The sequence below is a fragment of the Paraburkholderia sp. genome (genome assembly GCF_036488795.1).
Lineage (GTDB): Bacteria > Pseudomonadota > Gammaproteobacteria > Burkholderiales > Burkholderiaceae > Paraburkholderia.
The window spans coordinates 1-40,388 of sequence record NZ_DASXHA010000143.1 but is presented as its reverse complement, the minus strand read 5'-3'; the positions used below and the strand labels follow the sequence as shown (position 1 = coordinate 40,388).

30 protein-coding genes, 1 tRNA gene, 1 pseudogene and 1 riboswitch are annotated in these 40,388 nt (G+C 63.9%); of the genes and pseudogenes, 12 read left to right on the top strand and 20 right to left on the bottom strand.

Annotated elements, in window-relative coordinates; all coding sequences use genetic code 11:
- The 4 genes from VGH41_RS21405 to pepN all read right to left on the bottom strand — a co-directional run.
- A partial coding sequence (locus VGH41_RS21405) for a hypothetical protein (RefSeq protein WP_331599561.1) occupies positions 1 to 234 on the bottom strand: 234 nt, incomplete at its 3' end.
- A gap of 661 nt (positions 235 to 895) precedes the next feature.
- Positions 896 to 971: transfer RNA gene (locus tag VGH41_RS21400), tRNA-Thr, on the bottom strand.
- A gap of 54 nt (positions 972 to 1,025) precedes the next feature.
- Positions 1,026 to 2,042, bottom strand: a complete 1,017-nt coding sequence (locus VGH41_RS21395) for a class 1 fructose-bisphosphatase (protein WP_331599560.1) — start codon at positions 2,040 to 2,042, stop codon at positions 1,026 to 1,028.
- A gap of 289 nt (positions 2,043 to 2,331) precedes the next feature.
- Positions 2,332 to 5,028 carry an aminopeptidase N gene (gene pepN / locus VGH41_RS21390; RefSeq protein ID WP_331599559.1) on the bottom strand — a complete coding sequence of 899 codons (2,697 nt, stop codon included), beginning with the start codon at positions 5,026 to 5,028 and terminating at the stop codon, positions 2,332 to 2,334.
- A gap of 180 nt (positions 5,029 to 5,208) precedes the next feature.
- Between pepN and VGH41_RS21385 the strand changes: the two genes are divergently transcribed.
- Complete coding sequence (locus VGH41_RS21385; protein ID WP_331599558.1) at positions 5,209 to 5,898, top strand: DUF4136 domain-containing protein; 690 nt, start codon at positions 5,209 to 5,211, stop codon at positions 5,896 to 5,898.
- A 21-nt stretch (positions 5,899 to 5,919) separates the two neighbouring features.
- Here VGH41_RS21385 and VGH41_RS21380 read toward each other — a convergent pair whose 3' ends face one another.
- From VGH41_RS21380 to VGH41_RS21345, 8 genes are all read right to left on the bottom strand, one after another.
- Complete coding sequence (locus tag VGH41_RS21380) at positions 5,920 to 6,492, bottom strand: TMEM165/GDT1 family protein (protein WP_331599557.1); 573 nt, start codon at positions 6,490 to 6,492, stop codon at positions 5,920 to 5,922.
- Between the two features lie 56 nt (positions 6,493 to 6,548).
- Positions 6,549 to 6,720, bottom strand: a riboswitch (yybP-ykoY riboswitch).
- Positions 6,721 to 6,789: 69 nt separating this feature from the next.
- Complete coding sequence (guaD, locus tag VGH41_RS21375) at positions 6,790 to 8,136, bottom strand: guanine deaminase (RefSeq protein ID WP_331599556.1); 1,347 nt, start codon at positions 8,134 to 8,136, stop codon at positions 6,790 to 6,792.
- A gap of 88 nt (positions 8,137 to 8,224) precedes the next feature.
- The gene (locus VGH41_RS21370) at positions 8,225 to 9,271 is read right to left on the bottom strand and encodes an adenosine deaminase (protein WP_331599566.1); all 1,047 of its coding nucleotides are present in this window, start codon (positions 9,269 to 9,271) and stop codon (positions 8,225 to 8,227) included.
- 73 nt (positions 9,272 to 9,344) lie between these two features.
- Positions 9,345 to 10,355: a xanthine dehydrogenase accessory protein XdhC gene (gene xdhC / locus VGH41_RS21365; RefSeq protein WP_331599554.1), complete on the bottom strand. Its 1,011-nt coding sequence runs from the start codon at positions 10,353 to 10,355 to the stop codon at positions 9,345 to 9,347.
- Between the two features lie 92 nt (positions 10,356 to 10,447).
- Positions 10,448 to 12,898 (bottom strand): xanthine dehydrogenase molybdopterin binding subunit, encoded by a 2,451-nt coding sequence (gene xdhB, locus VGH41_RS21360; RefSeq protein WP_331599553.1) that lies wholly within the window; start codon positions 12,896 to 12,898, stop codon positions 10,448 to 10,450.
- Complete coding sequence (gene xdhA, locus VGH41_RS21355; RefSeq protein WP_331599552.1) at positions 12,898 to 14,448, bottom strand: xanthine dehydrogenase small subunit; 1,551 nt, start codon at positions 14,446 to 14,448, stop codon at positions 12,898 to 12,900. Before xdhA ends, xdhB begins: the two co-directional genes overlap by 1 nt.
- 538 nt (positions 14,449 to 14,986) lie before the next feature.
- A complete protein-coding gene (locus VGH41_RS21350) occupies positions 14,987 to 15,496 on the bottom strand; it encodes a disulfide bond formation protein B (protein ID WP_331599551.1) in 510 nt (169 codons plus the stop codon).
- A 75-nt stretch (positions 15,497 to 15,571) separates the two neighbouring features.
- A complete protein-coding gene (locus VGH41_RS21345; protein WP_414696694.1) occupies positions 15,572 to 16,954 on the bottom strand; it encodes an amidase in 1,383 nt (460 codons plus the stop codon).
- Between the two features lie 215 nt (positions 16,955 to 17,169).
- On the opposite strand from VGH41_RS21345, the gene VGH41_RS21340 reads away from it, so the two are divergent.
- From VGH41_RS21340 to VGH41_RS21330, 3 genes are all read left to right on the top strand, one after another.
- Positions 17,170 to 18,927, top strand: a complete 1,758-nt coding sequence (locus VGH41_RS21340; protein ID WP_331599550.1) for a cation:proton antiporter — start codon at positions 17,170 to 17,172, stop codon at positions 18,925 to 18,927.
- A gap of 145 nt (positions 18,928 to 19,072) precedes the next feature.
- Complete coding sequence (locus VGH41_RS21335) at positions 19,073 to 20,503, top strand: gamma-glutamyl-gamma-aminobutyrate hydrolase family protein (protein WP_331599549.1); 1,431 nt, start codon at positions 19,073 to 19,075, stop codon at positions 20,501 to 20,503.
- Between the two features lie 485 nt (positions 20,504 to 20,988).
- Entirely contained in the window at positions 20,989 to 21,726 is a 738-nt protein-coding gene (locus VGH41_RS21330; RefSeq protein WP_331599548.1) for a DUF2968 domain-containing protein, read from the top strand.
- 34 nt (positions 21,727 to 21,760) lie between these two features.
- Here VGH41_RS21330 and VGH41_RS21325 read toward each other — a convergent pair whose 3' ends face one another.
- Positions 21,761 to 22,297 carry a GNAT family N-acetyltransferase gene (locus VGH41_RS21325; protein ID WP_331599547.1) on the bottom strand — a complete coding sequence of 179 codons (537 nt, stop codon included), beginning with the start codon at positions 22,295 to 22,297 and terminating at the stop codon, positions 21,761 to 21,763.
- A 312-nt stretch (positions 22,298 to 22,609) separates the two neighbouring features.
- Here VGH41_RS21325 and VGH41_RS21320 point away from each other — a divergent pair, with 312 nt between their 5' ends.
- Positions 22,610 to 23,905 carry an MFS transporter gene (locus tag VGH41_RS21320; protein WP_331599546.1) on the top strand — a complete coding sequence of 432 codons (1,296 nt, stop codon included), beginning with the start codon at positions 22,610 to 22,612 and terminating at the stop codon, positions 23,903 to 23,905.
- Between the two features lie 186 nt (positions 23,906 to 24,091).
- Here VGH41_RS21320 and VGH41_RS21315 read toward each other — a convergent pair whose 3' ends face one another.
- Positions 24,092 to 25,939: a tetratricopeptide repeat protein gene (locus VGH41_RS21315; RefSeq protein ID WP_331599545.1), complete on the bottom strand. Its 1,848-nt coding sequence runs from the start codon at positions 25,937 to 25,939 to the stop codon at positions 24,092 to 24,094.
- Between the two features lie 121 nt (positions 25,940 to 26,060).
- On the opposite strand from VGH41_RS21315, the gene VGH41_RS21310 reads away from it, so the two are divergent.
- From VGH41_RS21310 to VGH41_RS21300, 3 genes are all read left to right on the top strand, one after another.
- Complete coding sequence (locus VGH41_RS21310; protein ID WP_331599544.1) at positions 26,061 to 26,387, top strand: metalloregulator ArsR/SmtB family transcription factor; 327 nt, start codon at positions 26,061 to 26,063, stop codon at positions 26,385 to 26,387.
- A gap of 56 nt (positions 26,388 to 26,443) precedes the next feature.
- The gene (locus VGH41_RS21305; protein WP_414696693.1) at positions 26,444 to 27,613 is read left to right on the top strand and encodes a cation diffusion facilitator family transporter; all 1,170 of its coding nucleotides are present in this window, start codon (positions 26,444 to 26,446) and stop codon (positions 27,611 to 27,613) included.
- A gap of 79 nt (positions 27,614 to 27,692) precedes the next feature.
- A complete protein-coding gene (locus tag VGH41_RS21300) occupies positions 27,693 to 29,420 on the top strand; it encodes an FAD-dependent monooxygenase (RefSeq protein WP_331599543.1) in 1,728 nt (575 codons plus the stop codon).
- A gap of 61 nt (positions 29,421 to 29,481) precedes the next feature.
- On the opposite strand, the gene VGH41_RS21295 is transcribed toward VGH41_RS21300, so the two are convergent.
- From VGH41_RS21295 to VGH41_RS21280, 4 genes are read right to left on the bottom strand one after another with little or no spacing between them, the layout of a single operon-like run.
- Entirely contained in the window at positions 29,482 to 29,733 is a 252-nt protein-coding gene (locus tag VGH41_RS21295) for a formate dehydrogenase subunit delta (RefSeq protein ID WP_331599542.1), read from the bottom strand.
- Positions 29,734 to 29,742: 9 nt separating this feature from the next.
- Entirely contained in the window at positions 29,743 to 32,688 is a 2,946-nt protein-coding gene (gene fdhF / locus VGH41_RS21290; protein ID WP_331599541.1) for a formate dehydrogenase subunit alpha, read from the bottom strand.
- 14 nt (positions 32,689 to 32,702) lie between these two features.
- Positions 32,703 to 34,262 carry a formate dehydrogenase beta subunit gene (locus VGH41_RS21285; RefSeq protein ID WP_331599540.1) on the bottom strand — a complete coding sequence of 520 codons (1,560 nt, stop codon included), beginning with the start codon at positions 34,260 to 34,262 and terminating at the stop codon, positions 32,703 to 32,705.
- Complete coding sequence (locus tag VGH41_RS21280) at positions 34,259 to 34,750, bottom strand: NAD(P)H-dependent oxidoreductase subunit E (protein ID WP_331599539.1); 492 nt, start codon at positions 34,748 to 34,750, stop codon at positions 34,259 to 34,261. Before VGH41_RS21280 ends, VGH41_RS21285 begins: the two co-directional genes overlap by 4 nt.
- A 135-nt stretch (positions 34,751 to 34,885) precedes the next feature.
- Between VGH41_RS21280 and VGH41_RS21275 the strand changes: the two genes are divergently transcribed.
- The 4 genes and pseudogenes from VGH41_RS21275 (at position 34,886) to VGH41_RS21260 (ending at position 37,869) form a co-directional block, all read left to right on the top strand.
- On the top strand, positions 34,886 to 35,965 hold the full coding sequence (locus VGH41_RS21275) for a substrate-binding domain-containing protein (RefSeq protein ID WP_331599538.1): 1,080 nt from the start codon (positions 34,886 to 34,888) through the stop codon (positions 35,963 to 35,965).
- Positions 35,966 to 36,075: 110 nt separating this feature from the next.
- The gene (locus tag VGH41_RS21270; RefSeq protein ID WP_331599537.1) at positions 36,076 to 36,342 is read left to right on the top strand and encodes a hypothetical protein; all 267 of its coding nucleotides are present in this window, start codon (positions 36,076 to 36,078) and stop codon (positions 36,340 to 36,342) included.
- Positions 36,343 to 36,729: 387 nt separating this feature from the next.
- Positions 36,730 to 37,236 (top strand): annotated as a pseudogene (locus tag VGH41_RS26635) (tyrosine-type recombinase/integrase); the annotation flags it as partial.
- A 69-nt stretch (positions 37,237 to 37,305) separates the two neighbouring features.
- Positions 37,306 to 37,869 carry a tyrosine-type recombinase/integrase gene (locus VGH41_RS21260; protein ID WP_414696692.1) on the top strand — a complete coding sequence of 188 codons (564 nt, stop codon included), beginning with the start codon at positions 37,306 to 37,308 and terminating at the stop codon, positions 37,867 to 37,869.
- Between the two features lie 4 nt (positions 37,870 to 37,873).
- On the opposite strand, the gene VGH41_RS21255 is transcribed toward VGH41_RS21260, so the two are convergent.
- Both VGH41_RS21255 and VGH41_RS21250 read right to left on the bottom strand, forming a co-directional pair.
- Positions 37,874 to 38,896, bottom strand: coding sequence for a DUF746 domain-containing protein (locus tag VGH41_RS21255; RefSeq protein ID WP_331599536.1), 1,023 nt, complete (start codon positions 38,894 to 38,896; stop codon positions 37,874 to 37,876).
- 12 nt (positions 38,897 to 38,908) lie between these two features.
- A partial coding sequence (locus VGH41_RS21250; RefSeq protein WP_331599535.1) for a ShlB/FhaC/HecB family hemolysin secretion/activation protein occupies positions 38,909 to 40,388 on the bottom strand: 1,480 nt, incomplete at its 5' end.

The window sequence follows — 40,388 nt, the reverse complement described above, 5'->3', positions numbered from 1 at the left end:
TGGGAGTTGCTTTATCAATGAATCAATGAATCTAGTCTGGGCGGTTCCTTTCCATGCAATCTCGCGTTGAAAAGTGGGGCTTACATCTAGAGCGTCGTCTTCGTACATCCGATACAAATCCGCGCATGAACGCAACTCGTTGTATGCAACGATGTCAGTCGGCGGCACATCCTGAAAATCACCTTCTTCGTAGCTTGCGCTTTCCGCAGCGTCTACAGGATTAAATTGTTCCAAGATCTTCCTCACCAATCTCTTGCATTAAATTGTGGTAGGGCCGTTGCACCGGCTTTGCATGTCTGGTGGCTTCGGAGGGATATATGGCAGCGATTTTGACCGCCAACTTGCAATCACACAGCCAGAAGCGCACATCTCACGTCCGTCGTTCCTTCGAACGCGCCGATCATAGCAGGCGCGGCCCGCTAGTCTAAGGATTGTGAACCACTGAGCTGCGGCGCAAGTCACAATCCGCATCAGCGAGCGCACAGGAGCACTCGATCATGGGTAAGGCCGATGTTGATTCCGCTGAGGGTTGGCTAGCGCTCCGGGAAATCTCGGTTCCTTCGCCATTCGCCGGAACTGGACTTCCGTCTTGACCGACCGCAAAGACGAACGATGCGCATGCGCAGCGGACGCGCGTATGTCCGTTGTCCGGGTGACGCGAAGTTCGGAAGTCCACGTGGATTTTTTTCGTCCAGAGTCTGCGCGCCCAGGTTTCCACGATTGGAACGCCAATTCTGGTTCCGGTGAGGCGCTAGCGGGCGCCGGACGTGCTACATCGTGAAACCAGTCTTATAGACAGGCGACGGATTGACCAGATCCGGTTACACAGCGGTTACATGGAGCCCGAAAAGCAAAAAGCCCAGTCACATGGACTGGGCTAAGTGCTTGAATCTGTTGGTGCCGGAAAGAGGAATCGAACCCCCGACCTTCGCATTACGAATGCGCTGCTCTACCGTCTGAGCTATTCCGGCATCAGGAGAAACGAGATTATAGGGACTTCTTTAGCGCCTTGGCAAGCCCCTGACCTAACTTTTTGCTTCGAGATGATAGCGGGTGACGCGATCGACCTCGTTCTTCGAGCCAAGGAACACCGCCACACGCTCGTGGAGGCTCTTCGGCTGGATATCGAGGATGCGCTTTTCACCGTTGGTCGCCGCGCCGCCGGCCTGTTCGACGATGAACGCCATCGGATTCGCCTCGTACATCAGGCGCAGCTTGCCGGGCTTATCCGGCGTGCGCTTGTCGGCCGGATACATGAAGATGCCGCCGCGATTCAGGATACGGTGCACGTCGGCGACCATCGAGGCGATCCAGCGCATATTGAAGTCTTCGTGGCGCGAACCGTCCTTGCCTGCCTTCAGCTCTCCGATGTACTGCTCAACCGGCGCGTACCAGTGACGTTCGTTGGACGCATTGATCGCGAATTCGCGGGTTTCGACGGGAATGCGCATGTCGCTTTGCGTGAGCACCCAGGAGCCGAGTTCACGATCCAGCGTGAAGCAGTTGACGCCGTTGCCGGTGGTCAGGACCAGCACCGTCTGCGGACCATACACGGCATAACCGGCGGCGACCTGCTGGGTGCCCGGTTGCAGGAACGATTGCTCGGTCGGTTGCTGGCCGTCCGGGCAACGCAGCACGGAGAAGATCGTGCCGATCGACACGTTCACGTCAATGTTCGACGAACCGTCGAGCGGATCGAATACCAGCAGGTATTCACCCTTCGGATAGTTGGCCGGGATCGGGAAGAATTGTTCCATTTCCTCCGACGCCATGCCCGCCAGGTTGCCGCCCCATTCGTTGGCTTCAAGCAGGATTTCGTTCGACAGGATGTCGAGTTTCTTCTGCACTTCACCCTGGACGTTCTCGCTGCCCGCCGTGCCGAGCGCATCGCCCAGCGCGCCCTTGCTGACGTGATAGCTGATCGCCTTGCACGCACGCGCAACGACTTCGATCAGGAGGCGCAGATCCGCAGGCAGGTTGTTGGTCTCTCGCTGCTGCTCGATCAGATACTTGGTGAGAGTGGTACGACGGTGCAAGGACATTGCAGTACTCCGGGAAGGCAGAAGGAATATCCTGATTTTACCCGCTCACTGTGTCGTTCCCGTGCTTTTGGAACAGAACGCGTACGCGTCCTTCATGACGGTGCGATCGGCGACAGGCTCGGGACGCCGGTTTCGCGCGCGATCGGACGAGCCTGGTCGCGCATGAGCGTGTCGAAACAGCGCACGCGGCGTTGGTAGCGATACCCGAAACCTCCGAACGAAAAAAAGCCGGCAACGAGGTGCCGGCTTTCCCTGACTTCAGGCGCGCGATTCAGGCGCGCGAAAAAACTCAACCCAACGCTTTCTCAACGATCTCCCGGACATCGCGCGACTTCACCTGCGCCGCCACCTTTTCCAGCGCGGCGCGCATACCGTCGCGCAGCGTCGGCGTAAACCGGCGCCACAGTTCCAGCGCGCGTGCGAGGCGCGCCGCCACTTGCGGATTCAGCGCATCCAGTGCGATCACCTGTTCAGCCCAGAACGCGTAGCCCGAGCCGTCTTCCGCATGGAACTGCGCCGGGTTGGCCGCACAGAAACTGAAGATCAGCGAACGTGCGCGGTTCGGATTCTTCAACGTGAATGCCGGATGCGACATCAGCTTGCGGACAATCTCGATCACCGGACGTTGCGCGCTGCCACGCTGAACCGCTTGCATGGCGAACCACTTGTCGATGACGAGCGGCTCCTGCTCGAAGCGGTTATAGAAGTCGTCCAGTGCCGTCTGCGCCTGTGCCTCGCCAGTGCCAGCCGCCGCGGCACTCAGGAGCGCCGACAGTGCTGCCGAGCGGTCGGTCATGTTGTTGGCTTCGGCATATTGAGTCGAAGCGAGGCGCACCGCTTCGGACGGATCATCCAGCTCCGCGAGGTAAGACAGCGCGAGGTTCTTCAAGGCGCGATGGCCGATCGCCTTCGGCGTGGCTTCGTACGCCCCCGGCGTGCGGTTCTGCTCGTACAGCTTCAGCCATTCGCTCTTGAGCGCGCTCGCGAGGCGCTTGCGGACGAACTGGCGCGCGGCATGGACCGCAGCCGGATTCGATTCGGCCATCTGCTCGGCAAGATAAGCCTCGGACGGCAGGATCAAGGCCAGCTCACGGAACGCCGGCGAAAGCGTCTCGTCGGTCAGCACACGCGCAAACGCCGCCACTACCGAGTCGTCCAGTTGCAGTGGCGTGCCCGTTGCAGCGCGTAAGGCGAGTGCCAGCAACTCGCGCGTGGCAAGGCGCTGGCCCGCTTCCCAGCGGTTGAACGGATCGCTGTCGTGGGCCAGCAGGAAGGCGAGTTCATCGGCCGAGTAGTCGTACTCCACGATGACCGGCGCCGAGAAATTGCGCAGCAGCGAAGGCAACGGCTTTGCCGCGACATCGACGAACGTGAAGGTCTGCTCGGTCTGCGTGAATTCGAGGACTCGCGTAGTGGCCTGCGCCGCGTTGGCTTCGCCTTCGAGGCGCAGCGGCAGGTCGGCGCCGTCCGTGCCGATCAGTCCGATCGCGAACGGAATCAGCAGCGGCCCCTTTTGCGTTTCGCGCGCAGCCGGTGCGGCGTCGCCATAACCCTGTTTGAGCGTGACGCTGTAGGTGTGCTTCGCGGCGTCGTACGCGGTTTGCACCGTCACGCGCGGCGTGCCCGCCTGGCTATACCAGCGCTCGAACTGCGCGAGGTCGCGGCCGTTGGCGTCCGCCATTGCATGACGGAAATCGTCGCAGGTCACCGCGTGGCCGTCGTGCCGCTCGAAGTACAGGTCCATGCCCTTGCGGAAGCCGTCCCGGCCGAACAGCGTCTGATACATCCGCACCACTTCCGAGCCTTTCTCGTACACGGTCATCGTGTAGAAGTTGTTGATCTCGACGTAGCTTTCCGGGCGCACCGGGTGAGCCATCGGACCCGCATCTTCGGCGAACTGCATCTGGCGCAGCACGCGCACGTCTTCGATCCGCTTGGTGGCGCGCGCGGCTTCGTCGGTCGAGCCGCCCGCCATGTCGGCCGAGAATTCCTGATCGCGGAACACGGTCAGGCCTTCCTTCAGGCTCAGCTGGAACCAGTCGCGGCAGGTGACGCGGTTGCCGGTCCAGTTGTGGAAGTACTCGTGGCCCACCACCGCTTCAATGTTGGCGAAGTCGGTATCGGAGGCGGTTTCGGGGTTCGCCAGCACATACTTCGTGTTGAAGATGTTGAGCCCCTTGTTCTCCATCGCGCCCATGTTGAAGTCGCTCACGGCGACGATCATGAAGCGGTCCAGATCCAGCTCCAGCCCGAAGCGCTCTTCGTCCCAGCGGATCGAGTTGACCAGCGAATCCATCGCGTGACGGGTCTTGTCCAGATCCTGTGCTTCGACCCATACCTGCAGCAACTTCTCCTTGCCGGACCCGCTCTTCACACGTTCCTCGATGCATTCCAGCTTGCCCGCGACCAGCGCGAACAGGTAGCTCGGCTTTCGGAACGGATCTTCCCAGCGCGCGAAATGGCGGCCGTCGGGCAGGTCGCCTTCTTCGAGCAGGTTGCCGTTCGACAGCAGCACCGGATACGCCGCCTTGTCGGCGCGCAGCGTGACCGTGTAGGTGGCCATCACGTCCGGGCGGTCGAGAAAATAGGTGATGCGGCGGAAACCCTCGGCCTCGCACTGTGTGAAAAAGTTGCCGCTGGACACGTACAGGCCGGAGAGCGTAGTGTTTTCAGCGGGGTTACAGATGCTGGTGAGCGTCAGTTCGAAGGCGTCCGGCACGTTGTCGACGACGAGGCCATGCTCGCCCGGACGCACGGCGCCGTAGGGCGCGCCGTCGATGGCCGCATTGACGAATTCCAGCTGTTCGCCAAGCAGTTCGAGGTGCGCGGCGTGCGCGGCGTCCGGATTGCGTCGCACCCGCATGGTGTTCCTGACGACCGTGCGTTCGGGAACCAGATCGAATTCGAGCGCAACTGTATCGATCAGGAAGGCGGGCGGCGCGTAGTCGGCGCGACGGATGACGGGGGGCGTTGCGGTATCTGCCATGGCGTTTTGTAAGAATGGGGTATCAAGCCGGCCACGCATCGAGGGCGCGCCGGTATGTTGGGCCATTGTACAAAGCCAAAAGCGCTCTGCGGGTCGAACTTTTTGTCTAAGGGACAGGTCAGCGTATGATCGGGCCGCCGCAGTTGCAGACGGCAATCACATGTAAGAACGAGGAAGACCATGAAATCAGACCGTTGGACCCGGCGCGCCGTGTTGTTTCTGGGAGCGCTGACGGTACTGCTCTCGGGCTGTACCAGCTATGTAACGACCCAGGTGACGGCGTTCTCCGACTGGAGCGGCAATGACGCGAGCCGCACTTACGCATTCATCCGCAGCGCCGCCCAGCAGAACAGCCTGGAACAGTCGACGTACGAACTGTTCGTCGCCAACGCACTGGCGACGCGGTCATTCCGGCAGGTCGAGGCGGATCAGGCGCATTATCTGGTGGGCTTGTCCTACGGCACGCGTTCCGAGACGATCAGCGTGGCCGAGCCGGTGTTTTACAGCAGCCCGTGGCCCGGTCCGTACTGGGGACGCCCGTTCGATCCATGGGGACCGTATGGCGCGTTTCCTCCTACGTACGTGAACCAGACTTACCCGGTGTTTGCCCATTCGCTGGGCATCCGCATCACCGACCGCGCAACCGGCAGGGAGGTCTACAACGTGATGGCCCGCAATTCAGGCGACGAACCGTCGTTGGTACGGGCCATGCCCTACCTGGTGCGTAGCGCGCTGGCCGACTTCCCGCTGGGCAACGGCGCGGTTCGCACGGTTAAGCTGCCGGTCGACCCGAACGCCGGCGTATCGAATGAGGCGGCCGGATCGGAGGCGCCCGCTTCACCGGCTTCGGGCGCGACCGTCGTCCAATAAGTTTGCGGCGGGCGCCGGTGCTCAGAGGCCGACGCCCAGCAGGGCCAGTGCTCCGAGCACCACGAACATGACCGCCGCGATGCCGTGCACGATCCTCGTGGGCAGTTTGTGGGCGAAACGGTCGCCAAGCAGGATTGCCGGCACGTTCGCAATCATCATCCCCAGCGTGGTGCCGGCAACGACGCCGAAGAATTCGTGGAAGCGCGCGGCCAGCGCCACCGTGGCGATCTGCGTCTTGTCGCCCATCTCGGCGAGGAAAAACGTCACGACGGTCGCGCCGAATACGCCGAGGCGCGTGCGGTTCGTGTTGGCTTCGTCGTCTTCCAGTTTGTCGGGCACCATGATCCACAGGCCCATGCCAATGAACGACGCCGCCAGCGCCCAGCGCATGATCGTGGGGGTGAGCAGCGAGCCGAGCCATGTGCCCAGCGCACCGGCGCCGGCGTGATTGATCAACGTGGCCGCCAGCACGCCCAGGATGATGGGCACGGGCTTGCGATAGCGCGCGGCGAGGACGAGCGAGAGGAGTTGAGTTTTATCGCCGATTTCGGCAAGCGCAACCGCACCGGTCGAGATGAGAAAGGCCTGGTCCACGTTTTGATAGATTCCCCGGGCCGGGATGTGTGCGAGCGACGACTCATACCGGCCGGGCCCTGCAGCGGCGGGTGTGAGTCATCGGTCTCGCCAGGCCAGAGGCTGCGTCTGCCATGACCGCGAAGGCCAAGTATGTTGACAGGCGCCCCCGCGGATCACGCGCTCCATGCAGCTTGATTCGGCTTGCGCGGGCGTGTCGCGGGGCGGCTACTCCCCAATGAGGGGCGGAGTATATCACGCTGATTGTGCCGCCCAGCCAGCTTCCCGTAAGCGGCGTCAACGGGTAGCTGTAAACAATCAGGCGGCGATTTTTGCCGTGCGCACGGCATGCTGACGCGGCTGATCGCGCTGATGCACGCGCTTGCCGGCGGCATACGTTGCGAAAATCGCGCGATCGTCGCCGAGTAGCGCGAAGGCGAACAGCAGCTCTTCCAGCGATTCGGTGCGCGCGGTGCGTCGCGCGAGCAACGGCGTGGCTTGCGGGTCGAGCACGACGAAGTCCGCTTCCGATTCCGGCTTCAAGGTGCCGACCTTGCCGGCCAGGTCGAGCGCTTCGGCGGCACCCGCCGTGGCGAGCCAGAACATGCGCGTGGCCGTCAGATGATGGCCGGTGAGGCGCGCCACCTTGTGTGCCTCGTTCATGGTCTGCAGCATTGAAAACGAGGTGCCGCCGCCGACATCCGTGGCCAGTCCGATCGGCATGCCCGCTTCATCGGCCTTGTCGAAATCGAACAGGCCGCTGCCGAGGAACAGGTTCGAGGTCGGACAGTGCGACGCCACGGTGCCGGTCTGCGCCATCCGCTTGCGGTCTTCCGCGTCGAGGTGGATGCAGTGGCCGTACACGGCGCGGCGGCGCAGCAGGCCGTAATGATCGTAGATGTCCAGATAGCTGCGGTGGCCCGGGAACAGATCGGCGACCCATTTCACCTCGTCGGTGTTTTCCGCGACGTGGCTCTGGATGAACACATCCGGATGCTGACGCGCGAGCACGCCGCAGGCTTCGAGTTGCGCTTCGGTGGAAGTCGGCGCGAAACGCGGCGTGAGCGCGTACATCTGGCGGCCGCGGTTATGCCAGCGGCCGATCAGTTCGGCGCTGTCGTCGTATCCGGACTGCGCCGTGTCGCGCAGAAACTCGGGGCAGTTACGATCCATCAGCACTTTGCCCGCCACCATCCGCAGGTTGCGCGCTTCGCTTGCGGTGAACAGCGCGTCGGCGGATTCCTTGTGGACCGTGCAATACACGAGAGCTGTGGTCGTGCCGCATGCCAGCAGTTCTTCGACAAAGAAGCTCGCCGTGTCCTGCGCGTAGGCCGGATCGGTGAAGCGGCGTTCGGTCGGGAACGTGTACGTTTCGAGCCACGGCAGCAGGCCCGGCGCCGGCGACGCGATCATGTCCGTTTGCGGATAGTGGATGTGCGTGTCGATGAAGCCCGGCACGATCAGCTTGTCGCGCATATCCTGCACCTGTGTGCCGGGCGCGAGCCGGGACGACAGCGCCGCATACGCGCCCGCTGCGACCACGTGGCCGTCTTCGACGATCAACAGACCGTCTTCGTTGAAGACCGCCGCGTTGGCCGATTGCGCCGGGTCGCCGTTGAACGTCAGCAGTTGTGCGCGGTATGCCGATTGTGCCGGTTGATTCATGGGAAAGCCGTCTCCGTGTAGGGATATGAATGGAGCAGACGAGGGCGCCTCGCGCGCCGCCGCCCGCTCTGTCGTAACAACGCGTGCGTCAGTTCGCGGCCGCGTCGTGCCAGTGCGCGTCGAGCCTCGCGATCAGCGCCTCGCGTTCCGTGGGCGTGATGAACGCCGCCTCGAAGCTGTTGCGGATGATGGTGTAGACCTCGGCGTCGGTGAGCTTGAGCGCGTCGATGGTGGCGAGGTAGTTCGCGTTGACGTAGCCGCCGAAGTACGCCGGGTCGTCGGAATTCACGGTGACCGCCACGCCCTTGTCGAGCAAGGCCTTCAGCGTGTGCCTGGTGAGATCGTCGAACACGCACAGCTTCAGGTTCGACAACGGGCATACCGTCAAGGCGACGCGCGTGTCGGCCAGACGCGTGACGAGCGCCGGGTCTTCGATGCTGCGCACGCCGTGATCGACCCGGTCCACCTTCAGCAGATCCAGCGCCTCGTAGATGTACGACGGCGGACCTTCCTCGCCGGCATGCGCGACGAGCTTCAGACCCTTCGCCCGCGCTTTGGCAAACACGCGCTCGAACTTCGAGGGCGGATGGCCGCGCTCCGACGAATCCAGCCCGACGCCGATCAGCCGATGCCTGTATTGATCGAACAAGGGCAGTGCCTCGTCGAAGGTAGCGAGCGCGTCTTCCTCGGACAGATGACGCAGGAAGCACAGAATCAGCTTGCTCGTCAGGCCGCGTTGCTCGGCGTCTGCAAGCGCGCGTTCGATACCGGCCACCACGGTGGCGATCGGCACACCGCGCTCGGTGTGCGTCTGCGGATCGAAGAAGATCTCGGTGTGGACGACGTTGTCCGCCAGCGAGCGCTCGACGTACGCCATTGTCATGTCGTAGAAATCCTGCTCGGTGAGCAGCACGCTCGCGCCGGCATAGTAGATGTCGAGAAACGATTGCAGGTCGGTGAACGCATAGGCGGCGCGCAGCGCTTCGATCGAAGCGTAGGCGAGCTTCACGCCGTTGCGTTCGGCGAGCGCGAAAATCAGCTCGGGTTCGAGCGAGCCTTCAATATGGATATGCAGTTCGGCCTTCGGCGCGCCTGCGACCTTGTCGGTAAGAGTCATAGCGGTCGTCGTATTCATGTTGGTTATGTGAGTCATCTGATTCGAGTGGAGCTGTTCCAGAGCGGATACGCAGCGCGTCCCGCTGCAGGGTTCATGCTGTCTGCGCCGTGTGAGCGGCATGCGCTTCGACCGCCTGCAGCACTTGCGCGGCCGCGGAGATCGCGATGATCTCCGGCGACTTGTCGACGATGCCGTCCACGCCGAGCGGACATTTCATCCGCGCAATCTGCGCCGGGTCGATGCCGCGTGCGGCGAGCCGGTGTTCGAACTGCTTGCGCTTGCTGTGCGAGCCGATCATGCCGAAGAACGCGAAGTCGCCGCGCCGCAAGATGCGCTCGGCCAGATCGAGGTCGAGCGCGTGGTTGTGCGTCATCACGATGAAGTACGTGTGCGGCGCGGCCTCGTCGATGGCCTCGTCGGGCGCGTCGTTCGGGTCGATCGTCAGGTTCGGCGCGTGCAGCGATTCCAGCGGCGGAAACTGCGCGTCGCGTTCATCGACCCAGCGCACGTGGCAGGGCAGCGTGGCCAGCACACGCACCAGCGCCGCGCCCACGTGACCCGCGCCGAACAGCACCACGGCAAAGTCGCGCGGTGCGATGGTCTCGGTGAGCAGCGAACTGCTCTCGTCGAAACCGGCACCGTCCCACAGCAGACAGTCGGCGCCTTCCACGCCGGGTTCCGGATCGGACAGCATGACCGCATCCGGTGCGGGCCCGAATGATACGCTACGCACCGTCGATTGGCCTGCGGCGAGGCGCTTCGCGAGCGAGGTGACCCAGCCCAGATCGCCGATGTCCAGCCGTTCGAAGGCGAGCACCACCGCGCCGCCGCAGCATTGCCCGAGGCTCGGCCCGAGTGCGAAGCGCTCGAGGCGCCGCATGTGCGGCGTACGCATGCCGTCTTTCAGCACTTGGCGCGCGGTCTCGATGGCTTTCCATTCGAGGTGGCCGCCGCCGATGGTGTGCTTCGCCGAATCGCGCGTGACGATCATCTTCGTGCCGGCCTCGCGGGGCGCGGAGCCCTCGGCGCGCGCGACCGTCACCAGCACGGCGGCGTCGCCGTGTGCGAGCAGTTGTTGCAGATCGGGTAGCCAGGCTTGCATCCGGCGGTTCTCCATACATGGCTGCGCGGGATGTCCGTGCCGCCGGTTAGGCGTGGGCTGCGCGTTCGTGTCGCGCGGTCCGGGTGGTTCATTCAGTCTGATGCGAGCGTCGGCGTGGCTGGTGTGCCCACTGCGTTTTGCCCTGTAGCTACGGCCGGTGTTGCGGCCACCTCAGGCGGGTGTTGCATCGCCTCCAACGCCGCCATCGCATCCAGCGCATCGAGAATCGCTTCCGGCGTGGCGGGTGCCCGCAACGGCGGTGCGCCGTCCACCTTCGGCGCGGCAGCCGCAATCGCATCGCGGATCGCCAGAAACACCGAGAACGGCAGCAGTAGCGGTGGCTCGCCGACCGCTTTCGAGCGGAACACCGTCGGCTCGGCGTTCTGGTTGCGGTAAAGCTGCACGTTGAACGCGGCGGGCGTGTCGCTGACGGCGGGAATCTTGTACGTGGACGGCGCGTGCGTCATCAGTCGACCTTCGCGGTTCCACCAGAGTTCCTCGGTGGTGAGCCAGCCCATCCCCTGGATGAAGCCGCCCTCGACCTGGCCCAGGTCGATCGCCGGGTTGATCGACTGTCCGGCATCGTGCAGCACGTCTGCGCGCAGCAGCTTCCATTCGCCGGTCAGCGTGTCGATCACGACCTCCGAAACCGCTGCGCCATACGCGAAGTAATAGAACGGATGACCCGTCAGCGTCTTGGCATCCCAGTGGACTTTGGGTGTCGTATAGAAGCCGTCGGACCACAACTGCACGCGGGCGAGATAAGCGGCGTTGACGAGTTGCGCGAACGGCATCGCGGCGCCTTTCGCCAGCACCATACTGTCCTTGAATTGCACGTCCCCGGCTTCGCTGCCCAGTTCTTTCGCGGCGAGCGCGGCCAGCCGGTTGCGAATGGTGCGGGCGGCGGCCTCGGCGGCCTTGCCGTTCAGGTCGCTACCGGTGGAAGCGGCAGTCGCCGAAGTATTCGCCACCTTCGAGGTATCCGTCGCCGTGGCGCGCACCCGCGACAGCGGCACGCCGAACTCATTCGCGACGACTTGCGCGACCTTCGTATTCAGCCCCTGGCCCATTTCGGTGCCGCCGTGGTTGACGAGGATCGAGCCGTCCTTGTACACGTGCACGAGCGCGCCGGCCTGATTCAGAAACGGTACGTTGAACGAGATGCCGAACTTCAACGGCGAAAACGCAATGCCGCGCTTGAGCACCGGACTTGTGGCGTTGTATGCAGCAAGCGCGGCGCGGCGCTCACGATAGCGGCTCGTCGCAAGCAGCTCTTCAGTGAGCGGCTCGAGCACGTTATCTTCGACGCGCTGCCCATACGGCGTCACGTCACGCTCACCGATGCCGTAGTAGTTGGCAAGCCGAACCTCCAGCGGATCGCACTTCAATTGCCGCGCAATGCTGTCGAGCATCACCTCCATCACCAGCGCGCCCTGTGGACCGCCGAAACCGCGGAAGGCGGTATTCGATTGCGTGTTGGTCTTGCAGCACAACGCGACGATCTCGACATCGGACAGGTAGTACGCGTTGTCGAAGTGACAGACGGCGCGCGTCGCCACGGCGCCGGACAGATCCGCGGAATAGCCTGCGCGCAAGGCGATTTCGACGCGCGCGCCGAGGATGCGGCCGCGCCCGTCAAAGCCTGCTTCGTATTCGTAGACCGCGTCGTGCCGTTTGCCGGTGATCATGAAATCGTCGTCGCGGTCGGCGCGCACTTTCACCGGCCGATGCAGCAGTTTCGCCGCGAGCGCCGCGACGCACGCGAACAGCGCCGATTGCGATTCCTTGCCGCCGAACCCGCCACCCATGCGCCGGCATTCGCAGGTCACGCTGTGGCTCGGCCAGCCGAGCATATGCGCGACCACTTGCTGCATTTCGCTCGGATGCTGCGTCGAACTGTAGACGAGCATGCCGTCCATCTCTTGCGGAATCGCGTAGGCAACCTGTCCTTCCAGGTAGAACTGCTCCTGACCGCCGACCTCGAAGGCGCCCTCTATGCGATGCGGCGCGGCGGCGATGCGCGCGGCGGCGTCGCCTCGCTTCAGATGCAGCGGCGGCAGTACGAACTGCTTTCTGGCCTTCGCTTCGGCGGGCGTCAGCACCGGTTCCAGCGGCTCGTAACGGACCACGTCGTCGCTCTTTGCCAGCGCAGCAGCGCGCCGCGCGAGCTCGTGCGTTTCGGCAATCACCACGAAGACCGGTTGACCGAGGTACAGCACTTCGTGGTCCGCGAGAATCGGGTCGTCGTGCAGCACCGGACCGCAGTTGTTTTCGCCGGGGATGTCGGCGGCACTCAGCACGGCGATGACGCCGGGCGCCTCGCGCACCGCGCTCAGATCGAGCGAGACGAGGCGCGCGCGGGCATGGCGCGACAGCCCGAGCGCCGCGTGCAGCGTGCCGTGGAGCTCGGGGATGTCGTCGGTGTACGTGGCCTCGCCGCTGACATGCAGCGCGGCGGATTCGTGCGGTAAGGGTGTGCCAATCGCCGCGGCCTGCTCGCGGACGGCCGCCTGTTCGATGAAGGCATCGGTTTGCTTGTTCATCACACCGGCTCCTGCACGTGGGTCGCGCTTGCGTCGTCAGCGTCGAACGAAAATGCGGATGTGTTGACGTCGCGCAGGGCAAGCGGCGCGACGTCGCGCGTTTCCAGATGGAAGCGCCGCAGCAGATTGCGCGCCACCTTCAATCGATAGGCGCTCGACGCGCGCATGTCGGTGAGCGGCTGATAGTCGATGACGAGTGCGTCCATTGCGCGCCGCGTGGCCGCATCGTCCCAGCTTGAGCCGGCCAGTGCGGCCTCGGTATGCACGGCCCGTTTGGGCGTCGCCGCCATGCCGCCGAAGGCAACCCGTGCGTCGCTGATCACGCCGTCGGCAATGCGCAGCGCAAACGCGGCGCACACGGCCGAGATGTCCTGATCGAAGCGTTTCGACACCTTGTAGGTGCGAAAGCGCAGATTGGGCGCCGGGCGCGGCACGCGAATCGCAGCGACGAATTCGCCCGCGACGAGGGCGGTCTTCTGATAGCCGAGGTAGAACGCGTCGAGCGGCAGCGCGCGGGTTTTCGAGCCGTGGCGCAACACGACTTCGGCGCCGAGCGCGATGAGCGCCGGCATCGAATCGCCGATCGGCGAGCCGTTCGCCACGTTGCCGCCGAGCGTGCCCGCATTGCGGATGGGCAGCGAGGCGAAGCGCGTCCACAATTCGGCGAGCTCAGGGTAGTCCGCCGCGAGCGCCCCATACGCGTCTTCGAGCGTGACGGCCGCGCCGATGCTCAAGGTCTGCGCATCGCGCTCGACGCGCTTCAGTTCGGGCACGTTGCCGATGTACAGGATGTCGCCGAGATCGCGGAACTGCTTGGTCACCCACAGGCCGACATCGGTGCTGCCGGCGAGCAGGCGCGCGTGCGGATGCTGGGCGCGCAGCGCCGCGAAAGCGTCGAGCGTGACCGGTGCATGGAAGGTCGGCGTGCCGAACGCGCGGCCGCGCACATCGGGCGCGACGTATTCGAAGGTGGCCTGCCGCCGCAGCGCGTCAAGCGCGCGCGCGACGGCGACGCGGTCGAACGGCACCCGCGGATAGCGCGAATAGTCGAACATCTTCTGCGCCGCATCGACAATTGGCCGGTAGCCGGTGCAGCGGCACAGGTTGCCGGATAGCGCCGTGTTGATTTCGTCGCGGGTAGGCAGGCCGGCGGCGGCCGGCTGGTTTTCGTAGAGCGCCCACATCGACATCACGAAGCCGGGCGTGCAAAAGCCGCATTGCGAGCCGTGGCAGTCGACCATCGCCTGCTGGACCGGATGCAGTGTGCCGTCGGCAGCACGCAGGTCTTCGACGGTGAACAGCGCGCGGCCATCGAGCGTCGGCAGGAACTGGATGCACGCGTTGACCGCTTTCAGCGCGAGGCCGCCGTCGTCGTCCAGTTCGCCCAACACGACCGTGCAGGCGCCGCAATCGCCTTCCGCGCAACCTTCCTTGGTGCCCGTGCAATGCAGATCCTCGCGCAGATGCTGGAGCACGGTGCGCGTCGCGGGCACATCCTGAACCTCACGAATGGCCCCACGGTGATAGAAACGGATGGTTTGCGTTGTCATGGCGAATCCGAAAGACATTGCGGACCGGGCGCGCGTTACGCATGGGGTCGCGCCGTAGCCGGCCTCGCGCACGTAGATCGCCATCCATATCCGAAGATAGCACTACCTTGTCCCAAAAATATTTCCCTACGGTGATGCGGGTTATCAGCGGGAGGTCATGAGTGAGGATGTCCGGCGGATCGCCGGGTGGCCACGCCAGATCCGGTTACTGGGCGCGCAGGCAGGCGGGGTAAGGCGCGGCGGGTAGGGTGCGTGGCTATGGAAGGGGATGAGCCGGCGTCTTGTTGCTGCTAAAAATAGGCGGGGAAGAGGCCAGGTGTTTACGACGATAGAGGCGGCTTTGCGCGGCGTTCCATCCTGAAAAGGCTGGCACGAGCCGCAAGGGTCGCCTGGACCAGTGGCATTGGCCGTGGCGGCCATTTGCCGTGGCGGCCATTTGCCGTGGCCGCCATTCGCAGTGGCCTCAGCTTCTGCGAGCGTCCACCCCCATGCGGCGGCCCTCCCGCTGCGTTGAGGCAGCGTCTGGTGCGCGCCCGACTCAGGCGATCCGGCGACGATTGCGCACGAGACTCAGCGCCAGCGGCACGAACGCCACGACAAACGCGATCAGCGACCAGCCCGGCAGCGAAATGCCGAAGATCGGCGGATACGCGGTCTCGCACAGTCCGGCGACCTTGAACACGCCCGGCAGCCAGTGCGCCGGCGGCAGGCTGTCGACCAGCGGCTGCAGCGCGTCGAAGCCGCAGCTAAAGCCCGGATTCGCCTGCACGTAGACATGTCGGGCGGCAGTCGCGATACCGGCCAGCGCCGAAATTGCAGCCAGCGTTTCGAGCAGCCGCACGCCGCGCCAGCTGTTGAAGCGCGCGCCGAGGAACGCGAAGATCGCGATCAGCAGGAAGAAATAACGTTGCAGGATACACAGCGGGCAAGGATCTTCGCGCAGGCCGTATTGCATGTAGAGCGCGCCGGCCACCAGCGCGACGCAGATCAGGCCAAGCAGAACCAGCAGGGTGCGCTCGCGGCGCAGCATCGCATTGTCGTTATTCATGGATCGGGTGGCTGTGGAAAATCCAAAGGGCAGGTGCCCGCGATTCTAGCGCGAACATCACGAGGTCGTTTTCGTTTAGCGGATCGGCTTGAGCACCGCTTCGGCCGCCCGGCCGATCGCCAGTAACGCGTCGTCGCCGTACGGCGCGCCCGCCAGCATCAGTCCGACCGGGGCATCGCCGCGCTGATGGCAGGGCAACGACAGCGCGCAGCAGTCGAGGAAATTAAACGCGCTCGGGTTGCGCAGGATCAACCCATTGATGCGGCCGAAGGCATCGTCGTCATCGACGAGGTCCGCGAGGCGCGGCGGCACCACCGGCACGGTCGGCGCGACGATCGCATCGAAGCGTTGCCAGAGCGCGCGAGCCGCGTCCAGCAGCGCGTGACGCTCGGCCACCAGATCCAGATAGTCGGCGGCGCTGGCCGGCTGGCCCTTCAGGATGCGGCTCAGCACACGCGGGTCGTACTGGTCGCTATGCTTTTCCAGCAGCGGCCGGTGCCATGCGTACGCTTCGATCGGCGAAAAGCCGAAACGGTTGATCTCCGGCAAGCGGTCGAGCGGCGCAAACCGCACTTCGCTGACAATCGCGCCGGCGGCCTCCAGATGTTTGAGGGCCGCGTCGATGGCGGCGGCGACCGCCGGTTCGACGCCGTCCGTGACGTAATGGGTCAGGACGCCGAGGCGCACGCCTTCGAGCGGCCGAACCGCCGGAATGCGCGGTTCGAGCCCAGCGAGCATGCGGTCGACCAACGCGCAGCAGGCCACCGACACGCCGATTGGCCCAAACGAGTCGAGCGTCGGTGAGAGCGGCACGCCGCCCTGCTTCGGGATGCGCCCGGCGGTCGGCTTGAAGCCGGTGAGGCCGCACAGCGCTGCCGGGATGCGGATCGAGCCGCCGGTATCGGTACCGAGCGCGACGGCGGCCATGCCGTCCGCGACCGACGCCCCCGCGCCCGATGACGAGCCCCCCGAGATCCGCTCGTCGCCTTTCACGCCGCGCCGATAGGGCGACAGAGGATGCCCGTAGTGCGGATTCAGCCCCAATCCGGAAAACGCGAACTCGCTCATATTCGTGCGTCCGACGATCACCGCGCCCGCGCGCTTCAGACGGGCCACTGCGACGGCGTCGGCGGTGGCGGGCGGCGCGTCGGCGAGCACGGTCGAACCGGCGCGGGTGACCTGGCCTTGAATGTCGAACAGATCCTTGACCGACACCGGAATGCCCGCGAGGGGCGACAGCACGGTGCCGGCGGCGCGCAGGCGGTCGTGCGCGTCGGCTGCGGCGCGGGCGCTGTCGGCATCGACGTGCATGAACACCGTCGACCCCTGGCCGGCCGGATCGGCAATCCGCTCCAAGGCGGTTTCGACGAGCGCGCGGCTCGTCGTGCGGCCGGCAGCCAGATCGGCGGCCAACTGGGCGAGCGGCGGGAAGGGCGTGAATTCAGTGGCCATGGTCATGCAGATCCAGTCAAATCCGGTTGAAGAGGGCGGCGCGAAACGCTGCGATGTCGCGCCGTGCGGATTGACGCGCACCTTCGCTATCAGGTTCGCTGTGATGCCTATTCCGTCCCCATTGTAGATCACGGTTTCAGCCTGGACGCTTGAACCGGCCGGCGGCCCAGAGGTGCGTTACTATCGCCATCTCAGATTACTTTTTGTAAGGAAACCGGCGTATGCATCACGGAATCGGCTTCATTCAGGATCTGGCGGTGGTCATGGCGCTCGCGGGCGTGGTCACCGTGCTGTTCCATCGCCTGAAACAGCCGGTGGTGCTGGGCTATATCGCGGCCGGCGTGATCATCGGGCCATACACGCCGCCGTTCCAGCTGATCCACGACGAGCAGACCATTCAGACGCTCGGCGAACTGGGCGTGGTGTTCCTGATGTTTTCGCTCGGGCTCGAATTCAGTTTGCGCAAGCTGTTCCAGGTGGGCGCAACGGCGATCGTCGCCGCGCTCTCGGAGATCGTACTGATGCTGTGGCTCGGCTATGAGATCGGCAGCGCGTTCGGCTGGAGTTCGATGGACTCGCTGTTTCTCGGCGCGATCCTCGCCATCTCGTCGACCACCATCATCGTCAAGGCGCTGGCAGATCTCGGCCTCAAGCGCGAAAAGTTTGCGCAACTGGTGTTCGGCATTCTGATCGTCGAGGACATCCTGGCCATTGCGATGCTGGTGCTGTTGTCCGGCATCGCGCAGACCGGTGAGTTGAGCGCGGGCATTGCGCTCGTCACGCTCGGCAAGCTGCTGTTGTTCATGACGGTTTCGCTGGTGGTGGGCATTCTCGTGGTGCCGCGCGCGCTCAATTACGTGGCGCGCTCCGGCAGCGACGAGATGCTGCTTGTCTCGGTGCTCGGGTTTTGTTTCGGCTTCTGCCTGCTGGTCGTCAAGCTCGACTACAGCATCGCGCTCGGCGCGTTCCTGATTGGCGCGATCATGGCGGAGTCGCGCCATCTGCATCGCATCGAACATCTGATTGCGCCGCTGCGCGACGCGTTTTCCGCCATCTTCTTCGTGACGATCGGCCTGATGCTGAACCCGCATGTGCTGGTCGACTATGCGTGGCCGATTGCGGTGATCACCGTGGCGGTGATCTGCGGCAAGATCGTTTCGTGCGGCCTCGGCACCTTCCTCGCGGGCAAGGACGGGCGTACGGCGATGCGCGTCGGCATGACGGTCTCGCAGATCGGCGAGTTCTCGTTCATCATCGCGTCGCTCGGTCTCACGCTGAAAGTGACGAGCGCGTTCCTGTATCCGATCGCGGTGGCGGTCTCCGCATTGACGACGCTCTTCACGCCCTACCTGATCCGCGCCGCCGATCCGCTCACCCAACGGCTCAGTCACGCCATGCCGCGCACCATCGCCAACGTGTTCGGCATGTACGGACAGTGGCTGGAGAGCCTGAAGCCGGCGCGCGGCGAGCCGACGCTCTTTAGCATCACGCGCCGCATCATTCTGCAGATCGCGGTGAACCTGGCGCTCGTCGTCGCGATCTTCGTTGCCGTGACGTACGGCGCGACGTATGCGAACGCGCAGCTCGACCGTTGGCTGCCCTCCGAGCCGACGCAACGGGTGGTGCTGTGGAGCGTCGCATTGCTTGTTTCCATGCCGTTCCTGGTGGCGGTGTACCGCAAGACCAAATCGCTCGCGTTGCTGCTCGCCGAGCTGAGTGTGCAGCCGGCGAAGGCCGGGCGCTTCACGCGTGCGATCCGCTATGCGATCTCCGACCTCGTGCCGGTCGTCTCGATGGTGGGTGTCTTCCTGCTGGTCGCGGCGCTTTCCGGCGCAATCCTGCCGCCCACCGGATTGCTGGCCGCGGTGCTGGTCTGCGCCGCGCTGCTGGTGACGCTGCTGTGGCGCTGGTGCGTGAAGATCCACGCGGCGCTGCAGATCGCATTGCGCGAAACCTTCGACGAACAACCGGATCCATAAGAACATAGCGCCGCTCGATGCCGCTGCCGCGCGCCGCTCAAGCCGACAATGTGACCAATTGTGTGCAGGTTTGCCGCGTTCCGCCCGGTAGCGGATAATCAATGGATATCCATTCGTTCGCGTGGAAGGCGCCTGTCCGACAGTCATGAGCGAAAACAAACCAGAGAATGCCGGTACGCCCGGCACCCCCCCGTCGCAGCCAGCGTCCGGCCAACCGGCTGAGGGCTTGAAGCCCTCAACGTCATCTGCGGCGCCGGAGGTCTCGCTGCCTGTCTCACACGAGGATGCCATCCAGTCGCCGCTGAAAGACGTGCCGGCGCAGGCCGCGGGGCCAACGCCAGCGGCTGGAGAGGCAGCGGTCAGATCGTCAACCGACGATCCCGACAGCGCATCGACCGTCACCCCCGAAGATCCGGCGAAGGCCCAGCAACGCGACGCCGCCGAAGCGCGCGCGTCGGCCGCCGAATCAACGGCGAGGCAGGAGGCCGCGGTGCATCAACGCGACGCTGCGCACGCGCACAAGACCGCGACGGCGCAACCGCAAGCGTCCACGGCAAATGCGCCGGCCGCAGACGGTGCCTCCGCCAAAGCGGCGAGCGCGCGCGGCACAGCGGGTTCGCCGCCGCCCGGTTTCGGCGCGGCGCCCGACTTCACTGCGTCAAACCCGCCGCCGCCCAATGCACTGCCGCCCTCGCCACCGCGCTATCTGAAGCAGACGGATTCGGCGTGGTCCGTGTTTGGCCGCATCATCGCGGCACGCGCACGGCAGATCTTCGATCGCGCGGGGCAGCGGATCACGCAGCGCACGCTGCGCATCGGCGTGTCGGCGCGCATCTTCCACCCGGAGCCGGGCGCGAAGGGGCTGCGCGGCAAGACGCTGCAATATCTGGAGGAGTCGATCGCGCATTGGGTGATGTCGCGCGACGTACTGGTGTTCATGATTCCCACGGTTGGTCATCAAGGCATGCTGCACCCAAGCAACATCCGTCTGCGCGATTACGCGAAGCATCTGGATGGGCTGTTGCTGCAGGGTGGCGCGGATGTCTCGCCGCAGTCGTACGCCGAGCAGGCCACCAGCCCCGAGTGGCCTGGCGACCGGGTGCGCGACATGTACGAACTGGAACTGCTGCACGAGTTCATTGAATCAGGCAAGCCGGTGCTGGGCGTATGCCGGGGTTGCCAGCTGATCAATGTGGCGTTTGGCGGCACGCTTTACCAGGACATTGCTACCGATGTGCCCACAGCCGGTGTGCACGTCAACGAGCATTACGACCAGCATCGCCACGGCATTCATTTTCCGGATGGCTCGACGCTCGCGAATATGTTTCCGGGGCGGCGCGATGCGATCGTCAATTCGATTCATCATCAGGCGGTGAAGACGATCGGGCGCGATCTGAACATCGAGGCGGTGTCGGCCTCGGATGGGATCATCGAGGCCGTGCGCTATCGGCGCGCGCCGTTCGTGATGGGCGTGCAGTGGCACCCGGAGTTTCATCGGGCGGGCGGACCGGAGCTGCTGGATTGCACGCCGCTGCTCGACACTTTCCTGCGTGTGGCGCGCGAAACGCGGTTCTAGGATCCATCGGCCTTTCCAGCAGAAAGACGTCGGCGAAAGTGCGGCTCCGTTTCTATGCGGAGCCGTTCTTTTTTGGTGCGCAAATCGCAACCTGGTATCTTGTGCGCAAGCCGGCCTGTCAGTGCCAGGGATTTTTCGCGGCTAAACCGATTTAACAAGATAATAAGGTATGCGATATAAAATCGTAGCCAATAAGGTAGATTGAGTTTCCATCGCTATTCATCTCTGAATAGTCCGCGTATCACCCAAGCCGTCTTCTGCGTTTTTGCGGCCGTTTTCCTCGCAATACCTTGCAAGCGATCTTTCCTTTTTTTCACTGCATCAGCGTCGCTTTTTTTCGCGATGCGTCGACTGTTTTGATGGATTCTTAAGATTGCTATCTATCTCGATTTAAAGTGTTGTCGCGCGACACGCGAGTGCTTCGCTCGATCGCCAATCCAAGCGATAATCTGCGGCTGTTTGAAGATCGCATGGAGCATGCAAGTATGAAGTCCCTCTTAACTGTACGGCGCGCAATGCTGCTCGCGACCACGAGTGCGCTGCTGCAGCATGGTGGTCTCGTGCTGGCAGGAGAGAGCGCCGGTTTATCGGATGCGGTGCCGGTCGTCGGTACGCGTCCGGCCATGAACACGCTGACGCCGCAACCGGTTGCCGCTGCATTGCAGGCAGCCTCCACCGGTGGCAATAGCGTCATCAATGGCAGCGGCGGCGACGCGCAAGGCAATGTTGCCGAACTGATGCAAATGATCCACGACTCGCAACTCACCGAGTTGCGCACCACCTACAACGGCAGCTACGGCGCGAGCCTGTTTTTCTACCCGCAGGACATGACGTATTACGTTGCATTGTTTCAGGACAAGCATTTCTGGCGGGTAATCAAGTCCCAGGACGACACGCGCGCCGAAACGGTCTACGCCGGCTTTGTCCGGCAAACCGCGCAACTGGCCGAAGTGGAAATCCGTCGCACGCAGTTGCAGGCGCAAAAAGCCTTTATCCAGAATGTGATTGCAGTGTCGGAAGATCGCGCGAGGCGCTTGCAGGCCGACCTCGACGTGGCTCGCACACAGCAGGCGAAGGTCGCCGATTACCAGCGTCAGACGCAAGACGAAGCCGTTGCCTTACGCGCCGAGAAAGAGAAGGCTCAAGCCCAGTTGCGCCAGGTGCAGAACGAGGTGCAGCAGTTGCAGCGGCAGAACGAGTCGGGTCTGGCGACCTCGCAATGAGCCGGCGGCCATGGGGCTGAGCTTCCCCTTCGGGCTAGCGGGTTGCGCGGCCGTCCAGCTTGTACACGTAGCGCAATGCGGTGATATCCACGCCGCCCATCTGGTCGGGCTCGGCGCCCGCGAACTGCCAGCCCTGCCGCTCATAGAAACCGATCGCCAGCCGATTGCCTTCGAGCACATAAAGATAGAGCTGCGTTTCGCCTTGCGCGCGCGCCCAGTCTTCGGCAGCGCGCATCAGCAGCTTTCCGACCCCCATCCCCTGATGCCCCGGCAACGTATGCAGATTGTCGAGCAACACGCCCCATGCCGAGTCCGGCTGCCGTTCCACGCAGGCAAAACCGACCGGCTCGCCGGCGCTTTCCGCGATCACCACGCTGCGCCGCTCGGCGGCCGGCGCGTTCAGGCGTGCCTGCCAGTAGGCGGCGCGCTCGCGTGTGACTTCGCGGTCGAGAAAGGCGTCCGGCAACAGGCCGCGGTAGGTGGCTTGCCAGCTTACGGCATGAATCGAGGCGATCAGCTCGGCGTCGGCGGCCGTTGCGGGGCGCAATGAAAGGGTACGAGCGGTGGGCATCAGCGGGTATTCAATTGAAAAGGCAATGACGAAGGGCGCTGCGGGAGACGGCCGCGGGTCTCCTCCAAGGCTTTCTGGAATGCAAGGCACCAGCAGGAACGGTAACATTCCGGCTAGCCGACGTTGCGCGGGATTACCCTAGGTTTACCCTGATACCGTCGCAATGCGACCGGCATCAAAATGCAGCGCCCCCCGGCGCCATCAGTTTTTTTGCATCCACGCCAGAGGCATCTGGCCGCAGACGCGGTGGATTGTCGTCAACCGCCCAGCCTTGCCGGTTCAGGTCCGGCGGCGGGCCAATCAGAGAGTCTCATGTCTACTGCGCCTCACGCGTCTTCCAGCGAATCCAAGGTCCGGACAGTTTTCCGCGTCGTCAGCGGCAACTTTCTGGAAATGTACGATTTCATGGTCTACGGCTACTACGCTTCGGCAATCGCCAAGACCTATTTCCCGAGCGGCAATGATTTCGCCTCGCTGATGCTGGCCCTGTCCGTGTTCGGCGCGGGCTTCCTGATGCGGCCGCTGGGCGCGATCGTGCTCGGCGCATACATCGATCACCACGGCCGCCGCAAAGGTCTGATGCTGACGCTCGGCCTGATGGCGCTCGGCACGCTAACGGTCGCGGCCATTCCGGGCTACGCGACCATCGGCGTGCTGGCGCCGGTTCTGGTGCTGCTGGGGCGCCTGTTGCAGGGCTTCTCTGCCGGCGTGGAGCTGGGTGGCGTCTCGGTCTACCTGTCGGAGATCGCCACCAAAGGCAACAAAGGCTTCTACTGCTCGTGGCAGTCGGGCAGCCAGCAGGTTGCTGTGGTGTTCGCCGCGCTGATGGGCGTGGTGCTGCATCAGGTCCTGCCGGTCGAGCAGATGACGTCCTGGGGCTGGCGTGTGCCGTTCCTGATCGGCTGCCTGATCGTGCCGTTCCTGTTCCTGATTCGCCGTTCGCTGCAGGAAACCGAAGAATTCGCGAAGCGCAAGCATCGTCCGAGCATGGGCGAGATCATGAAGTCGATGGCCGCGAACTGGGGCATCGTGCTCGGCGGCATGGGGATGGTGATCATGACGACCGTGTCGTTCTACATGATCACCGCCTACACGCCGACCTTCGGCAAGGAAGTGCTGAAGCTGTCGTCGATCGACGCGCTCGTCGTGACCGTCTGTATCGGCTTGTCGAATCTGGTGTGGCTGCCGCTGGCGGGCGCCGTGTCGGATCGCATCGGTCGTCGTCCGGTGCTGCTGGTGTTCACCATCCTGACCATTCTCACGGCTTATCCGGCCATGCAATGGCTGGTCGCCGAGCCGTCGTTCGCGCGCCTGCTGGCCGTCGAACTGTGGCTCTCGTTCTTGTACGGCTGCTACAACGGTGCGATGGTGGTGGCGCTGACCGAAGTGATGCCGGTCGAAGTGCGCACTGCGGGCTTCTCGCTTGCGTATAGTCTGGCAACGACGATCGGTGGCTTCACGCCGGCTATCTCGACGCTGCTGATCCACGTGAGCGGCAACAAGGCCGCGCCGGGCTTGTGGCTGGGTCTCGCGGGCATCTGCGGCCTGATCGCGACGCTCGTGCTGTATCGCACCGCTGAGGCGCGCAATCAGTATCGCGCCGCGTAAGCGAATGTAGTGCGACTGCGCCTGGCCCTACAGCCAGGTGCAGTGGAAGCCGCGCGGGTAGGGTAAATAGCAGCACTGCTACTTCGAGCGCTTCGACTGAGGCGCCCACTGCGGCGCCAACCAGGGTTTCGACAAAAAAGCCCCACACTTTCGCAAGCGTGGGGCTTTTGCTTGAGGCGCCGGTTTTCACGCGCTGCGTAGTTCGCGAGCAACCTCTTCGACCACCGCGGCCCACGCACCCGGCTGTGGCTGGCGCACGAGGCGCGCGCCCGGATACCACTTGCTACGCGGTTCGTCGACGAACCAGCGCCAGTCCGCTGCGAACGGCAGCATCAGCCAGAGCGGCTTGCGCAGTGCGCCGGCCAGATGAGCGATGGAGGTGTCGATCGACACGACGGCGTCGAGCCGCTCGATGATCGCCGCGGTGTCCGCGAAGTCGCCGATGTGTCTGTCGAAGCGATGAATCGACCCGGCACGCGGATGGGCGTCGAGCGTGGCACGCTCCGCGGCGCTGAGATTCGGCTGCAGGACGATCCAGTCGATGCCTTCGAGTGCGAACAGCGGTTCGAGTTCGACGAGCGGCATCGTACGGTTCTCTTGCTGCTGCACGCGCCCCGACCACGCGAGGCCGATCTTGCGCTTCGCCTGGCCGCCGATCGAACCACGCCATTTGCGCCCATAGGCAGGCGGCACGCTGAGATAGGGCGTGCGCGCCGGAATCGTCTCGACGGTGGTGCCGAGGGCGAGCGGCAGACTCAGCAGCGGGCATTGCAGATCCGCTTGCGGGCGTGGCGCGCCCTGTGCGATCAACGTGACGCGCCATTCCTGCGCAGCCGGCGTGAGAATCGGCACGAGCTGTGGCTGAACCTCCAGCACGACGCGAGCGGCGCGCTGTGCGGCAAGCGGCACGAAACGCGCAAATTGCAGCGTGTCGCCGAAGCCCTGTTCGGCGTGGATCAGCAGCGTCTGCGCGTCGATCGGCTCGCCTTGCCAGCGTGGCAGCGTGTGCGTGTCTCGCTGCGCCATGGTCTGCAGACGCCACTCGTATTCGGGCAAACCGCGCGCGAAGTCGCCGAGCGTGAGCCAGGCAATCGCCCGGTTCATATGCGCAGACGCCAGATCGGGCCGCAGCCGCAAAGCCTGATCGAAGGCACGCACGGAAGCCGCATGCGCGCCGAGTGCGTGATGCGTGGTGCCGAGGCTCAGCCACGCAAGGGCAAATTGCGGGTCGAGCCCCACCACGGTCTCGAAGCGCGGCAACGCTTCCTTGTGGCGTCCCATTGCGGCGAGCGCATTGCCGAGGCCAAATAACGCGGGCGGAAAGTTGGGCTGCAGCGCCAGTACGACCTCGAATGCCGCGACTGCCGCGGCGTGCTGGCTGGTGGCGTCGAGTGTATTGGCGAGGTTGAAATGTGCCGCGACGAAACGCGGCTGCGCGGAGACGGCCGCGCGAAACTGCTCGATCGCCTCGTCGGACCTGCCAACCGCATTGAGCGCCATGCCGAGATTGTTGTGCGCGCCCGCGTGGCCCGCTTGCAATTCGAGTGCGCGCTGGAAGGAGACGATGGCTTCGTCGTGGCGTCCCAGCGCATGCAGCGCATTGCCCAGGTTGTTGTGCGACGACGCGTTCTGCGGCTGCAGGCGCAACGATTTCTGGAAGGCGTCGGCGGCGTCTTCGTGCCGGCCGGCCGCCGCATAAGCGTTGCCGAGGTTGTAGTGCGCCAGCATGAAAGTCGGCGCCAGCGTCAGCGCGTTGCGAAAGCGCTCGATCGCGCCGTCGAGATGTCCCAGTGCCTTCAATGCATTGCCAAGATTCAGCTGCAGCGCCGCATCCTGCGGACGCAGGTGGGCGGCGCGGCCCACGAGATCGACCGCTTCGGCGTGCTGGCCGCGCTGGTGGCGCAGGACGCCCAACAGGTGCAGTGCGTCGACGTGAGCGGGATCGAGATCCAGTGTGGCGCGATAGCCGCGCTCGGCGTCGTCGAGGCGGCCGTCACGATGCGCCGCATAGGCGCTCTCAAAAACTGATTCCATGACGGGAAAAGGCCGGTCTTTAAAAGCAAATGCGGCATTTTCCCACACTCGGCTTGCCGTTCCCAATTGACGGACTGGCCTTTGATCTATAACATATGAACACCTGTTCATATGTGTGTCGATGATGTTCTCCGTATCCAACGACGAGCGCGTGGTGCCACTTGCCGATCTGTTCCGTTTGCTCGGCGACCCCACGCGCCTGCGCATCGTGCTGGCCTGTGTCGACGAGCGGCGGGCGGTGGGCGCGATTGCCGAGTCGCTCGGTTTGTCGCCGTCGCTGGTCAGTCATCATCTGCGTCTCTTGCGTGCCGCGCGAATCGTGCGCGCGGAACGCCAGGGCAAGCAGGTGTTCTACGTCGCGGCGGACCGGCATATCAGCGGAATGCTCACTGACATGCTCGAACACGTAGCCGAACCGATAACCGAATTTCCGCTGGATCAGCAATGAAGAAAACACCAGAATCCGATCGCCCCGCCGAGGAGCGCGTAGACGAGCATGCGCCAATGTGGCTCGCGGGGGCGAATGCCGATGAGTCGCGCGCAGGTTTGTCGGCGCAAGAGGGCGTCAAGCGGGCCCGCGCAGAACACGATCATGCGGCTCATGGTCACGCCGGGCACGACCACGCCGGGCACGACCACGGGACGCACGCGGCGCACGATCACGCCGGACACCGCGAGACGCGGAGCCATGCGGGCCATGAGGGCCATGAAGCTCACGAAGAGGCTGAACACGCACACGGCCACAGTCACGGACATAGCCACGGCCCCGGCGGCCATCATCACCATCACGCGCCGGCGGCCGGCCATGGCCGCTCGTTCGCCATCGCGGTGGCGCTGAATGTCGCGATCGTCGTGGTTCAGGCCATCTACGGCGTCGTCGCGCATTCCACCGCGCTGCTCGCCGATGCCGGCCACAACCTGTCCGACGTGCTCGGTCTGCTGCTCGCATGGGGCGCCGCCTGGCTCGCCACGCGCCGGCCATCCGCGCGGTACACCTTCGGTTACGGCAGTACGTCGATCCTCGCGTCGCTGGCGAACGCGGGCTTGCTGCTGTTTGCGTGCGGCGTGATCGTCGCCGAAGCGATCAATCGCTTGCTGAATCCGACACCGGTGGAGGGCCTCGTTGTCTTCGTGGTGGCCGGCATCGGCATGCTCGGTAACGGCTTTTCCGCGTGGCTATTCATGCGCGGGCAGAAGGAAGATCTGAACATTCGCGGCGCCTTTCTGCACATGGCGGCTGACGCGTTGATTTCGGCGGCCGTCGCGGTGAGCGGGCTGATCATCCTCGGTACCAACTGGACGTGGCTCGATCCGCTGATGAGTATCGTCGTCGTCGCGGTGATCGTGTATGGCACGTGGGGGCTGCTGCGCGACTCGGTGCGTCTCGCGCTCGACGCGGTGCCGCCCGGCGTCGATCTGCAGGGCATCCGCGACTATCTCGCCGGACAACCGGGCGTGACCGACGTGCACGATCTGCACGTGTGGGCGCTGTCGACCACCGGCAACGCGTTGAGCGTGCATCTGGTGATGCCGGCGGGCCACCCGGGCGACGCGACGGTCGACGCGATCGTCGTCACCTTGCGCGAAAAGTTTGCGATGCAGCACGCCACGCTGCAAGTCGATCTCGGCACCACCGACCACTGCTGCGCGCTCGATCGTCCGCACGCGCCCTGAGGCGGCTTTGACGCGATGCACCCGCAGTGCGCGGGGCGGCGGCGTACACTAGACGCCATGTTGGTCTCCGGAGTTCTGCATGGCTGCCGCTTCATCGAATGCGTCGCCGGTGCTGATCGTCGGGGCGGGCCCCACCGGGCTTGCTGCGGCAATGAGTCTGGCGCGCGCGCATATTCCTGTGCGTCTGATCGACAAGGCGTTGCAGCCGTCCCCGTATTCGCGGGCCATCGGCATCCAGGCGCGCACGCTTGAACTGCTCGAGCAGCATCGGCTGATCGAGCCGTTTCTGGCGCTGGGTCATCGGGCCCGCGCCGCCAATCTCTATTCGAACGGCCAGCGCCTCGTGCGCCTCGACTTCGATCCGCTGCAAACGCGCTACCCGTACATGCTGTTTCTCGATCAGTCGGTCACTGAACGGCTGCTGACCGAGCACCTCGCGTCGCTCGGCGTGAGCGTCGAGCGCGGTGTCGAACTGACGCTTTTCTCGCAAGGCTCGGCGGGACTCAGTGCGACGCTGCAACGCGCCGACGGGCACGCAGAAACCATGCACCCTGCCTATCTGATTGCCACCGACGGCGCGCATAGCGTGATTCGCCATCGGCTGGGTATGAGCTTCGCTGGCAAAACCTTTGAGCAGACCTTTTTGCTTGCCGATGTACTCGCCGACACGACCTGGCCCGACGACGAATTCCACATTTTTGCGTCGGGCGAAGGTCTCGCCGCACTGTTTCCGATGGGCGCAGATCGCTATCGTTTGATCGCCGATCACCCGGTCATGCCGGTTGCGCCGGATGCTTCGCCTCCACCCAATGGCGCGGGTGCTTCCCACGAACCGGCGCCCAATCTGCGGGCGCCGTCTCTCGAGCAATGCCGCGAGCTGGCCGCGCGGCGCATCCATCACGCCGTGAAGTTTGCGGATCTGACATGGTCGGCTTATTTCCATCTGAACAGCCGGATGGTGGAGCAGTTGCGCGTCGGGCGCGTGTTTCTCGCAGGCGATGCAGCACACGTGCACAGTCCGGCCGGCGCGCAGGGCATGAATACGGGGATTCAGGAGGCGTTCAATCTGGGCTGGAAACTTGCGCGCGTGATGACCGGCGCGGCGCCCGACCGGCTGCTCGATTCCTATCATCTGGAGCGGCATCCGATCGAGCGCGACGTGTTGCGGCAAACCAGTTTCGTCACGCAACTCGCGGAAGCGGATCACGGCCCGCTCAAGCTGCTGCGCGAACGCGTGATGCCGGCGCTCGCGGCGCTCGGTCCGCTGCGCGACGCGGCGCGTCTGACGGTGAGCGAGCTGGCCATTCAATATCGGCGCAGCCCGCTCACGCTCGAACGGGTACTCGACGGCGGTCCGCGCGCCGGCGAACGTGCGCCCGATGCGCTGGTGCATGTGGTCGACGGACCGCTTGGGCGGGCGCCCGGTATCGGCTGCATTTTCGATCTGCACGATCCGGCGTATTTTTCGCTGTTCCTGCTGGTGGCGCCTGAGGATCCGAACGAAGCACCGCTCGATCCGGCCGTCGATCGCAACACGACGCACGACACCGAACTCGACCACTTCTGCGCCGCGCTCGAGCGGCTACTGCCCGGTGCAGTGAGGATCTGGCGCGTGACGGATACGGTGGGCGAGGGCGGCCCGTCGCTCTCCGAGTCGTATGGACGCACGCGGCCGTCGTTTTATCTGATGCGGCCGGATGGCTACATTGGTGTGCGCGGGCGCCCCGCCTCTGATCTGAACGCGTTGCTGCGCCACTGTGAGGCGTGGTTTGCGAAGAGCTTCGCGCAGGAGCAGGCGGCAGGCTGAGCGGTGTCGTGCCGGTGAAGCGGCACGACACCGTCCCGATGCAGGAGCGCCGCGGCGTGGCTCAGGCCGTGGCAGTCGCCGCGGGTGTCAACTCGACGCGATGCTTCAGCAGCGCTTCCCTGACGATGCCCGACATCTCGATGCCTTCAGCATGCGGTTTATCGAGCGACGCCAGCAGCGCCGAGCGCATGCGCGGCGCCCAGAAGCGATGAATGTGATCGGCGATGCCGGTGAGCGCTTCCTCGCGGTCCGGCATCGAATCGAAGAATTCGCCGATCCGGTTCGCCATGTCGATCAGGTTCTGTTCATCCATGGCGCGCCCTCATTTACCCGACGTCGCATTGGCCAGCTCGCGCTCGCGCAGCAAACTGAGCTGCTCCGTGTTGAAGCGCGAGTAGTCCTGCTGCCATTGCGACGGTTGTTCGACCGGCATCACCTGCACCGCGGTCACCTTGTATTCCGGGCAATTGGTGGCCCAGTCGGAGCTTTCAGTGGTGATCACGTTGGCGCCCGATTCCGGGAAGTGGAACGTCGTATAAACGACGCCGGGCTGCATCCGGTCGGTCACTTTGGCGCGCAACACCGTCTGTCCCGCGCGTGATTCGATGCCCACCCAGTCGTCCATCTTGATGCCGCGTTCTTCGGCGTCGTGCGGATGAATTTCCAGCCGGTCTTCATCGTGCCAGCGCGAATTTTCGGTGCGGCGCGTTTGCGCCCCCACGTTGTATTGCGACAGGATGCGGCCGGTCGTGAGGATCAGCGGGAATTTCTGGGTGACCTTTTCCGGCGACGCAACGAACTTCGTGATCACGAACTTGCCCTTGCCGCGCACGAACGCACCGATGTGCATGGTCGGCGTGCCGTCCGGCGCGTTTTCATTGCACGGCCACTGAATGCTGCCGAGCTGATCGAGCCTGGCATACGAAACACCGTGGAAGGTCGGCGTGAGGCGCGCGATTTCGTCCATGATTTCGGACGGGTGCGCGTAGTCCATTTCATAACCGAGTGCGCGCGACAACATCAGCGTGACTTCCCAGTCCGCATAGCCCGGCACCGGCGGCATCACCTTGCGTACGCGCGAGATACGGCGCTCGGCGTTGGTGAAGGTACCGTCCTTTTCGAGGAACGTCGAGCCGGGCAGCAACACGTGCGCGTACTTGGCGGTTTCGTTCAGGAAGATATCCTGAACGACGATGCATTCCATGGACGACAGCGCTGCCGACACATGGTGCGTGTTCGGGTCCGACTGCACGATGTCTTCGCCCTGGCAGTACAGGCCCATGAAGGTGCCGTGCAGGGCGGCATCGAACATGTTCGGAATGCGCAGGCCCGGCTCCGCTTGCAGCGTGACATTCCAGGCGTCTTCGAACAGGCCGCGCGTGGTCGAATCGCTGATGTGACGATAGCCCGGCAGTTCATGCGGGAACGAGCCCATATCGCACGAACCCTGCACGTTGTTCTGGCCGCGCAGCGGATTCACGCCCACACCTTCACGGCCGACGTTGCCGGTGGCCATCGCGAGGTTCGCGATACCCATCACCATCGTCGAGCCTTGCGCGTGCTCCGTGACGCCGAGGCCGTAATAGATCGCGGCGTTGCCGCCCGTAGCGTAGATGCGCGCAGCTTCGCGCACGCGTTCGGCGGGGACGCCGGTAATCTCAGCGGTGGCTTCCGGCGCGTTCTCCGGCAGCGCGACGAATGCGCGCCATTGATCGAAGGCGCGCGACTCGCAGCGCTCTGCAATGAATGCTTCGTTCAGCAGGCCTTCCGTGACGATCACGTGCGCCAGTGCGTTGACGATCGCGACGTTCGTGCCCGGGCGCAATTGCAGGTGATGCGATGCCTTGACGTGCGGCGTATCGACGATGTCGATGCGGCGCGGATCGACCACGATCAGCTTCGCGCCTTCACGCACGCGGCGCTTCAGACGCGAGCCGAACACCGGGTGGCCGTCGGTCGGATTCGCGCCAATCACCATGATGACGTCGGCTTTATCGACCGAGGCGAAGGTCTGCGTACCGGCGGATTCGCCGAGCGTCGTCTTCAGGCCATAGCCGGTCGGCGAGTGGCAAACCCGCGCACAGGTGTCGACGTTGTTGTTGCCGAACGCCGCGCGCACCAGCTTCTGCACCAGATAGGTTTCTTCGTTGGTGCAGCGCGACGAGGTGATGCCGCCAATCGAATCGCGTCCGTGCTTCGCCTGAATGCGGCGGAATTCCGACGCCGCGTAGTTGAGCGCCTCTTCCCAGCTCACTTCGCGCCACGGATCCGTGATCTTTGCGCGAATCATCGGCTTGGTGATGCGGTCCTTGTGGGTCGCATAGCCCCACGCGAAACGACCCTTCACACAGGCATGACCTTCGTTCGCCTGGCCGTTCTTGTTCGGCACCATGCGCACGACCTGGCTGCCCTTCATCTCTGCCTTGAACGAACAGCCGACGCCGCAGTACGCGCAGGTCGTCACGACCGAATGCTCGGCCTGGCCAAGCATCACGACGCTCTTTTCCTGCAGCGTCGCAGTCGGACACGCGGCGACGCACGCGCCGCACGACACGCATTCCGAGTCCATGAACGGCTGGTTTTCGCTCGCGGCGACGCGCGATTCGAACCCGCGCCCGGCGATGGTCAGCGCGAATGTGCCTTGGGTCTCTTCGCAGGCCCGCACGCAGCGATTGCAGACAATGCACTTGGACGGGTCGTAAGTGAAGTACGGATTCGATTCGTCCTTCTTGTCCTTCAGGTGATTCGCGCCGTCGTAGCCGTAGCGCACTTCGCGCAGACCGGTCACGCCGGCCATGTCCTGCAGTTCGCAGTCGCCGTTGGCGGGGCAGGTCAGACAGTCGAGCGGGTGATCGGAGATGTACAACTCCATCACATTACGGCGCAGCGACTGCAGACGATCCGTCTGGGTACGCACCTTCATGCCGGCTTCCACCGGCGTCGTGCACGAGGCCGGATAGCCGCGCTTGCCTTCGATTTCGACGAGGCACAGACGGCATGAGCCGAACGGTTCGAGCGAATCGGTCGCGCATAGCTTCGGCACGTTCACGCCGGCTTCGATCGCCGCGCGCATCACCGAGGTGCCGGCAGGCACCGTGACAGCCTGGCCATCGATCTCGAGCGTCACGTCAACGTCTGCATGGCGCAATGGCGTGCCGTAGTCGGTGTCGTCGAACGGCGAGCGCGCGGCACGCTGTTGCGCCTGCGACTTGCAGGCACAGTTGCCGGAACCGCAGCCGCCGGTGTTGGTCTGGATTATGTCGGACATATTAGGCTCCATCGTCAGGCCGCCGCCGCTTTGGGCTGGACGGTGTCGAGACCGAAGTCTGCGGGGAAATGGTCGAGTGCGGACAGCACCGGGAAGGGCGTCATGCCGCCCATTGCACAGAGCGAACCGGACACCATCGTGTCGCACAGGTCGCGCAGCAGTTGCACCTGGCGGGTGGACGTATCGCCGTTGCGAATCCGCTGGATGACTTCGACGCCGCGCGTCGAACCGATCCGGCACGGCGTGCATTTTCCGCAGGATTCGAGTGCGCAGAAATGCATTGCGTACTGCGCGAGTTCGGCGAGGTTCGAGGTGTCGTCATGCACGACGAGGCCGCCGTGACCAACCACCGCGCCGACTGCCGCGTACGCTTCGTAGTCCATCGGAATGTCCCACTGGCTTTCGGGCAGGTACGTGCCGAGCGGGCCGCCCACCTGCACGGCGCGCGCCGGCCGGCCGCTGGCGGTGCCGCCGCCATAGTCGTAGAGCAGTTCCCGCAGTGTCACGCCGAATGCGAGTTCGACGAGGCCGCCTTGCTTGACATTGCCGGCAAGCTGGAACGGCAAGGTGCCGCGCGAGCGGCCCATGCCGAAGTCTTTATAGAACGCTGCGCCGCGCGCGAAGATGATCGGCACCGTGGCGAGCGTGATGACGTTGTTGATGACGGTGGGCTGTCCAAACAGTCCGACCAGCGCGGGCACCGGCGGCTTCGCCCGGACGATCCCGCGCTTGCCTTCCAGCGATTCGAGCAATGCCGTCTCTTCGCCGCAGACATACGCGCCTGCGCCCTTGGCAACCTGCAGTTCGAAGCGGTGCGCGGAGCCGAGCACGCTATCACCGAGCCAGCCGGCGGCGCGTGCCCGTTCAATAGCGGTGTTGAGCGCCGCAATCGAATGCGGATACTCGCTGCGCACATAGATGTAGCCGAGCGTCGCGCCCGTCACGATGCCGGCAATGATCATGCCTTCGATCAGCACATACGGATCGCTCTCCATGATCAGGCGGTCGGAAAACGTGCCTGAGTCGCCTTCGTCGGCGTTGCAGACGATGTATTTCTGCGGCGCCTTCGCGCCGCGCACCGTGCGCCATTTGATGCCGGCGGGGAAGGCCGCGCCGCCACGGCCCCGCAAACCCGATTCGATCAGTGCTTCGCAGGCGGCGTCGCCGTCGGTGGTGAGCGCGCGCTTGAGACCGTCGAGGCCGCCGTGCGCGACGTAATCCTCGGTGGACAACGGGTCGGTGATGCCGATGCGGGCAAACGTCAGGCGTTGCTGTTTCTGCAGGTACGGAATTTCGTCGACGATGCCGACGCTGCTCGAATGAGCCTTGCCTTCGATAAAGCCCGCGTCGAACAGAGCCGCGACGTCCGTTGCGTCGACGTTCGCATAACCGACCCGGCCGCGCGGCGTTTTCACTTCGACCAGCGGTTCGAGCCACAGCAGACCGCGCGAACCATTGCGGATCAATTCGATCGCAATACCGCGCCGCGCCGCTTCTTGAGCAATAGCGTCAGCGAGCGCATCCGCGCCAAGCGCGAGCGCTGCAGAATCGCGAGGAACATAAATGCGCGTCATGCCGTTTCCTCCACCTGTTTCGTGGCGGCTGCGAACAGCGCGTCGAATTTTTGCGGCGTGACTTTCGCATGCAGCACGCCGTTGATCATCAGCGCGGGCGATAGCGCGCACTGACCAAGGCAATAGACGGATCCGAGTTCAACCGCGGCTCCATGTGCATGTTCATGGCCGGCATCGAAGCTGCAGCCGGTGTGCGTTTCGATATGCTGCGCAAGCGCTTCCGTACCCATGCTGCGGCAAGCCTCGGCGCGGCACAGTTGCACGCTGACGGGCGCGGCAGGCTGAGTGCGGAAGTGGTGGTAGTAGGTCAGCACGCCGTGGACTTCCGCGCGCGAGAGGTTCATGACTTTCGCAAGCGGCCCAACGGCAGCAGGTGGCACGAAGCCGAGTTCATCCTGGATGGCGTGCAGCACGGCAAGCAGAGATCGTCCGGGTTGCGCATGGCGATGCACCAGCTGGTCCGGTGCGATCGCGTTTGAATCGTCCAAAGTGGGGGCTCCTTCGAAGTCGTATATGCACTTGTATTTCATAATGTATGCACATATGCTTCGTTGATCTGGTATGTATACATGGAACGATAGGCGGGTGACACCGCTTCCGCAATAGGAGGCAGTTGTACATATATGATCAGAATCGAGTGTCGGGCACAGCTGGTCGTATGCGGTGCGGATGGCCAGGAGGCCAGCCTGACGGACGTGGTGCAGTTATTGGGGCTCGTTGATCAGTCTGGCAGCATTGCGCAGGCGGCGACGCTTAAGGGTTTGTCCTACCGTCATGCGTGGGGTTTGCTGCGCAGTATCGAAGCGCATCTGGGCGGTCCGCTGATCGAGAAAGAGCGTGGACGCGGTTCGGTGCTATCGGAGCTGGGGCAGGCCGTGCTGCGCTCGCAGCGTCTCTGCGGCGAACGGCTCGACGGCAACATGCGCGCGCTCGCGAGCGAAGTGGCGAGCGACCTGAACCGCTGGCTCGCGCCGCCGGCCGACGACGTGCGCATCCATGCCTCGCACGGTTACGCGGTGGCGGCGCTCGTGACTGCACTGGTGGCCGACGAGGTGCCGGTCGACATTAAATATCGCGACAGTGCGGACGCCGTCACCGCGTTGGCTCGAGGAGAATGCGATCTGGCAGGATTTCACCTGCCGCGGGGCGAGTTTCGCGCGGCCTGCGCGAACACCTATCGGCGCTGGCTCGATTCGCAACGGCATGTACTGGTTCATCTGACGCAACGCAAGCAGGGCCTGTTTCTGTCGAAGGGCAATCCGAAGCGCATAGCCGGATTGCGCGATCTGGCGCGTGACGATATCCGCTTCGTCAACCGGCAACCCGGCTCCGGCACGCGCATGCTGCTCGATCTCGCGTTGCGGCGGATCGGCGTGGACCCCGATCGCGTCAATGGCTACGCATCCACCGAGCTGACGCACTCCGCGATTGCGGCATTTGTGGCGAGCGGGATGGCGGACGTGGGGTTCGGGGTCGAACCGGCGGCGCATCACTTCGGTCTTGATTTCGTGCCCATCGTCGATGAGGACTATTACTTCGCCTGCGACCGCGCGCGCCTGGAGCGCCAGCCGCTGTTGACGGTGATCGACATGTTGCGTGGCGAGACGTTCAAGGGCGGGGTGGCCAGACTGGCCGGTTATGATCCGCACGACTGCGGCACCCTGCTGGAACTCGACGAAGGTCTGGGTCCGAACCCAGGGTAAGCGCCTGTAACAACAAAGAAAGGGTCGACCGGTGCGTCATGGGGCCATTTGGGATAATCTCTAGCCTTCTGCTTTAGTCTTAACTGCGCGGCCCGCCGCGCCGGATCAACATGAACGTTCTACTCAAAGCCTGCACCGTGGCTGTTACGGCCGGCGCGCTTCTCGCCACAGTTTCGATCTCCTTTGCGCAGAATTCGCCTGGTGTGCCGGGCGGTATTCTGTCGGATGAATTCCATCTGCAGGAACATCCGCAATTGCCTTTCGCTGCGTCCGCACCGTCGAAGAAGTACCAGTCTGACAAGCAATCAGCCATGCGCCGCAAGGGCGACCTGGGCGATCCGAACGGCTGCAATCTGCAGTGTCCGCAGGATCAGTAAGCACTTCGTCTTCGCGTGATCCGTAGTGTGAGGGCGGTGGCGCCCTGGTTTGCCGGGGCGGCTCGGCGCGACGCAGGCAATAAAAAACCCGCGAGGCCTTACGGCTCGCGGGTTTTTGTACGGCTATCAAGCTGAAGCAAGCCGCATTCGAACAGCAGCTTGCAACACGTGTTCTGGTGGAGGCGGCGTCTGCCGGAATCCGATCCTGCACACTCCGCGCGTTTCCGCAATATCCATTTAATATCAATGGTCTGCGTATGATTGCTGGCCGTCGAAGTCTACAATATTCCGACCCAACCGGCGTTTCGTGATGGGCTGAATGATGGACTGGAAATTGCACTCACAGACAAATAGGCAAAAGCACTTCGGTACGACGATAAGCCGGTCTTCGACGAAAAGGTAACGGGTCTCATACTGACGCCCACGAAGGGCGGGGCGAAGTGGTCACTGCGCTTTACGTCTCCGGTTTCTGCGAAGCGTCGCGATGCGGGCCTAGGCACGTACCCGGAAACGTCGATAGCAGAACCCCGCGAGAAAGCGCTGGCGATGCGTAAGGTTCTTGATGCTGGCGGTGACCCTATCGAGCGACGCAATAGAGAACAACGGGCGGCGGCGCTCGCTGCCTCAGCCTTCACGTTTGAAAAGGCGGCGCGCAAGGTACACGAAGAACTCAAGCCAAGCTGGCGAAATGCAAAGCACGCGGACGATTGGATCAGGTCGCTTGAGGCTTACGCGTTTCCGCTGCTCGGGGCAAAGAAGCTCGATGCGATCGCGCCAGCCAACTGCGCCGACGTGTTGCGGCCCATCTGGCTAGAGAAGGCCGAGACGGCCAGCCGTGTCCGCCAGCGCATGCACGCCGTTATGCAGTGGGCTTGGGCACACGGCCACATTGCGGCGAATCCGGTTGGCGTTGTCGATTACATCTTGCCGAAACAGAACGCGAAGAAGGAACACCAGCCCGCCATGCCCTGGCGTGATGTGCCCACATTTGTGAAAGCGCACGTCGCGGAATTCAAGCCGGGGGAAGCTACGCGCGCTGCACCGCTGTTCCTCATTTTGACGGCCGCGCGTAGCGGCGAAGTGCGAGGCGCGGTATGGGATGAATTCGACCTTGAAACCGGCGTATGGGCTATTCCGGGCGAACGGACGAAGGCGAAGGAGACGCATCGTGTTGCACTGTCGAAACCGGCGCTCACGCTTGTCAAAAGCCTGAAAGAGCAAAAGCTGCATGAGATGCTTGTGTTCCCGTCGCCACGCGGAAAAGTGTTGAGTGACATGGTGCTGACGTCCTTCCTGCGTCGCGTGACAGCCAAAAGCGATGCACCCGAACGCGTCGCAACGGCCCACGGCTTCCGCTCAAGTTTCCGCGATTGGGCCAGCGAACAGGGCTATGCGCGCGATCTGGCCGAGCGGGCGCTGGCGCATACCGTCGCGAACAGGGTTGAAGCGCCGTATCACCGTACCGACCTGTTAGAACAGCGCCGCCCGATGATGGAAGCGTGGGCGGCGTACGTTTGCCCAGGCTAGCCTTTCACCCCCCGTCCCGGGTATCCGGCTCCGCAACCCCCTGCCATGCGCCTGCACGTAGCAATCCATCCATTTCGTCAACCTTCCGGCGCATCGAGATCAGCCGGCCGTATGTGCCGCAGCGTCCCCTGTCCGATGGATCGAAGCGAACGTTGCGCGCACCGCAGCATACGCACGGCGTATCCACCTCCGGGAGGGCGCATGCGTGGATTCGCCCGGCCAGTTGACCCGTGGGATCAATGTGGTCACAGCGTCGGCGGAATTCGTCAATGAGCCTGCCGGTAATGCTCGGATCAGTTTCGATGATGGCTGCGAGCTGGATACGCGGCAGCGGAAGCGGCAGGTAACGTATCAGGTGCCGCTGTCTCGCCGCGTCGCGGTTACGGGTGAACGGTGTACCCGTTCGGCGGTTGAACTGCGCATGACATGATTTGCAACGGAACCTGGGCAGGCCAACGATGCCGGCGCTCCGGGTATTCCGTCCGTTGCAGGCCGGGCAGAGCGGCAATGGTTGGTGCCTGGGTGAGTGAACCTCGTCGAAATCTTCGGTCAATATGCGGGTAAGTTCCCGGTCCTCATACGCGACACCGGCCTGCGGCACGTACGGCCCGTCATGTGCGGCTGTCAGGTGGCCGCCAAGCTGGACCAGCCGTTCGTATTGCCCGGACGGATCGAGTTCAATCAGCCAGCGACGCACCAACCGAACGTTTTCGATCACCGTGTTGCTCATCACGTCGAGCCGGTTCGCTGCCTGGGCACAACTGATCGACTGTGGTAACAGCCTGACCAGCGCGTCGAACTGTCCGCGAAAAGGCCGGTGCGAAAGCGGCGTGCCGCTCAGGCGGTTGAAGTAGTGCCCGCATCGGTCGCACAAGTAGGCCGGTAGCAGTCCCGTGTCCCGTCGCGAATATCCCTTTTTGCTGATATGCACGCCGGCACATCGGGGACATGGTGGCAACGGATCGGCGTCGGGCGACATGAGCCGCGCGACGTGCTCCCGCAGGAAATCTTCCAGTGTCGATTGCATGCTCGTGGCCCGTCAGAACTGCGCCGTCATCTGGAACCCGACAGTCACGCGGGCAGTCGGGAACCCTGAAGGCTTGTAGATTGGCGTACCTGCGAACAGGTCGTAGGACACGCCGACATACTTCGCCGGCACGCCGCCGCGAATGCCAATCACCGCGCCGGCCAGTTGCGTCCCCGCCAGTGTCGCCGTGTTCGGTCCGAACACGCGCCCGTAGTCGATCCCCGCATACAGCGTCTGTCCCGTCTGGAAGATCGGCCATTGCAGTTCGTTACGCCAGTAGAAACCGCGTTCGGCCGCAAGCATCGTTTCTCCGTCGAAGCCGCGCACCGTGTAGCGGCTGCCGATGGTCAGGTCGTCGATGTAGAACAGCGTGTCGTTGGTGAACTGGCCGTGTACGGTTCCGACATACCGGAAGCTCTGACCGCCGATTGCGAACGGCACCGAGAGGTTTGCATCGAGCACGGCCATGTGATAGCGGTACGTCGGACCGTCAGGATACGGGTCGGCCGTCGCGCCGAATCCGCCGATGCCCTGACGGTAGGCGAGCGTGCCGTCGAACTGCGCGCTGCCGAAGTAATGGCGGTCGGTCGCGCCCAATTCCAGAAACGTGTTGTTTCGGGCTTGCGTCGGAATGGTTGTGTTGTCGATGAAGCTGTCGCCGAAGCGCTTTGATAGCTGCACGTAGCCGCCAAGCACGTCGTTCTGGCTGCGCGAGATAACGCGCGCGAGCTTTAGCGCAGCCGTTTGTGAGTTACCGCTGGACACGAACGTCTGATTCACACCCGCGATGTTCTGGTAGTACGTGTTCGTGTTGCCCGAAAGCGTGGCGGTCCAGTAGCCCCAGGGAATCGAATACGAGCCGTTGAAGCCATGCGAGCCAAGCGCCTTGTTGCCAAACGACAAATCCTGATTCGCGCCTACTGTGAAGATGTCGTTCAGGCCGAGCGGGTTGTCGATGCCAAGGCTGACGTTGCCTTGCCATTTACCCGTCGACTCGGTTCCCGAGTTATCGACCGAAGCAACGAAAGTCCAGGGCTTCGCACGCTTGACCGTCAGCACAACATCGCTTTCGCCCGGTACGTCGGTCGGCTTGATTTCCATGCTCACGTCCTGGCTGCTGACGCGCTTCATCTGCTCCAGACCCTGTTCAAGATCGCGCAGATTCAACACGTCGCCGCCGCGCGTTGGATAGGCGGTCTTCCAGGCGCCCCACATTGACGGGACGGCGAAAGCGATACTGCGCACGATACCGGGCACAAGCGCGAGCGTCAGCGTTCCTCCTGTCAGGTCTTGTGGCTGCACGAGTACGCGCGTGGTGACATAGCCGCGGCTCAGAATCGCCTGCTGCAATCCCTTGGTGAGCACGTCGATGCCTTCCTTGCCGACACACTGGCCCTGGTAGTGGTCGAGCCATTCGCGTGCGAATGCGAACGGGTCGAGTGGTAACGCCGACGCGCCTTTCTTGCGAGCGCTCTCGGGCAGCGTTTCAGGA

Coding starts and splice junctions, on each gene's coding strand:
- xdhB (WP_331599553.1), bottom strand. CDS start 12,898: ATGAACAAGCAAACCGATGCCTTCATCGAACAGGCGGCCGTCCGCGAG.
- xdhC (WP_331599554.1), bottom strand. CDS start 10,355: ATGCAAGCCTGGCTACCCGATCTGCAACAACTGCTCGCACACGGCGAC.
- VGH41_RS21285 (WP_331599540.1), bottom strand. CDS start 34,262: ATGACGCGCATTTATGTTCCTCGCGATTCTGCAGCGCTCGCGCTTGGC.
- guaD (WP_331599556.1), bottom strand. CDS start 8,136: ATGAATCAACCGGCACAATCGGCATACCGCGCACAACTGCTGACGTTC.
- VGH41_RS21350 (WP_331599551.1), bottom strand. CDS start 15,496: ATGAATAACGACAATGCGATGCTGCGCCGCGAGCGCACCCTGCTGGTT.
- VGH41_RS21330 (WP_331599548.1), top strand. CDS start 20,989: ATGAAGTCCCTCTTAACTGTACGGCGCGCAATGCTGCTCGCGACCACG.
- VGH41_RS21345 (WP_414696694.1), bottom strand. CDS start 16,954: ATGACCATGGCCACTGAATTCACGCCCTTCCCGCCGCTCGCCCAGTTG.
- VGH41_RS21395 (WP_331599560.1), bottom strand. CDS start 2,042: ATGTCCTTGCACCGTCGTACCACTCTCACCAAGTATCTGATCGAGCAG.
- VGH41_RS21320 (WP_331599546.1), top strand. CDS start 22,610: ATGTCTACTGCGCCTCACGCGTCTTCCAGCGAATCCAAGGTCCGGACA.
- fdhF (WP_331599541.1), bottom strand. CDS start 32,688: ATGTCCGACATAATCCAGACCAACACCGGCGGCTGCGGTTCCGGCAAC.
- VGH41_RS21310 (WP_331599544.1), top strand. CDS start 26,061: ATGATGTTCTCCGTATCCAACGACGAGCGCGTGGTGCCACTTGCCGAT.
- VGH41_RS21300 (WP_331599543.1), top strand. CDS start 27,693: ATGGCTGCCGCTTCATCGAATGCGTCGCCGGTGCTGATCGTCGGGGCG.
- xdhA (WP_331599552.1), bottom strand. CDS start 14,448: ATGACAACGCAAACCATCCGTTTCTATCACCGTGGGGCCATTCGTGAG.
- VGH41_RS21295 (WP_331599542.1), bottom strand. CDS start 29,733: ATGGATGAACAGAACCTGATCGACATGGCGAACCGGATCGGCGAATTC.
- VGH41_RS21315 (WP_331599545.1), bottom strand. CDS start 25,939: ATGGAATCAGTTTTTGAGAGCGCCTATGCGGCGCATCGTGACGGCCGC.
- pepN (WP_331599559.1), bottom strand. CDS start 5,028: ATGGCAGATACCGCAACGCCCCCCGTCATCCGTCGCGCCGACTACGCG.
- VGH41_RS21385 (WP_331599558.1), top strand. CDS start 5,209: ATGAAATCAGACCGTTGGACCCGGCGCGCCGTGTTGTTTCTGGGAGCG.
- VGH41_RS21335 (WP_331599549.1), top strand. CDS start 19,073: ATGAGCGAAAACAAACCAGAGAATGCCGGTACGCCCGGCACCCCCCCG.
- VGH41_RS21270 (WP_331599537.1), top strand. CDS start 36,076: ATGAACGTTCTACTCAAAGCCTGCACCGTGGCTGTTACGGCCGGCGCG.
- VGH41_RS21275 (WP_331599538.1), top strand. CDS start 34,886: ATGATCAGAATCGAGTGTCGGGCACAGCTGGTCGTATGCGGTGCGGAT.
- VGH41_RS21255 (WP_331599536.1), bottom strand. CDS start 38,896: ATGCAATCGACACTGGAAGATTTCCTGCGGGAGCACGTCGCGCGGCTC.
- VGH41_RS21260 (WP_414696692.1), top strand. CDS start 37,306: ATGCCCTGGCGTGATGTGCCCACATTTGTGAAAGCGCACGTCGCGGAA.
- VGH41_RS21370 (WP_331599566.1), bottom strand. CDS start 9,271: ATGAATACGACGACCGCTATGACTCTTACCGACAAGGTCGCAGGCGCG.
- VGH41_RS21305 (WP_414696693.1), top strand. CDS start 26,444: ATGTGGCTCGCGGGGGCGAATGCCGATGAGTCGCGCGCAGGTTTGTCG.
- VGH41_RS21325 (WP_331599547.1), bottom strand. CDS start 22,297: ATGCCCACCGCTCGTACCCTTTCATTGCGCCCCGCAACGGCCGCCGAC.
- VGH41_RS21340 (WP_331599550.1), top strand. CDS start 17,170: ATGCATCACGGAATCGGCTTCATTCAGGATCTGGCGGTGGTCATGGCG.